The following is a 57671-nucleotide window of genomic DNA, read 5'->3' on the forward strand; positions in this document are numbered from 1 at the left end:
GCAGGTACCAGCGGCTGTGGCGCACGACGACCGCCCACGGGTCGACGTCCAGCTCGCGCTCATTGCCGGCCTCGGAGCGATACCGCAGGCGCACCCGCCGGCGGTCCGCGCAGGCGTGCACCAGTTCGGTGGTGGTCTGTGGGTCGGGCCGGGCGGCACCACGATCGGGCGCCGGGGCGGTGGCCCGGCGTACCGCCTCGGCCTGGGCGGCGACCGGCTCCGGCAGCGCCCGCACGATCTTGCCCAGCGCGCTGCCGACCGGGCCGGTCGGGTCGCCCGCGTCGTGGTGGCCGTCGAGGACCGCCATCACCAGGCCGAGCGCCTCCGTCGCGCTGAACACCAGCGGCGGCAGCCGCAGGCCGCGGCCCACCCGGTAGCCGCCGTACGGGCCGCGGACCGACTCGATCGGGATGCCCGCCTCGCGCAGGATGCCGACGTAGCGGCGGGCGGCGCGCTCGGACACGCCCAGCTTGTCGGCGATCCGGTCGGCGGTGATGCCAGGGCTGCCCTGGAGAAGTTCCAGTGCCATCAGGGCCCGTGCGGTGGGGCTCGCGTCAGGTGTCACGAGGTCGTCCTTCCTGTACGCGGCGCCTATTCCGCGACCGCTCGGCTGATTCCGGTCGTGAAACGTCCGGAACCGAATCTAGCGTGCTGATCATGACCGACACGACCCAGGAGGAAACCGATGGAGATCGGCATGCTGTCGGCACTGGTGGCTCCCGCCCTCGCCAAGGAGCTGGCGAACAGCGCCATGCCTCATGCGCCGACGCGGCTGCCGATCGCCTGGTGGCGGCTCGGACGCCGCCTGCGCCGGGCGATGCTTCCTCACCCGACGCCTGGCCGAGGTGGCGCCAGACCCAACCTCGACCAGCACAGAGATCACATGAGTCTGTCTAGAAATCGAATCACGCAATACCGAAGGAGCCCTCCGATGACACTGGTACGCGCCGCCCAGGCCGAAGTCCTCGACGCCGACCCGACAAGCGTGATCACCCTGATGTTCGACCACGAACACACCGACGGCGCACTCACCAGCAACCGCACGCTGCTCAAGGACGGCAACGCCGGTGCCCCGCCGCACCGGCACACCCGCTCCGGCGAGCTGTTCTTCATCCTCGACGGAGCCCTGGAGATGCTGGTCGGCGACGAGCTACGCATCCTGCGCGAGGGAGACGCTCTGTTCGTCCCGCCGAACACTACCCACGCCTTCGCCCCAGCGCCTGGGCACGATGCCGACTTCCTGGTCGTCATCACCCCGGGCAAGCCCCGGTTCGACTACTACCGCCTCCTCGACCAGGTGCACAACGGCGAGGCTACCTGGCCGGAGGTCAACCAGACTCAGGATCTCTACGACAACCACTACGCCGAAAGCGCTGTGTGGACATGCCGCACGACTGATTAGAGGTTTCCCAAGATCTGTCCCACACCCGGCCAGGACCTGGCGCTTGTCCTGGCCGGGTGTGGGGATGCGACGAAGTGTGACCCGGCAAATAGAGGGGCTACGATCCGATCATGAGCGAGACAGCACCACCTTTTTCTTCGACGGTCGGTTCGGCTGAGGCCGAGTCACTGCTTTCGGTTCTTGAGCGCAACCGGCGAACCTTCGCCTGGAAGACGTGCGGGCTCGACGAGAAGGGCATGCGTGCAACCACCGCAGCCAGCTCCATGACCATCGGTGGTCTGGTCAAGCATGTGGCCCTGGTCGAGGCGGACTGGCTCGCCGTCAAACTCGCCGGCCAGGAATACGGGGCGCCCTGGGACGCCGTCGATTTCGACGCCGACCCGAACTGGGAATGGCGCACCGGCGCCGTTGACCCTCCAGGCGAGGTTTATGCAGTTTGGCGAGCCGCGGTTGCACGGTCTCGGGAGCTCGTGGCCGAGGTGATCAAGGAGCGCGGCCTTGACGGGCCCGCTTCGTTGACCTGGCCCGACGGCCGCACGCCCACGGTCCGCGTCATGCTCCTGGACATGATCGAGGAATACGCCCGCCACACCGGCCATGCGGACATTCTCCGGGAGGCGGTGGACGGTCGGGTGGGTGAAGGCGCCCCCAAGGACTTCACCTTCTGAAACCGCCTCGTCTGGCGGTGAAGGTCACAGTTGGTGTTGCCGGTTCCCGGCGGGTTGGCCCGATCCGTACCGTAACGGAATGAATACTCGATCGGCTACGGCCGCGGACCTCGACCGGGTGCTCGCGTGGACGGTGGAGGCCCCGGTGAGCTGGGTCGACGCGGACATGTATCGCTCGGAGGCCGCCGAGCGGCGGCACCGACCGGAGTGGACCTGGATCGCCGAGGACGACGCCGGCCGGGTGGTGGCACGCGCGGTCTGGTGGGGTCGCAACGACAGCGACCTCCCAGCCGTGCTCGACTGCCTGTCGGTCGCCGAGTCGGTGGCGGATCCCGTAGCGGTCGCCGCGGATTTGCTGGACACCGCGCACGCGGCGTTCGGCACACTGCCCATGTATCAGATCAAGCTCGCCACCAGGTGGGCCGACGATCCGCGCACGGCCGCGGCCGTGCTGTGGCGGCGGGAGGCGGCGTACGCGGCGGGTCTCACCCACGAGGTGCAGCGGTTGCAATACGAGTGGCGCCCAGCTGACGGCGTGCCCACGTCAAGCGGACGGCTCGTCTTCAGCCCTGAGCCCGACAACGCGGTGATGCTTGACGTTTTCCGACGTGTCGCAGCGGGCAGTCTCGACGCCGAGACCCGCAGGAACCTCGCGGCCGTCGGCGCCGAGTCGACCGCCCGCAAGGAACTGGCGTTCTATCTGGACGCGCCGGGTGATCGGAGTTGGTGGCGACTGGCATACACGCCGGACGGTCAGCTCGCCGGTCTGGCCATCCCGTCGGCCACCCCGTACGGGCCGAACGTCGGCTACCTCGGGGTGCTGCCGGAGTTGCGGGGCAACGGCTATGTCGGCGACATCCTCGCCGAGGTGACCCGGTCGCACGCCGAGCGCGGCGCCACCCGAATCACGGCCACCACCGACCTCGGCAACGCCCCGATGGCAGCGGCCTTCGGCCGTGCCGGGTACCGCAATACCGAGGCCCGAATCGTACTTTCGGTGCCCACGGTGCCCTACGCCGATCAGTAGATCGTCGGATTCTGCTCGCTGACGAGGTCGGGCCCGTAGCGCCACGGCGTCGCACCCAAAGCAGCGGCGATTAGCTCTCTGACCAGCGCGTCCGCGTCATGCCATCGATCAGGAACCGGTCTGACGGGCGCAACGCGGGTCGGACGGATTCGGCTGCCCCGCGGCGAGAGATTTCTCCAGGGCAGTGTCAGCCGGGCAGCTCATGATCGGGGTGCCGCCTGGCGGGACGCGATCGACGACCCGGCCGACCTGACGGGTGTTGCCCAATCTCAGCGTCTCGCCGTGGCGACAGCTCCGGGGACGTTATGGGCTGATGCGGGCGGCGAGACTGTGCAGGGTGTGCACCTCGTCGAGGGTCAGCGGCCCGGCGAGGTGGGCGCGGACGGCCGGAGCTAGCACCTTGGCGGCCCTGTCCAGGGCGGCTAGGCCGTCATCGGTGAGGACGGCCTCGGTGCTGCGCCGGTCCGAGCGTGACAGCTCCCGAGTGATGTAGCCGGCATCTTCGAGGCGGTTGGCCAGTCGGCTGATACCGCTTTCACTGAAGCCGACCGAGCAGGCCAGATCCGTCATCCGTTGCCGCCGTCCAGGTGCGGCGTTCAGGCGCAGCAACACCTCGAACCAGGTCAGCGGCATCCCCGCACTTTCCCGGGCCGTCTGTTCCAGGGCCCCGGTGACCTGTTGAAAGGCGCGGACCACCTCGCCCCAGGCCTGCATGTACGGGTCGCTGAACGGGTCGGCTGCCATACCGACCAGATTACCGCCCTCAGCAAGTATTTGCCAACGCACGAATCATGTGCGATGGTTGCCATCGCAGAAGCTTGCAGACGCACGCATCTTATAAGTCAAACGTTTGAAGAGAGTGGCTATGCCGACTAGCGCGCACACACGATCGTCTGACCGTATTGCCGCCACCAGCGAGGAGAGCTCCGTGAACCCGCTGCCCGCAGCCACCCGCACCTACGTCGTGCTCGGCGCCAACGGTGGCGTCGGCTCCCACCTGGTCGACGTGCTGACCGCCGCCAACCGCCGCGTCCGCGCCGTCAGCCGCGCGCCACTGCCGGCCCACCGCAACGTCGAACACATGTCGGCCGACCTGCGCGACGCCGACCAGCTGCGGGCCGCCATCGACGGCGCCGACATCGTCTTCCACGCAGCCCAACCGCCGTACACCCGCTGGCCACAGGAATTTCCCGCCCTCACCAACGACATCGCCTCGGCCACCGCATCCGCCGGCGCCCGGCTCGTCCTGGTCGACAACCTCTACATGTACGGACCCACCACCGCCCCGATGACCGAGGATCTGCCCTACGCCGCCACCGATCCCAAGGGCCGCACCCGCGCCGCCATGGCCACCTCCCTGCTCCAGCGTCACCACGCCGGTGAACTCGACGTCGTACTCGCCCGCGCCAGCGACTACTACGGCCCCCGGGGCGTCAACAGCGCCGCCGGCCAGACCCTGTTCGACGCCGCCCTCACCGGAACCAAGGCAAACCTCATCGGCTCACTGGACCAGCCACACAGCTGGTCTTACCTGCCCGACATCGCCGACGCCCTCGTCCGGCTCGCGGACGCCCCCCACTCCGGCGGCCGCGCGTGGCACCTGCCCGCCGCCGAACCACTCACCCAACGCCAACTCGTCACCCTGGTCTACCAAGCAGCCGGACACCGGCCCCGCATGGCCGCCCTGCCCGGCGCCATCCACCGCGCGATCGCCACCGTCCACCCGATGCTCCGCGAGCTGTACAGCACCCGCTGGCAGTTCACCCACCCCTTCACCACCGACTGGACCGATTACGCCACCGAGATCGCCGCATTCACCCCGACCCCACACACCCAGGCCGTCCGCGCCACCCTCACCTGGTACAGCGAGCGTGCCGGCGTCCCTGCCCGGCCTACCGAAGCTGGATGAGCACAAGACACCAACCAAACCCACGGTGCGGACCTAGATCAACTATGTCCGCACCGTGGTGTTACCGGCTCGTAGATCGGCTTCGCACCTCCTCCCCAGCGACTACTGCCAGCGGAAGAAGCGGACCGCGAGCGCGCAGGTGATCACGGCGTACACGGCCGTGACGGCGAGGTGCAAGGGCTGGGGCCAGTCGCCGGCCCACGCGGCCTGCATCGCCTGGGACGCGGCGCCCAGCGGCGTGAAGTCGGCGACCTGCCGCGCGCCCTCGGGCATCATCGGGCCGGGCGTCCACACCCCGGCGAAGAACAACATCGGGAAGTACACCAGGGTGCCGATGCCGGCCGAGGCGCGGGCGTTCGGGGCGACGGCGGCGATGAGCAACGCGACCCCGGTCATCGCGGCAGCGCCCAGCAGGTACGCGACCAGCAGCGCAGGCCAGTTCTCCGGGCCCCGGCTGCCGAACGCGACGGCGGCCGTGACCATCATCAGCGCCGAGCCGACCAGCAGCGCGGCCACGTTCACGCCGAGCTGTGCGCTGATCAGCGCCGACGGTTTGACGGGCGTCGTCGCCAGCCGGCGCAGCACGCCGCGCTCGCGGTACGCCGCGAGCACGCCGAGCAGCGTGGTCATGGTGACCGTGCCGATCGCCAGGGCCAGCACCACCGGCAGGTAGAGATTGATGGGCAGCTCGCCGTCGAAGTCGGCCGACGGTTCGCTGAACGCCGGGATGGCGTTGCCGAGCACCAGGATGAGGATGGTGGGGAAGGCCAGGGCGAAGAACGCGCCCACCGGATCACGCAGGAACAGGCGTGCCTCGGTACCGGTCATTTGGGAGAGGGCAGACATGTCGGGCTCCTGCTCAGCTGGTGTGGGAAGGGGTGGTGGCCAGGGCGAGGAACGCGTCCTCAAGGTTGGCGCGGTAGCCGTCGACGTCACCGACGCCGGCGATCAGCCCGGCCGGGGTGTCGAGCGCGGCCAGCTCGCCGTCGACGAGCACGGCCAGCCGGTCGCACAGCCGCTCGGCCTCGTCCATGAAGTGAGTGACCAGCAGCACGGTCACGCCCCGGTCGCGGATCGCGCGGATCAGCTTCCAGATCTCGCGCCGGGCGCGCGGGTCCAGCCCGGTGGTGAGCTCGTCGAGGATCGCCACGCGCGGATTGCCGACCAGGGCCAGCGCGATCGACAGCCGCTGCTTCTGCCCGCCGGACAGCTTCGCGTACGGCATGTTCACGTGCTCGGTGAGCCCGACCGAGGCCAGCAGCTCGCGCCAGTCGGCGGGGTCGGGGTAGAAAGAGGAGTACAGCGCCATCGCCTCGCCGACGCGCAGCCGGTCCTGCAGCTGGCTCTCCTGCAGCTGCACACCGACCAGGCCGCGCAGCTTCTCGTGATCGCGCCTGGCGTCCAGCCCGAGCACGGTGACGTCCCCCGCGTCGGGGGTACGCAGACCCGCGATGCACTCGACGGTGGTGGTCTTGCCGGCGCCGTTCTGGCCGAGAATGCCGAAGATCTCGCCCTCGGCGACGGTGAAGGAGATGCCGTTGACGACGGTACGGTCGCCGTACCGCTTGGTGAGTCCGTGGACTTCGATGACTGCCATGCCGAGAAAGTTATGGCCGCCGTCCTCGGCCCGGTATGACGCTGCATGCCGAGTGCAGGTGTGGTTACCCCCACCCCCGCCGGGTGCCTTTCATCAGTGCGCCGAGCGCCGCCCATCGGCGACGATGGCGGGCATGATCCGGTCGTACGCCCTCGCCCCGCTCCGCGGCCTGCTCCTCGCGCTGCTGGCGGTGGTCGGGCTCGCCACCTCGCTGCCGCTGATGATCTCCATCGCTGCGGTGGTCACCTACCCGGCAGTGCTGGGCACGGTCCGGGCCATGACCGGGCTGTCGCGGCGGCTGGCCGGCGACTGGGGCCGCACCGTCGTGGAGCCGCCCTACCGCACCGGGACCCCGCCGGTGCCGACGCAGCGCATGGACGGCTGGTACGAACACCAGGGCCAGCTGTACAAGACGCCGAACTACCCACGGTTCTTCCTGCGCATGGAGTGGCTGACCGAGGACCCCGCAACCGGCCGCGACTGGATGTGGCTGCTGCTGCTCGGACCGCTGGGCGCCCTGCTCGCGCTGGCCGGACCAGCGCTGCTCGTGGCGGGGGTGCTCGCCGTCGCAGGTGTCAACGCGGCCGGACGGGCGACCGCCGCGGCGGTGGGTCTGCCGGAAACGGCGCTGACCTGGTGGGGGCTGCTACCGGACGGGCCCGCCTGGCAGACGGCCGCGGTCGGGGCCGCAGCAGCCGTCACCGGGCTGCTGGCCGGTCCGGCGCTGCTGCGCATGCACGGCCGATGGACCCGGCACTGGCTCGGGCATGCGAGCCGGTCCTGGTGGCACACGTCCGGTTTCGGGGCCTGGCTCAGCCGCGGCGGGCACGACACCTGGAAGGCCATGCTGCTGCTCGGGCTGTCGCTGACCGGGTTCGGCGTGTTCCTGCTGACCCTGCTGCTGACGATGGTCAGCGGCGGGTTCGGCATCGCCTGGCTGGCGTACGCGACCCGCCCGATGGTCAACCACTACCGGCGGCTGTGCGCGACCTGGGGCGGCATCGAACTGCCCGACCCGTACCGGCCGCGCGAGCCGGTGGCGGGGCCGGACCCGGACGGGCGCTACCGGGCCGGGCGCACCCTGTACGCCACCCGCGACGGCGCCCACCGGGCCGGTTTCTTCCCCTGGATCCTCGGCGACCCGGCGACCTGGCGCGACCTGCTCTGGATGGCGACCGCGCCGCTCGTCGCGCTGGCCGCAGCGGTGCCCGGCGTGCTGCTCGGCATCGGCTACTTCGGACTGTTCTGGCAGGCGCTGTTCTGGCCGCTGTGGGCGGCTCCGCTCGGTCTCATCGCCGACGTGTGGATCAACCCCTGGTACATGTGGCAGCTGGTCACCCTGGGCATCCCCGCGGCGGCGGCCGTGCCCGGCTGGGTGTCGGTGCCGATCGGCCTGGCCGCCGGGCTGCTCGGCGTGCTGCTGGCCGGACCGGTGCTACGCCTGATCACCGGGTACGCGCGGCTGCTGCTGGCGCCGGGACGCTCGGCCCGGCTGGCACACCGGGTCGAGCACCTGGCGCAGACCCGCGCCGACGCGGTCGACGCGCAGAGCGCCGAACTGCGCCGCATCGAACGCGACCTGCACGACGGGGCACAGGCCCGCCTCGTCGCGGTCGGGCTCAGCCTCGGCGCGGTCGAGCAGCTGATGGACCGCGACCCCGAAGCCGCTCGGGCACTGCTGGCACAGGCCCGGCAGACCTCCGCCGCCGCCCTGTCCGACCTACGCGACCTGGTCCGCGGCATCCACCCGCCGGTGCTGGCCGAGCGCGGCCTGGCCGACGCCGTACGCGCGCTCGCCCTCGACGCGGCGCTGCCCGTGCAGGTGCACGCCGACCTGGCCGGGCACCCGCCCGCACCGATCGCCACCGCGGCGTACTTCGCAGTCGCCGAGGCGCTGGCCAACGCCGCCCGCCACGCCGGGGCCCGCCGCGTGGGCGTGGACATCCGGCACGCGGGCGGGCAACTGCGGGTCACCGTCACCGACGACGGCCGCGGTGGCGCCGACCCCGCCCGGGGCAGCGGCCTCACCGGCCTGCGCCGGCGGCTCGCCACCTTCGACGGAACGCTCGCCCTGCACAGTCCGCTGGGCGGCCCGACCGTGCTGACGTTGGAGATACCGTGCGCGTTGTCCTCGCCGGGGACCGCTACCTGCTGAGGGGCTGATCCGGCTGCAGGAGGCGAACGGGTGCACCGTCGCCGACGACGAAGCTCCCACCACACGCTGATCTTGGAAGATCTTGTGTGTAGTGGGAGCTTCGTTCATGTCACCGCCGCCACGTCGCAGCGTCGCCAACCGGTAGCCGGCGTGTCGGCTGTGCTTTCAGGTCGAAGCAGGTGTTGGTGTTGCTCACCTCTTCCAGTAAACCCCTCCACCCGGTCCATACAGGACCAGGTTTCCGTCGGATTGGAGCGAGAGGCGGTCGGCTGCCGTCCCAGGGGTGACGCTGTGCCAGACGGCCCGGCCGTCGGGTCGGTAGACGACGAGGTTGCCGTCGGTTTGCAGGACGAGGCGTGAGCCGGGGTTGTTGTCGGTTCCGCTGCTCCAGATGGGCGGGCCGTTGGTGATGTACAGGACGAGGTTTCCGTCCCATTGCATGTACATCTCGTAGGCGCCGTTGTTGGAGCGCAGCCGCTGGCCGGGTTCCAGGGTGTGTCCTCGGAGCAGCACCGGGGGCCGCCAGTAGATCTGCCCGTCCGGTCCTTTCACGAAGAGGTTTCCGTCGGACCGGAGCATGAGGCGGTCGGCTGGTGTCCCGTGGGTGATGCTGTGCCAGAGGACTTGACCGTCTGGGCGGAGGACGACGGGGTTGCCCTCGGCGTTCATGAGCAGGCGCGAGCCGGGATTGCCTCCGGTTCCGCTGTCCCACACGACCGGGCCGTTGGTGACGTACAGGACGAGGTTTCCGTCCCATTGCATGTACATCTCGTAGGCGCCGTTGTTGGAGCGCAGCCGCTGGCCGGGTTCCAGGGTGTGTCCTCGCAGCAGCACCGGGGGCCGCCAGTAGATCTGCCCGTCCGGTCCTTTCACGAAGAGGTTTCCGTCGGACTGGAGCATGAGGCGGTCGGCTGGTGTCCCGTGGGTGATGCTGTGCCAGAGGACGTGACCGTCGGGCCGGAGGACGACCGGGTTGCCCTCGCCGTTCACGATGAGGCGTGAGCCGGGATTGCCTCCGGTTCCGGTGCTCCAGAAGGGCTGGCCTGCCTGAGACAGGACGAGATCTCCGTCTGCTGCCATGCGCAACTCGTAGGCGCCGTTGTTGGAGCGCAGCCGCTGGCCGGGTGCCAGGGTGTGTCCGCGGAGCAGCACCGGAGGCCGCCAGTAGGTGTGCCCATCAGGTGCGTTCAAGATGAGGTTTCCGTCGGGCCGGAGATTGAGGCGGTCGGCTGGTGTCCCGTCGGTGCCGCTTTCCCAGAGGGGGTGACCGTCGGGTCGGAGGACGACGAGGTTGCCGTCGGTCTGCAGCAGCAGGCGTGAGCCGGGGTTGCCTGCTGTTTCGCTGTTCCAGACGGGCTGGCCCGCCCGGTTCAGGACGACGTTGCCGTCTGCTGTCATGTGCATCTCGTAGCCGCCGTCGTTGGAACGCATCCGCTGACCGGGCTTCAAGGTGTGTCCTCGCAGCAGCACGTCCGAGATCGCCTGCTGGTCCACCCACTGACCGAGATCGTCGACGCGGATTTCGACGGCTGTGCGGTCGGTCGAGGTCGTGCCAAGGCAGCCGCCCTGGGTGGACCGGCTGTGCACAGCGACGAGTTGGCTGCTGGTGTTGACGGCAGGGCCGCCGCCGTCGCCCTTGCACAGGAGCCCGGCGGTCACGTCGACGGCAAGCGTGGTTTCGGTGACTCCCGTCGTGGTCACGGTCGCCGCCTTCTGCGCGTCGGTGACCCACAGGCTGTCGGTGCGCCCGTATCCCAGGGCCTGCAGCGAGTCGCCGACGCTTTGCGCTGTCGTCGCCAGCGGGACCGGCGCGATGTCGGCGATGGCGACAGTGAGCCTGGCCAGGACCAGGTCACGATCGGTGCGCGGCGTCAAGTGGTCGATCGCGATCGGTGCATGGCCTGGGAAAGTGATCTGCGTCGGAGTGGCCGGTGCGCCTGCGGCGACAATCGGCTGGTCGGGGTTGTCGGCGAAGCAGCTGGCTGCGGTGAGGACCCATTGGGGTGCGATGAGGGTGGCGGTGCAGCTGTGCTGTCCGGTGGCGAGTTTGCCGACGGCGGCGTTGGTGCCGGTGACGGGGGCGGGGCCTGCGCCGGTGCGTAGCTGCAGCAGGATCGTGGGCGGGTTGTCGGGGTCGGCGCCGAGGCCGACCTGGGTGCTGCCGTCGGGGTCGACGTCGACGGTGATCTCGTCGCCGGTCTCGGTGGTGAGTTCGGCGGTGACGGCGTGTCCGGTGCCGGTGCGCTGGCCGTCGCCGCGGATCTCGTACACGCCGGGGACTTCGAGGTTGAGCCAGCCGGCGGCGGCGTTGACTTTGAAGCAGATCCGGCCGATGCCGTCGGCGCCGATGGTCTCGTCGGTGGTGTAGACCTTCAGTAGGCCGAAGTCGCCGGAGGGCGGCGTGGCGCAGTCGGCGATGACGATGTGCCCGTCGCCTGCGAGCAGTCGTACGTTCTGTGCGGCGAGGATCGCCGCCGCCCCCGGGTACGCGCCGTCCTCCACGAGCGATGGCAGAAGCGGATCGGCGTGGGCGGGGCTGGTCACCGCCATGGCGCTTATCGAAATTCCGAGAATGATGCCGCAGGCACCCGCGCGGCGATGCCGTGATCGCATGTTTTCCCCCGTGTGTTCGTCTGATCCAGAACGTTGGCGACGGGACGCTAACGGCTGGCTTCGGCGAGCGTCAATGAACGATGTGACGGTTGCACAGAAGTGCAAACAGACACATCGTCGATGTGATCAGGCGCGGGTGTGACCCGTCCGCAGCGACGTGCTGCGGTTGAAGTGCCTGGTGGAGCGCCTATGCTGAGGAGCCGTTCGGCGCGATCATCGAGGTGCCGTCGAGTCGATCAAGGCGACAGCCCGGTGAAGATGCATCGATGACAACGGCGGCTGCCGTCTAGCCAGACGGGATGCAGTCGCGTGCCGGACACTGAGGCTATTTCAACCTTATAGCCGTGGATGTCGCGGATTGATCAAAAGCAAGTAGTGTCCGGGCAGATTGGAGGCCGGCTGTCGCACCAGCGGGCGTGGTCTCCCGGGGCATTCCTGGTCGTCGGGCAGTGTTGCGCTGTCCGCGTGGCCGTTCTGTAGGTCTATTGGGATAGTCCAAATGCGATCGAAAAGCCCTGTATCGGACCAGGGCGGGCCCGATTAGGTTGCTGTGCTTGGGTTGTCAACGTTCGGTTGCCATGTGATGATCCCGTGGTGCTTGAGGCGATGATCTTGTCTCTCTAGTGCTTCCTTCTGAGAATGCTGAGCGGTTTCGGGGGCTGCGATGCGGCTAGATGTGCGTGCACACGTTTCTGCGATGGTTAGATCGCGGCGCCGGGGTGCGAAGCGCCTTTGGGTAATCGTCGCGGCGTTCATGGTGCTGATTTTGCTGGGCAACCTCATGCGGGTGACGCCGGCGAGCGCGGAGGATCCGGTAGCCGCTGATCGTTCCCAGGTGGTGGCGGCATGGCGCACCGGTGGGGCCAAAGTCCGTGCGGCCGCCGAGGTGGCGCTGCTTGGCTCGGACACCCTGGTGGGCGAGTTCCTGGCGACCGGATGGTCTGCCGCGCAACATCTGGATCGGCGCGACGCCCTCGTGCGGATGATCGCTGAGAGCGGACCGTCTATGCGCGCCGCAGCGCAGCGGGCGTTGGACGCCGATGCCGCCGGCGATCAGAATGCCATCGCAGAGTTCGTGAACATCGGGTGGCAGACGCCGTCGGACATCGACACCAGGCTCGCGGTCAACCAGTTGATGTCCGCCTCCGGCCAGCAGGTGCGCGAGGCCGGCCAGGCGGTGCTCGATGCCGAGGATCCGCAGGCGATGCGGCAGTTCCTCGATTCCGGGTGGCATGCTCAGTGGAACACCGACCAACGGCTGCGGGTCAATCAGGCCATGGCCAGCGGCGGTCCGCAGGTGAAGGATGCCGGGCAGCGGGCTCTTGACGCTGGCACGCCGGAGGCGCTGGAAGGGTTTCTTGTCTACGGGTGGGCGGTGGCCTCGGCCCGCGACGAGGAGACCGCGTCTCTGTCGGATCTGCTAGCCCAGGCACAGGCCGCAGGAGAGGTGGCCGCGCAGGAGACGAAGAACGCCACGACCCAGGCCGACCAGGCCAGAGACGCCGCTAACGCGGCTCGGCTAGCTGCGCAGGAGGCCGCGGCGGCGACGGAAGCGGCCAGGGACAACATGGCTGAGGCGGAGGCGCAGGCCAACCGCGCCGCTAATGCCGCGACGCTTGCGGTGCAGGCGTCACAGACTGCGGTGAAGGCGGCGGCCGCGGCCGCCCGAGCCGCCCGGAGCGCATCCACCGCGGCCGCACGCGCGGCGACGGCGGCGGCCAAGGCCGGAAACGCGGCCGCTGAAGCGTACAGATCGGCCACTCATGCGGTCACCAGCTCGTCTCAGGCGGACGCTGCCCGGCAGAAGGCCGAGCAGGCCATGGCCGCTGCGGCCCGCGCCCGAGACCTTGCCGCGGTCGCTGACCAAGCCCGCACAGCGATCATGGCGAACGTCGAGGCAGCAAGGACGGCCTTTCAGACCGCCGTTTACACGTTGCAGGCCGCTACGGCCAACGAAGACGCGGTCCGGTCCGTACAGCAGGCAGGCGGCGACGCCAAGGCTGCGATCGCGGCGGCCGCGCGGGCGCGGGCGGAGGCTGAGCGGGCGGTCCGGGCGACCAGAGCGGCCGAGGCTTACCTGAACGTGGCTCTTGACGCCACGGCCAAGTCCCGCGACGCGGCTCTACGCGCGGCAGCCAATGCCGAGGCGGCCGCGGCCGCGGCGATGGATGCCGCCGAACATGCCGGACAGGCCGGTGACGCCGCGCTGAAAGCCACCGCGCACGCCGACGCCGCCACGGTCGCCGCGCAGGATGCGGTAGACGCCGCGCTCCAAGCCGGTGCAATATTCGAGGCGGCCCGCACAGCCGATGCCGAACGACTGGCAGTGGAGCGTGACCAGGGTCTCGAGGAAGCGCGGATAGCCGCCACCGCTTACGAAGCGCAGCAACAGGAAGCCAACTGGGACATCGATGCCGCCGCCAAGCGCGACGCGCTGGCCAATCAGTTGATCGCAGAGGTGCTGAACCCGGCAACCGAGCCGACCGAAGCCGTGGCCTCCGCGCGCCAGGTGGCGCTGATTCTCGCGACAGGGCAGGGCGCGTGGACTCAGCAAGGTGCCCTGGCCGCGCTAGCCGGCTCAGATGCCCAAGTGCTGGCATTCGTGCGGACCGGCATCGCCGTGGCGGCCGCCGCCGACAACCGCATGGCCGTCATGGAGTTGACCATGACGGGCAACACCGCACTTACGACCGCTGCCAACAACGCCCTTGCCGGCAGCGACGCCGCCGTGGCCACGTTCCTTCGCACGCAGAACTACCCGGGTCGCTACACCGCGGATCGGATGAAGGTCAACCAGATCCTGAGCGCGGCTATCAACGCTGGCGACGTCGTGCTGGCCCAGATGGCGCAGCAAGCCCTGGACGCCGAAGACCTGCGCGCGCTCCGCGACTTTCTCGACACCGGGCAATACACAGCCGCGATGATCGGCGAGCGGGTCATGGTCAACCAGATCATGGCAAACCCCGCGACCGGCCCCGAGGTGAAGGCTGCCGCGCAGATCGCCTTGGACGGACCGGCACCGGCGCTGCGTCACTTCTTGAGCACCGGCCAGTACACGGCCGCTGAACGCGACAACGAAGCCACCATCCACCTGGCTACGGTTGGCGGGATCCTCGCCAGGATCAACGAGGCCGCACAGACCTCCATGCAGAACGCGCAACTAGCGCAGGAGCTCGCCGCGCGGGCCCGAAATGACGCCGACCAAGCCAACGCCTATGCGCAGCAGGCTCAGGAATCGGCGGTTCGGGCGTCGGGCTACGTGGCGCAAGCAGTCGGCTTCGCCAACCAGGCCGCCGCGTCCGTCGGCAAAGCCGCTGCCGCAGTACAGACCGCCCGCAACGCCGCCACTGCGGCCAACACGTCGGCCCGCTCCGCGATCCGGTCGGCGACGTGGGCGATCACTTCGTTCACGCTCGCTGTCGACGCCGCGAAGAACGCGCATGCCGAGGCGACCCGGGCGCTGAAGGCGGCAGAGGCTGCCGGTCTGGATGCCGAGGCCGCCCAAGCCGCGGCCGATCTGGCATTCGCCTCGTACAAGGCGGAGCGCAACGTCCAGATCGTTCAGTGTCAGCACGACGCCTCCAACAAGGCTCACGCTGCCTGGGAAGAGTACTTTGGCGATCCCGACAGCCCTTGGTACCAGAACTGCGTTGCGAACTTCATCGCCGACCCGAAGGAACTTGCCAACCGCGCTTACCGCAACGCGGGAATGTGCTTCTACCCTGCAGGTAGCCAGGCATTCCAGGACTGCCTGCACTCCGTGCTTGACCCGGGGTTCGTCAGCGGGCAGGTGCTGAACGTCGTCAACCAGATGCTCAAGCTGGCGACCGGCGTGGTGGCGTTTTCGGCGGTGGCTTTGGGTCTTGGCTGCCTCGTGTTCGCCCCTTGCGGCGCAGCGGCCAGTGCCCTGATCACGCTCGGCCAGGTCGGCTTCGAGGCCTACAAGCTCATCAACGGCGATCAGAGCATGTCTCAGACGCTGCTGAACCTCGGCACCATCGCGCTCGAAGCGATCGTTTTCGCCGGCATCGCCAAACTGGTCAGTTCTGGTTTCCGGGCTGCCAAGGCGGCCTATGCCGCATACAAGGCCGGAGAACAGGTCCGTGCCCAGCTGACGGTGCTCAACCTGTCCAGGCTGCACATGGAACTACTCAACCGCCTGAGGACGTGCGTCGGCGGTCACAGCTTCGATCCGAACACGCCGGTCGTGATGGGCGACGGAAGCAACCGGCGCATCAGCGAAGTCCGGGTCGGCGACCAGGTGCTGGCCACCGACCCCGCAACAGGCCGCACCACCATCGAACCCGTCACCCAGCTGTGGCGAAACCTGGACCGGCAACTGACCCGCGTCGAAGTGCGAGGCGATGACGGCGGTACGGGTACCATCCGCACCACCCCATCCCATCCCCTCTGGGACAGCACCACGGCATCGTGGGTCGACGCGGCCAAACTCAGCCCCGGACACCGGCTGTTCACGGCACCGGACCGCACGGCGACGGTCACCGCCGTTCGCACCGACCGCACAACGGCCGTCATGCACGACTTGACCGTGGCCAACACGCACACCTACTACGTGTTGGTCGACGGAATCCCCATCCTCGTGCACAACACCACGCCTTGCTTCAAGCTCGCCCTCGGGACGAGGGGGATCGACGAGGGCAACACTCACGAGTTCGCACGGGTTAAAGGACTACCCCACTACCTGGATCTTTCAGCGGACGAATGGGAGGGGCCCGTCATGCTAGCGGTGCAGGGGCCGCTCGGCGGCATAGCCACGGTCGAACTTCATGTCAATCTAAGAGGGTTCAAGGGCGATAACCCCATCGAACAGTTCCGGCTCGCGGTGATAGCCGGGAGTGTGAAAGCCACCGCCAAGGCGACGCAGCGTGAGATGGCATGGATCGCCATGGCCGTCATCGACGGCAGGCGCGAGTGGTCCTCGGTAAAATTCTATGACAAGAACTGGAACCTCCTCACTCCCGAGCAGATGCCAGAGCCAGACTGGAGATCGATGGGCCTGCCTCTCTACTGGTTCGACGACTAGAGGTGAACGACATGTCGAACGGATTGAACACCGACCTCTACCCGGACGTGACCGAGGCGGGAGACCTGGCACGGGCCATCGAGAAACTGGCGCTGCTCAACAAGATCGATCTAGGGGAGGTGACACTTCCCTACAGCTCCTATGCCCCGGCACGCATCAGCGCAGGCCGCGGCCGCATAGGCGTTGATCTGCGTCGCGATACGCGGCTGTACCAGATAGCGATTGCCGGGGATAGCCATAACTGGGCTTCGGGCGAGACCGATCAGCTCCTGGAGGTGGTCAAGGTCGCCGAAGCGTGGCGCCGCGGTGCAACGCTTCGCGAGCTGAACGCCCAGTTCCCCTTCATGACCTACACACCCATGGCCCAAGCATACGAGGACGGCACCCATGTCCCGTTTCAATGGGACAGGCTCCTCAATGATCCCGACCTCGACCGCATCCGGCCGCTGATGAGAGCAGCGCGTGCCCATCCCCAGCTTCGTGAACTGTTCCCGACAGTTAGCCACCTGACGCTTCTACGACTCGAAAGAGACCCCGCTGACCAATCCGCGGGACAGATACACATAGTCCTCACTCGCAACGGCGATTACAGGGTCGACTACAACGGCGAAGACGAACAAAACTTCCCAACCATCGACTCGGCAATCCAAGCGGCTGCCTCCATCGCTGGGCCCGTGACCTGAACGGCTCTTACAAGATTTCGTAGCTCATGATCGTGGCGGTGGGTGAACCGCCCCAGTGCTGGTGGAGACCTCTTTCTTGAGAGGATCACCCCTATGCCGAAGCAGTGAGGTCATTTCATCCTGATCGGTGTCGATGTCGCGCGGTGTAGGGCCAGGATGGCCTGCGCGATGGCGCCGGTCTTGCTGACGGTGCAGCGCACGCGGGTGAGGATCTGCCAGCACTTGAGCGTGGCGAAGCCACGTTCGCCCGGAGCTCGCACAGCGGCGTGGCGGCGGTTGTAGGCCGCGGCCGCCGGGATCAAGGGCGTGTCTTTGCCGGCCCGCTTGCGGTGCACCCACCAGCGCTTGTGCTCGCCGGTACAGCGGACCCGGAAGGTGGTGATGATCGTCCCGTCGAGGACGGTCACCTTCCCGTGCCGTCCGGCCAGGACCTCATCCAGCTGTTCAGTGATCCGAAGGCTTCCGTCACGTCTGATGGACAGGCGTTCATCTTCAATCGGTTGCGCCGTGCGAGTGACGATATCCGGATGAATTCACGGACACGCGGGACATGATCCATTGGTGTTTGGCGACCGGGCACCCCGCCATGCCGACCGACCCCGGTGATGAGTTGTCGCGCCCGCACCCGTCATACCTACGACAGGACACGACGAGGCGGAAGGATGACGAGATGAGTACGGACACTGGGCTGGAGGAGCTGGGCGTGAGCGGACTGGGCGAGGTCGACGAGCCGGCGTTCTCGGAGCTGACGGAGCGGCACCGGCGGGAGCTGCACGTGCACTGCTACCGGATGCTCGGTTCGTTCGAGGACGCCGAGGACACCGTGCAGGAGACGTTCCTGCGTGCCTGGCGACGGCGGGAGACCTACCAGGGGCGGTCGACGTTCCGGGCCTGGCTGTACCGGATCGCCACCAATGCCTGCCTGGACCTGCTCGCCAAGTGCCGCCCGGAGCCTGCGACCGGCGGCGAGGTGCTGTGGCTGCAGCCCTACCCGGACCGGCTGCTCGACGAACTGCCCACCGGCGACGCGGACGACCCGGAGACCGTCGCCGTCGCCCGGGAGACGATTGAGCTCGCGTACCTGGTCGCAGTCCAGCACCTCGCTCCGCGCCCACGGGCCGTGCTGATCATGCGGGACGTGGTCGGCTGGCCGGCGAAAGACGTCGCGGAGCTCCTCGGGGACTCCGTCAACTCCGTGAACAGCGCCCTGCAGCGGGCCCGCGCCGGCATGCGGGAGCATCTGCCCGCCGAGCGGCAGGACTGGACCGGCGGCGAGGAGGACGCCGGGACACGCGAGCTGGTGCGCCGCTACACCGACGCCAGCGTGGCCACCGACATCGACAGGCTCGCCGCCCTGCTGCGCGACGACGTCCGCTGCTCGATGCCGCCCACGCCGGGCCTGTACGTCGGCCGCGACACGGTGGTCAACGACTGGATCGAGAGCGGCTTCGTGGGTATGACGGGCCTGCGCACTGTCCTCACCTCCGTGAACCGGCAGCCCGCCGTCGCCTTCTACCTCTGGCAGGAGCAGGAGGGTGCGTACCTGCCGTTGACGATCGACGTCCTGCGTGTCACCGGCGGGGCGATCACCGAGATCCTCACGTTCCACGATGACCAGTTCCCGCGGCTCGGGCTGCCGGAGCGCCTGTCGGCGGACGACACGGAGTAGTCCCGGCGTGGACCCTCGCGCTGCGCTGTGGTCGTGGTGGAGTCGCGCGACGCGTTCGGCGTCGTCGCCCCCAGGGCCGGGACCGTCACCTGCCGGTCAACGCACCCCGTACACCAGTCATCGAACGATGGAGGAACGCCATGAACAGCATGAATGACACCGGGGTCGACGCGGGACCGGCAGCGAACCAGACCGGCCACCCCCGCCGACTCCGCGGGCTCGCCGGCATCGGCTTCATCGCCACGCTCGCAGCGATGGCGGCCACCACTCTCGCCGCTGCGCTCGCCCAGGCCTTTGGCGTCGACTTCGAGGTCCCCGATGGCGGCGAGACTATCCCGTTGGCCGGTTTCGCCGTGGTGACCGGCTTCTTCTCGGTCGTGGGCGTCGTCATTGCCGCCGCTCTACTGCGTTGGAGCGCTCGCCCCGCCGAGCGATTCGTGTGGACGGCAGTGTCGCTGACCGCGATCTCGTTGGTCCCGCCCCTCCTGTCCGGGGCAAACACCGCCACCACCACCGCCCTCCTCGCGCTACACCTCGTCCCCGCGACGGTGATGATCCCCACCCTGGCGCGGGGCCTCCGCACCCGGACCGCTTGACGATCCCGCTACGTGACAAAGCGCGGCACAGAGGCGTGCGCGAGCGCCCGAACGCGGGCTCCGGAGCTGCCAACCTCCATTCCAGGTCTCTTGCTTGGCCGATTCGGGAGTTGCGTCGGCCGCGGACGGCATCGGTGGATGCGGAGCCCGGATGCGCGGCCACTTCGGACGGTGGGCAAGCGTCGGTTCTGCGCGGCGTATACCGGCCTGGCTCGTTAGGTGCATTCTCGTTAGTCTGCTCCTGATTGCACGAAACAATGCAAAGGAGCCAAAAGTGTTCGTACGACGGTTGGTGCAGGCAGGTGTCGCGATCGGCATGCTCGCGGTCTCGGTGCTCGGGCTGAGCTCACCCGCGAACGCCGTCCCGACGAGCTTCGTGGCGAAGGCGGTCCACGCGGGCGGCGCAGGCAAGCTCGCCGTCCAGGCGACCGGTGGCCTGACCTGGTACAACCGGTCCGTCACCGTCACGTCGGTGAAGTTCTACGCCAGCCCCGGCGAATGCGGTTACGTCGCCATCTGGGCATACGTGGGCAACGCCGATGTGGATCACAAGTTCTACCCGTCCTCCGGTAGCTACTGCGGGGGCAGCACGGGCAAGTGGTTTACGGTCGGCAACGTCCCGCTCGACGGCAGCGCGTACTCGGGCGGGATCACCGAGGTGTACATCGTCGTCTTCGACGAGACCCACAGCGGCCAGGGCTGGGCCCTCTGCGCCCGGGCCAGCTTCGCCTGCTCCACCGCGCAGATGTGATCCTCAAAGTATTGTCCTGAGGACATCGAACGCCGCGGTCGGCGGACGAAACGTGGAGCCGACATTCCCGCCGGGAGGCGACGGCTGGCAGGCATGGGACGCCAGCAACGATCCACTTGGGCCGGCCTCCGCTTTGATCAAGCGGGGGCCCGGCTCGCAAGTGGGCCTGGCCCGAGTCCCGGTGGGGCTCCGCGGGATGATGATCCGCAGCGATTCGGCAATCGTCGACGTCCGGCCCGTCCATCCGGGCGACGGTCGACGATCATGACGGGCATCTGGCTCGACGTGCAGGTTCGGCCGAAGGCCGCCATACAGCTGCCCGTCGGGACGTCCGCCGCCGAACGCGGTGCGCCGTTGCCCGATTTGCTAGATAAGCGACGGTATGCTGACGGCTCGTGACTGCCGACCCCGTGAAGCATGGTTCCGCAGCCAGCGGCTTGCAGCCCAGGGCGCCGGTGCGCCACCGCGGACGCTGGGACGCCGCGGCCGCGGCGGTGATGTCGACGGGCGCACTGACCGTGACCTGGAACCTGAGCCGCGACGTGCCCGGCACGATGAACGTCAACTTCGCCGACCAGCACCAGTTCGAGTTCTTCCTCGCCCACGGCCTCGCCGTGGTGCGAGACGGCCAGCACCCGCTGCACACCACAGCGATGAACTTTCCCGACGGCGTCAACGCGATGGCCAACACCTCGGTGCTCGGACTGTCGTTGCTGCTGTCCCCGCTGACGATGACACTCGGCACCCACACGACGTTCCTGGTGCTGCTCGTGCTGGCCTTCGCGGTCACCGGCGCGACCTGGTACGCGCTGCTCTCCCGCCTCGTCGTCGCCTCGCCGGCGGCGGCACTGGTCGGGGCGGCCTGGTGCGCCTTCGCACCGGCCATGGTGTCGCACGGCAACGCCCATCCCAACATCGTCGGCCAGTTCCTCGTCCCCCTCATCGTGTGGCAGGTCCTGCGAGCCGCGAACCGCCGCCGCCCGTGGCGCGACGGGACGATCCTGGCCGTGCTCGTGATCTGGCAGTCCTTCATCAACGAGGAGATACTGCTGTTCACCGCGCTGGCACTCGGGCTGTTCACCGGGCTCGCCGCCGTGATGCGCCCCGACCTGCGTGCGTCGGCCCGGCCGCTGCTGGCGGCGCTGACGGTGACCGGCCTGATCGCAGGCACAGCGCTGGCCTACCCGCTGTGGTGGCAGTTCGCCGGCCCGCAGGCATACCACGGCCTCGGCGAGCACATCCCCACCTACGGCAACGACCTCGGCTCGCTGTTCACCTACTCGACGCAGTCACTGGCCAGTGCGGCACTGCCCGAGCAGCTCGCGACTCCCGCGCCGGCGCCGAACGAGACCGAGGAGACGACCTATTTCGGGTTGCCGCTGACGCTGCTGCTGCTCGGACTGGTGTGGCGGATGCGCCGCGAGCGCACCGTGCTGGTGCTCGCGGCCGTCGCGGGCTTGTTCCTGGTGCTGTCCTTCGGCATCGAGGTCAGCTGGTGGGGCCGGCCGCTGCTCGCCGGGCCGTGGCGGGCCGTGGCGGGGTTGCCGATCCTGGATTCGGTCGTGCCGGCGCGGCTGGCGCTGGTGACGGTCGCGGTGGTGGGTGTGCTGCTGGCGCTCGGCGCAGAGCGGGCTGCGTCCGCCGGTCTGCCGCGGCGGTCGGCCGTCGCCCTGCTGGCGGCTTATGCGGTGGCGCTGCTGCCGGCGGTGCCGACGCCGCTGGAGACGCTGCGCCGCCACCCCGCGCCTGCGGTGCTGAGCAGCGGCGTGCTCGACGCGTACGTCGGCGCCGGGCACGGGATCATGTTCGTCCCGCCGGCGCGGTATGCCGTGCCCGAGCCGATGGGCTGGCTGGCCGAGGGAGGGCTGCGCTACCGCATGGCCGGTGGTTACTTCCTCGGCCCCGGCGGTGTCGGCGGGCGTGGCATTCCGGCGGCGCCGGCCAGGTTCTTCGACACCTGGCTGTACGAGGTCCGCCGCACCGGCCGGGTGCCGCCGATCACCGCGGAGCAGCGGGCGCAGGCGGTGGCAGATCTGCGGCGCTGGCGCGTCGACGCCCTGGTATTGGGTCCGACCAAGCGGCCGGGTCGGTTGCGTGCTGCGGTGACGAGGCTGCTGGGGGTCACGCCGCAGTACACCGGCGGTACAAGCTGGGTGTGGGACGTGCGCCTGCTCGTCTGGGGCCGGGCCGGTGATGCGGCACCCGTGCTGCCGGGCAAGGTGCCCTGACGGCGGCCCGGCAGCGGGCCGCCGGCGCGCGGCACATCGCTCGAGGCGGTCGCGTCATGACACGTCCGTATGCGACCTGTCGTGGCGCTGTCTGCTGCGCCGGCAGTGGAAGGTCAGCGGATCGGCTGGCCGAGACCGATCAGGTTGCCTTCGCTGTCGTGGAACCACGCTGCGCGTTCGCCGGTGCCGGCGTGCGGGTAGTTGCCGTCGAGGTCGGCGATCCCGTCAACGGTACGCATGCCGGGCAGGTCGACATCCTCGAACACGACGCCACGCTCGCGCAGCGTGCGCACCGTAGCTTCGATGTCGTCGACCTCGAACGCGAGCTGGGTGTGCTCGCCCGACGGCACGCCGGCGGACTCGAACAGCGCGAACCGGCCGGCGGCGCATTCGTAGAGCAGGCCACCGGGGCGCTGCGCGACAGGTTCCAGGCCGAGCTTGTCGGCGTAGAACGCGCGCGCCCGCGCCATGTCCTGCGCGGGCAAACGGGCCGAGACGCGACTGCCACCGAGCATCCCGTCAGCGTAAGCCGTCCGGCGTGCGCGGAGCCCGCGAAACCCGGTATCCGGGCCGGTGGAGGTCCTCAAACTGGACGCGGCGGCGCCTGGTCGAGCACCGACCAGGCGTCCGTCGACCCCGCCCCGGCCGACCACATCGATAGTCGACGACATGGTCGGCGGGGCGGGTACCTGCTAGAACTGGCCGCCGGTGCCGGTCTGCCAGAACACCTGCCAGGTGGACCAGGACCGAAGGACCAGGTTCCCGTCGTTCTGCAGCACCAGCTCCGGGCTGGGGCCCGCCCCGACGGTGTTCGACGCCCACACCGCCGCGGCGCCGGGGGCGGAGCTGTTGTAGACGACCAGGTTTCCGTCTGTCTGCATCCGGGTTTCACGGATACTCATGCCGTAGACGTTGGTGTGGTACGTGCCGGCGGACCACAGCACGCTGTTGGCGGGCCCGTACAGGACCAGGTTGCCGTCCTGCTGCTGCATCAGGTGGTAGATCCCGTTGTACGAGGACAGGTAACGCAGTGTGGTGAGACGGTAGTTGGTCGGCATGCTGCCGACATAAGGGTTGTGGGTGTCCTGCTCGGACAGGCCCATCAGCATCCGGACTACTGAACCGTCCCAGCGTGCCAGGTAGAAGCGACCCTGGTTGGTGACCATCAGGTGGGTCGCGCCGGAGCCGCCGGTGTTCGATGCCCAGGCAACGCTTCCGTTGGGACGGTAGATGACCAGGTTGCCGTCGCTCTGCATGTCGACCACGTTGCCGGGCTGGCCGCCGGTGTTGCTGGCCCACCAGTCATACGGGCCCCGGCAGATGTTGGGCTGGGCCCATCCGCAGGGTGAGGGCCCGTAGGCGACCAGGTTTCCGTCTGTCTGCATCAGTAGGCCGAAGCGGCCGTCGGGTGACAGGATGTACTGACCGGCGGACAGGCTCATGTTCGCGTTGAGCTGGGTGCCGATTCTGGTCGCGCCGACGAACGCACCCGTCCGGACGGCACCGGCATGGGCGGCCGGGGCACTGACAGTGACAGAAATCCCGGTGGCGGCGACGATGCCGGCGACCGTCACGGCCAACCGGCGCTTCCACTTGAGTCGTTGCATCGTACTCCTCATCAGTGATGTGGATCGGTGAAGCTGCGGCGCGGTAACGGTTCTGATGGTCGCGGCCCGGCGGCCACCGCGCGTCGGCCCGGCGTGCTACTCCGGCGGTCCACCCCGGATGAGCGGTGGGCGGCCGCCGGATCCACCTGTGGGCGCAGTCCGGCGCCGACACACGCTCGCGGTCGTAGGACAACCCAGCCCCAGGGATGGCTCGGACCACCTGAAAGGGACGTAAAGCCGACCGTTCGCGAGATCGACGCGCATCCGACGGGCTACTACTCTGCGGATGCCTTCGATCAGGGGAGTACGAGATGTGTATGGGAACAACGGTTCATGCCGACATCCGGGTGTCCATCCAGGATCGCAACGCCCCCGACCGGGCCGCCGGTCACCTCGCCGCCGCCGTGCTGGTGGACGGGGACGCGGTGCTCGTGCCGAACCCGGGGCCCGAGCTGCTCGACCCGTCTGCCGAACTGGAGGTCCTGATCTTCTCGGCCGACCCGAAAGCGCACCTGCCGATCGAGGTCATCCCGGTGTGGAAATGGAGCCCGTTCCACCTGACCGGCGCGCAGGCGCCGCTGGCGGTCATCGGCAGGCTTCGTCACCACTCCGGCTACAGCGCGCAGATCGGCGCGGTGGACCCCCGCGAGCTGGCCGCCGCGACGGCAGAGCACGGCGGGGACCTGTGGGCGTCGCTCAACGGACTGGCCGCGGTGCCGGCCGGGATCGCCGACATCAGCGGCGAACTGCTGACCGAGATCTCACGCGTCGAGCGCGAGCAGCGCCGCCCGCGCAGATCAGAGCATGAATTCGACTCCTACGAGCAGTTGGTCGCCGGTTTCTGCATCTTCTTCTGCTTCTGCAACCCGCACGGCCCCAAGTAGCCGGTGATGGCGACCGTTGTTCCGGCCGTCACGCGGCGGACCGTGCTGCTCGACACGCTGCTGGCGCTCGGCGTCGGCGTACTGGACGTGGCGCTCTTCTCCACCGCCGGCGCCAACCTCGACGGCAGCGACCCACGTTCGCTGCCCCCGCTGCTCATCGGGGCGTACGGCCTGCTCGGCGCGGCGGCACTGATCGGGCGGCGACGGTACCCGGCTGTAGTGCTGGCGGCCGCCTGCCTGCACGCGCTCATCGGGACGGCGCTGGTGGCCGGTTACCAGCCGGTCATCGTGCTGCTGGTGGCGATGTACACCGTCGGCGCCTACCGGCCGCTGCGGTTCAGCTGGTTGATCGGTCCGGCGCTGCTGCCCTACGCGGTGATCGCCGGCAATGAGGCCTGGCGGGCGGAGCGTGCCGGAGCGGGCCGGTTCTGGCCGGTGCTGGCCGCGCTGCTCGCGATCTACGCGCTGTTCATCGCCGGGGTCTGGGCAGTCGGCTACTGGGCGGGGCTGAACCGGCGGCGGCTGGCCGCTGCGGAGAAGCGACGCGCCGAGGCGGCCGCCCGTGCGGTCAATGCCGAACGGCAGCGGATCTCCGGGGAGTTGCACGACATCGTCGCGCACGCGGTGACCGTGATGGTGCTGCAGGCCAGTGGCGCACAGCGGGTGCTGCGGCGGGACCCGGACCGGGCCTCGGCCGCGCTGGACCAGATCGCCGCGCAGGGCCAGCAGGCGATCAGCGAGTTGCGCCGGTTGCTCGCCCTGCTGCGTGACGACGAGCCTGTCGGCGGGCCGCAGCCCGGGTTGGCCGAGCTGCCGGCCCTGCTGGATTGGTTCCGCGACCTCGGGGTGACTGTGCACTGGGCAGAGTCCGGCACCGCCCGCGCTGTGGATCCGAGCGTCGGGCTGGCCGTCTACCGCACGGTGCAGGAGGCGCTCACCAACGTGGTCCGGCACGCCGGCCGTTCGGCGCAGGCCACCGTGCAGCTGGGCTGGCAGCCGGCGCGGCTGTCGGTCACCGTCACCGACGGCGGCCGCACCGGCGATGACCAAGCCGACGGTGACCAGCCGGCAGCCGAGTCGGCAGCCCACCCACCGGCCGCCGACCAGCAGCCGGCCGACCCCGGAAACGCCCACCCGCGAGAGTCGATCGCCGGTCTGTCCACCGGTAACGGGCTGGCCGGTCTGCGCGAACGGGTCCGGCTGATCGGCGGGCAGCTGGCGGTCGGACCCGCCGAGCCGGCCGGATTTCAGGTGGCCGCGACGCTGCCGGCGGTCACCCAGCCGGCCGTCCTGCAGCTGACCGGCGCGGGTGATCCGGCATGAGCATCCGGGTGCTGCTGGCCGACGATCAGCAGCTGGTACGGTCCGGGATCGCGATGCTGCTGGCCGGCGAGCCGGACATCGAGATCGTCGGCGAGTGCGCCGACGGCACGGCAGCCGTCGCCGCGGCCGGCGCGCAGCAGCCGGATGTCGTGCTGATGGACGTCCGGATGCCCGGCATGGACGGGGTGGCCGCCACCCGGGAGATCACCTCGGACGACTTCTCCGGCGACCCCGACCGGCCGATCCGGGTGATCATCCTGACGACCTATCACGTGGACGAGACGGTCTACGCGGCACTGCGGGCCGGCGCGTCCGGCTTCCTGCTCAAGGACGCCGCACCGACCGAACTGGCGCTCGCGGTGCGCGCGGTCGCCGGCGGTGAGGCCTGGCTCGACCCGGCGGTGGCCCGCACCATGATCGACGACTTCACAGCCCGTCCCGAGGCGGCGATCGGCGTGCCCGGCCGGCTGTCAACGCTGACCGGGCGGGAGCGGGATGTGCTGGTGCTGGTGGCTCACGGCTTGTCCAATGCGGAGATCGCCCGTCGGTTGCTGATCGGTGAGGCCACCGTCAAGACGCATCTGGGCCGGGTGCTGATGAAGCTGGGGCTGCGCGACCGGGCCCAGGCGGTCGCGCTGGCCTACCAGAGCGGGCTGGTGGTGCCCGGCGTTTCCCCGAACCTCACCTAGTGCTGCGAGCATCACTGCCGCGGGCTTTCCCCGGCGAGCGGTATCGGTGTTGCGCCGTGCAAGCGCAGCCGCACCCTGCGCGGCCCATCTCCGGTCCAGCGTGGCGGGTGTCTGCCATGACAAGAGTTTGCCAGCGTGCATCTCTGGTCCTGCGGCATCCGGTGACACATCATGTTGATCCACCGGCCGAGCAGCACCGTCCACGAGGTCGGTACAGCCACCGGAAGGTCGCCGCATGCGAAAGCCACCACGCCTGCTCGTCGCCACGATCGCCGTCCTCGCCGCGACGTCCGCGGTCGCCGTCGCCTCGCCCGGCAGCGCCGGCGCACTGGTCGCAGCGTTGCCGCCGCCGACGGGCACCACGGTGACGCTGGTCACCGGTGACCGCGTCACCATCTCCGGCACCGGCGCGAACCTGCAGGTCGACACGGTCACCCCGGCCCGGGGCCGGGAGAACATGGTCTTCGCGCGGGTGCGCCTGGAAGGCCACGAGTACGTCTATCCCGCCGATGCGGCCAGCCTGGTCCAGTCAGGACGCGTCGACCGCCGGCTGTTCGACGTGACCGGCCTCGTCAGCGCAGGCTACGACGACACACGCACCGGCCGGCTGCCAGTGCTCATCGACCGCGCCCCCGGTGCCGCGCGGACGGCCGCACCTGAGGGCGCGCGCACCACCAGGACGCTCGACCGGCTCGGCATGAACGCCCTCGATGTCGACAAAGCACAGGCCGCCGGTGTATGGCAGCACCTCACCGGTGCCCAGGGACCGGGCGGCGCCTTCGGCCGGACCACCCTGGCCAGGGGCATCGACCGGGTGACCCTCGACGGGCGGGTGCAGGCCAGCCTCGACGAGAGCGTGCCGCAGATCGGCGCCGACAAGGCACACCGCGCGGGCCTGACCGGCACGGGAGTCACCGTCGCCGTCCTGGACACCGGCTACGACGTCGAGCATCCCGACTTCGCCGGTGTCGTCACCGGCGGCATGGACTTCACCGAAGAGGGCACCGTCGACGACGGCAACGGACACGGCACCCACGTCGCATCCATCATCGCCGGCACCGGCGCCGCCTCCTCGGGCCGGTACGCCGGGGTGGCACCCGGCGCGAAGCTGCTGGTCGGCAAGGTCCTCAACCGCTGGGGCAACGGCAGCGAGAGCCAGGTGCTGGCAGGCATGGAATGGGCAGCCGCCTCCGGCGCCCGCGTGGTCAACATGAGCCTCGGCTCGTCGCTTGCCACCGACGGCACCGACCCGCTGTCGCTGGCACTCAACGAGCTGACCCGAACCACCGGCACCCTGTTCGTGGTCGCCGCCGGCAACTCCGGCGCCTACCAGACCATCGACTCGCCCGGAGCCGCCGACGAGGCCCTGACCGTCGGCTCGGTCACCAAGACCGGTGAGATGTCCGCGTTCTCCAGCCGCGGCCCCCGCTACGGTGACTACGGCATCAAGCCCGACGTGGTCGCACCGGGCAGCGACATCGTCGCCGCCCGCGCCGCCGGGGCGTTCCCGTCCCTGGCGGTCTCCGAACGCTATGCCCGCCTGTCCGGCACGTCGATGGCCACCCCGCACGTCGCCGGGGCCGCGGCGATCCTCGCCCAGGCCCACCCCGACTGGCGGGCCGCTCAGCTGAAGGCCGCGATCACCGGCACCGCCGTGCCGGTACGCGACGCCGACGTCTACGAGCAGGGCGCGGGACGCGTCGACGTGGCCGCCGCGGTCGCCAGCACCCTGTATGCGACCCCGGCGAACCTGGGCACCACCCACCTGACCTGGCCCTACACTTCGCAGCAGCCGCAGATCCGGACGTTGACCTACCGCAACTCCGGCACGTCGGCGGTGACGCTGCGCCTGGACCAGCAGCTTCGCGACTTCGGCGGCGAGCGTGCACCCCACGGCATGGTCCGGCTGTCCGAGTCGCGGGTGACCGTGCCCGCCGGCGGCGAAGCAAAGGTCGACATCACCGTCGACCCGGGCCGCAGCGCCGCAGGCAAGTTCGGCGGGTGGGTCATCGGTCACGGCCCGGGCGGGCAGGAGATCCGCACACCCCTTGCCGTCTACGCCGAGGCCGAAACGCACCTGCTCACCCTGTCCCGGGCGCCGATACCCGCCGGCAAGGACCGGTCCGGTGCGCTGACCTTCGTACAAGATGAGGCCACGGGGTCGTCGTGGTATGTCAGCGTCGGCGACGAGCCGGTGGAACTGCCGCTGCCCGCCGGCACCTACCGGATCTTCGGCCATCGCTACGAAGACACCTTCACCGGCAGCGCCCCGAAGATCGTGCACTTCGCACACCGGCTCGTCATGGACCGCGCCCGGGCGCTCACGCCCGACGCCGGAGCGTCCAAGCCGGTGCAGCGCACCCTCGACGTCGCCGACACCCGCATGGTCGACGGCACGACCGGGATCCTGTCGCAGCCCCCCGGCGTGAGCGGCAGCGGCCTGCTCGCCCCGCTGCTCTACGGCCGCCACCAGGTCGAAGCCATCCCCAGCACCACGCAGATGCGCGGTCTCACCTTCCTCAGCACCGCCGCATGGCAGCAGCCGCTGCTGTCGGCCGTCATGCTCGGCGGCGAGCAGCTGAATCTGGAACCGAGCCTGATCAGCCCGGATGAGTTTCGGGGCGAGGTCACCGGCGACGTCGTCGACGTCGGCTGGGGTGCACCGGAGGACGTGGCGGGCATGGACCTGGCAGGCCGGGTCGTGCTGTTCACCCCCGGCTGGGGGTTGCCGTTCGACCAGCACCAGGTGCGCCTGGATACGATCATGGCCAAGGGGCCCGCTGCCGTGCTGCTCAGCGACGGCTGGGCCTACGGCGGGCAGGCGCCCCTGCTGATGGTGCAGACCTGGGCGGTCCAGGCACTGCGAGAGCAGCTGTCCGCAGGGCCCGTACAGGTCAGGGTTCGTGGAATCCGGGCGTCGTCGGACGTCTACTACGTGGCGCACACGGTCGACGGTCGTGTGCCGGACGGAGCGAGCTGGCATGACCGCGCCGGCGACCTGGCGTCGGTAACGACGCGGGTGGCCACGCCGGGACTCAATGATCGGCTGCGCCGGATGGCAGCGATCGCTTACCAGGGCGGCCAGCCGCTGCCCGCGGCCGGCGCGACGATCCGCCTGCCGCAGGAGCTGACCGTGCACTACACCCCGGGCGTGGAATGGAGCACCTCGACCTACTACCTGCTGTTCGGGGAGGAGCAGGTGACCGCCGTGGCGCCGATGACCTCCGGCCCGGTCGCCTACCGCAAGGGCGCGGACCAGGCCGAGTCGTGGTTCGCGGCGCCGTTCGGGCCGTCGCTGACCGTCGCCGGCACGAACTGGGAGACCGGCGACGCGGTTCCTTACGCCTTCCGCCGCGGGGACAAGATCGAGATCGCGTTGCCGATGTTCTCCGACGCGCACGGCCACGCCACGTCACCGGCGTCGACGTTCGACACCGGCAGCACCGTGCTGCTGCGTGCCGACGGCACGGAGGTCGGCCGCGCAGACGTCCCCGCCCAGGGCGTGTTCGACGTGCCCGCCACACGGTCGCGATACCGGCTCACGGCATCGGCCAAGCGCGACGTCTACGGGTGGCCGCTGTCGGTGGAAGTCCGCAACGAGTGGACCTTCACCTCCGGGCATGTGCGCGGTGACGCGCTCGAGCCGCTGCCGCTGATGGACGTCCGCTACGACCTGCCGGTAGACGCATTGGGCACCGCCACAGCCGGACACGAGCTCGTGTTCACCGTCTCGGGGACCCACCAGCTCGGCTCGGCGGCGCAGAAGACACGCGTCGTCGGCGCACAGGTGTGGTGGTCGACCGACGACGGCACGACCTGGCAGATCGCCGCGTCCACCGCGGCGGCCGGCGGATGGCGTGTGGTCGTGCCGAACCCGGACACCGGCTTCGTCTCGCTGCGCACCCAGCTCACCGACGCTCACGGTGACACCGTGACCGAAACGATCATTCGGGCCTACCAGGTCGCCTGATTCGCATGCGGTTCGAAAGTCGATGGGGCACCGCCGTATCGGCGGTGCCCCATCACCTCGGCAACCGGATCCTGCCCAGACAACTCGGCACGGCGCTGACCGACCACCTCGACACCGTCGGACACAGGGTGTTCTCATCCAACGGCGAGATACTCGCCACCGCGGGCAGCGACGGCGACGTTGTGGTCTGGGACCTCAGACCGATATGCGAACTTCGCAAACACCTCGACGAAACAACCTGCCTCGTGACCGACGGAGGCCTGGACCGCGAGCAATGGACCCGTTACCCGTCCACGCTGGACTACCAGGACACGTGTGATCGCTGATGCCCAGCTGGCGGGTGGCAGGGGCCTGGCCGCAGACCAGGTAGTCAGCGGGCGGTCTTGCGGTGCCGGTTCTCGATGATGTCGTAAAGTTCCTGGGCGTCCCGCAGGTATTGGAGGCCGAACTCGGTCATCCGCCCGTCTCGCAGGTGCACCATGTACTGCACGTGGTGGATGGCACGAATGCCGCCTTGGACCACCATTTGTGAGCTGCTCGTGCGGGACACGTCTGTCCACCGCACCACCAGTTTGACCTTCCCGTTGACCCCGACCTGTGCGAACCCTCGCTCGTACAGGTAGAACCCGGTGTTGACGCGTGACAGCGTGGAGTACGTCAGGAAGGCTCCGCCGGGCAGCAGGAACAGTCCGATGACGATGTACCACGGCGCGCCCATGCACAGCAGGAACAGCCCGAACCCGGTGAGGGCCACGCCGAAGTAGCTGTGCAGCGGCACATGGCCGTGATAGCGCCGCTCGAAGCGGCCCAGGTCGAGTCGGGCGGCCTCTGCGGCGACCGCAGCCGGGATCCTCGCAGCCACAGCGCCTCCCCGTTCTCACCACCAGTGCTCGGTCCGTCCAGAATAGACGTACGTGCCTCGCGGCCGCTGGCTTCGACCCCTCCCACCTTTCAAGCGCCGCCGTGTTCGACGACGTAGCCTTGGCCCGGGCGGTCCCGCCCTGGTGGGTGCTTAGGCGGTAGGGATGCCTCGTTCCTGGCGGCTCTTGGCGACGCGGTGCTCTGCCACCTGGCGTGCTTTGTCGGCGTCGCCGATGACGGCGCCCAGGATGTCGGCGAGGCCGTTGACGCGGCCCGATGCGCCCCAGTGGCCTTCGGGGATCTCCAGCGGGAAGACCCAGACCCGGCTGTGGGCGTTCTCGTCGCCGGAACCCTCGGCGCGCACGATGGCTTCGGTGACCTCGGAGACGAGCTGCTGCTTCTTGGCTGCGCCGTTCAGCTGCCCCTCCGGCACCCCGGCGATGACCCGGTAGTGCGGCTTGTCCGGGGTGGCACCGCCGACGAAGACCTCAGGCCGGTGCAGGAAGACCCAGGAGATCTGGCGGACGAAGGCGTTGGACGGGTCGGCGCCCTCGGCGCGCAGCAGGATCGAGGTCAGCTCGTCCATCAGGGTGCGCTCGGTGTCCGGGTCGATGGCGCCGGCGGGAATGTAGACGTCGAGCATGGGCATGAGATCTCCTCAGGGTGGGATGTGAAACGGTCCGCCGCAGCGGTGATGGGTGTCTTGCGGAGGCGAGGCCGGGTCAGAGCAGCGCGGTCAGCTCGGCGACGACGTCGTCCAGCGGTGCGGTGCTGCGCTGTGCCCGGGCCAGGATCACCGCGCCCTCGACGGCGGCGACGGTGAGCGTGGCCAGCGTGGCGGCCCGCTGCGGCGGGACGCCGTGCGTGATCAGCAGGTCGCGGTACTGCTCCTGCCAGCCGGTGAACACCTCACGGGCGATCTCGGCGGCGGCCGGGATCTGGTCGCCGCCGACGGTCAGCGCGACGATCGGGCAGCCCGAGCGGTAGTCGCCCGCGATCAGCAACGAGCCGTAGAACTCGGCCAATGCCGCCAGTGCCTGTCGCGGGTGCACCAGTCCGTCGTCGTGCCGGAGGAACGCCGACATGCGCTCGCCGGCAGCCCGGGCCGCGGCGGTGATCAGCTCTTCCCGGCCGCCCGGGAAGTGGTGGTACACCGACCCTCGCGGCGCGCCACTGTCGGCGAGCACGCCGTCGATCGTGGTACCTGCCGCACCGCGGGTGGCCAACAGTTTCACCGCGCTGTTGATCATGCGTTCGCGACTGCTGCCCTTGTCCCGGACCATCGGCGCCTCCTTGCCTGCCGTTCTATGGAGTATGGCCTAGGCCATATTCGTTCGCAAGGTCTGATCCGGCGGGGTGTGCGGCCGAGCTGGGAACTCGACGGGCCCGTCCGATCCGCCGCTCACCCGGTGATGCGGCCCAGGGGGCGCCGCGCCTCGGGCCGGCCGCGACGCGAGGTCTTTTCTTCGGTTCCTGGCGTCGGGGGCTTGCCTCGGCCATCCGCGATAACAATACTCACGGTAACGTAATGGCTGTCTCGGAGATCACACCGGGAGAGCGCTGTCGTCACCGATCTTGATCCGCTCTCGAAGCGGAAGGCGGCGATGACGGCACACAGCCGGGCACGAGGCGCTTGTTCAACCGGACGGGTGCCGACCACGGTTTTGACCCTTTCGCGGAAGGTTCACCCCTCATGACCACCCTCGATTACGACGTGCTCGTCATCGGCTCCGGCTTCGGCGGGGCAGTCTCGGCCCTGCGGCTGACGGAGAAGAACTACCGGGTCGGTGTGCTCGAAGCCGGCCGGCGCTACGCCAGCGAGGAACTGCCCAAGACCTCCTGGGACGCGAGCAGGTTCGTCTGGGCACCCGCGCTGGGCCTGTACGGCATCCAGCGGATCCACCTGCTCAAAGACGTCGTCATCCTGGGTGGCGCGGGCGTCGGCGGGGGATCGCTGAACTACGCCAACACGCTGTACCAGCCGCCCGCGCCGTTCTTCGCAGACCCGCAGTGGGCCGCCATCACCGACTGGCGTGAAGAGCTCGAGCCGCACTACGACCAGGCCCGGCGCATGCTCGGCGTCACCATGAACCCCACCGTCACCGCAGCCGACAAGGTCCTGCGGTCGGTCGCCGACGACATGGGCGTCGGCCACACGTTCACGGCGACGCCGGTGGGCGTGGTCTTCGGCAGCGAGGGCCAGAAGCGCGGCACCGAGATCGACGACCCGTTCTTCGGCGGCGCCGGGCCCAGGCGCAACACCTGCATCGAGTGCGGCTCCTGCATGACGGGCTGCCGGTACAACGCCAAGAACACCCTGGACAAGAACTACCTGTACCTGGCGGAGCAGAGCGGCTGCGAGATCCACCCGATGACCACGGTCGTGGACGTGAAGCCGCTGCCGGGCGGCGGGTACACCGTGCACACCGTGACGACGGGCAAGTCGGCCTGGCGCCGGCGCAACCGGCGTGCCTTCACCGCGGCGCAGGTCGTGTTCTCGGCGGGCACCTACAACACCCAGAAGCTGCTGCACCGGCTGCGCGACAGCGGGTCGCTGCCTAACGTCTCCGGCCGGCTCGGCCAGCTGAGCCGCACCAACTCCGAGTCCATCCTCGGCGTCAAGGCGCGGGCGAAGAACATCGCGTACACCCAGGGCGTGGCGATCACCTCGTCGATCCACATCGACGAGCACACCCACATCGAGCCGGTGCGCTACGGCAAGGGCAGCAACCTGATGGGCCTGCTGCAGACGGCGCTGACCGACGGGGACCAGGGCCACCCGCGCTGGGTCACCTGGCTCAAGACGATGCTCACCCAGCCGCGGCACTGGGGCTGGTTCCCGCCGAAGGCCTGGTCCGAGAAGACGATCATCCTGCTGGTGATGCAGGCGCTGGACAACTCCATCACCGTCCGCGGGCGCAGGAGCCTGCTGGGCCGGTACAAGCTCACCTCCGGCCCCGGGCACGGCAAGCCGAACCCGACCTGGATCCCCGCGGCCAACGACGCCGCCCGCCGGGTCGCGGCCAAGATCGACGGTATCGCCGGCGGCACCATCGGCGAGATCGCCAACATCCCGATGACGGCCCACTTCATCGGCGGCTGCCCGATCGGCGACTCGCCCGCGACCGGCGTCGTCGACCCCTACCAGCGGCTGTTCGGGCACCCGGGCGTGCACGTCGCCGACGGCTCGACCGTGTCGGCGAACCTGGGTGTGAACCCGTCGCTGACCATCACCGCCCAGGCCGAGCGGGCCATGTCGTTCTGGCCCAACCGCGGCGAGCCCGACCCGCGGCCCGCGCTGGGTTCGGCGTACCGGCGCCTGGCCCCGGTCGCACCGGCCCGGCCTGCCGTTCCCGCCGACGCGCCTGCCGCACTGCGCCAGGCCGGCACCACGTCGTGATCCGCAGCTGGCCCGGCCTGGTGACCCGGGCGAGTCCGGCCGCGATCCACGACACCGCGGGCCGCAGGCACGACGTGCCCGCCCGCGACCAGGCCCCGGCAGGGGCGGGCACCGACAGACGGCGACGGCGCATTCCGGCCGATCCGATTCACAGGTCCGAGTCTTCTCGGACGCGCGCACGCGGAGGTACAGCATGAACGACACACTCGACTTCGGTGACCGGACCGATTTCGACAACGCCGACCGGGGCTTCGTGGCGGCGCTGACGCCCGGCGTCGTCACGGCCGCCGACGGGCGGGTCGTGTGGGACGCCGATGCATGGACCTCGCTGCTGTCCGGCGACTGCCCGGACACGGCGAATCCCAGCCTGTGGCGGCAGAGCCAGTTGTGCGCCCGCCAGGGCCTGTATGAGGTCACCGAGGGCGTCTACCAGGTGCGCGGCCTGGACATCTCGAACATGACGATCGTCGAGGGCGACACCGGGATCATCGTCATCGACCCGCTGCTCAGCGTCGAGACGGCGGCGGCGGCGCTGCGCCTGTACCGCGCACACCGCGGCGACCGCGCCGTGACCGCGCTGATCTACAGCCACTCCCACGCCGACCACTTCGGCGGTGCCGCCGGGGTCACCGACGGCAGCGTCCCGATCATCGCGCCGGTCGGTTTCATGGAGCACGCCGTGGCCGAGAACGTGTACGCCGGCACGGCGATGACCCGCCGGGCGACGTTCATGTACGGCGCCACCCTGCCGACCGGCCCGGCCGGGCAGATCGGGTTCGGGCTGGGCCTGGCCTCCTCCTCGGGTACCGTGTCGCTGTTCCCGCCCACGATCGACATCACGCACACCGGGCAGGAGGAGACCGTCGACGGCGTGCGGATCGTGTTCCAGCTGACGCCGGGCACCGAGGCGCCGTCGGAGATGAACTTCCTGTTCCCCGACCGCCGGGCCCTGTGCATGGCCGAGAACGCCACGCACAACATGCACAACGTGCTGACCCTGCGCGGTGCGCTGGTGCGCGACGCCCGGATCTGGTCGCGGTACATCACCGAGGCGATCACCATGTTCGACGGGCAGGCCGACGTCCTGTTCGCCTCGCACCACTGGCCGACCTGGGGCCGCGAGAACTGGGTGCGGTTCCTGTCCGAGCAGGGCGACCTGTACGCCTTCCTGCACGACCAGACGCTGCGGCTGGCCAACCAGGGCCACACCGGGTCGGAGATCGCCGAGATGATCCAGCTGCCGCCGGGGCTGGATTCGGCGTGGCATGCGCGCGGCTACTACGGGTCGGTGTCGCACAACGTCAAGGCCGTCTACCAGCGCTACCTCGGCTGGTTCGACGGCAACCCCGTCAACCTGTGGCAGCACCCGCCCGTCGAGACGGCCAAGCGTTACGTCGACTGCTTCGGCGGCCTCGATGCCCTGCTGGCCAAGGCACGTGACTTCGTCGCCGGCGGGGACCCGCGGTTCGCCGCGCAGCTGCTGCAGCACGCCGTGTTCGCCGACCCCGACCACGGCGGTGCGAAGGAGCTGCTGGCCCAGGTGTACGAGACGCTCGGCCACGGGGCCGAGAACGGCATCTGGCGCAACTTCTACCTGACCGGTGCGCAGGAGCTGCGGCACGGCCCGAACGTCACCCCGATCGATTTGGGCGCCGGCATGGCCGCGGTGCTGTCGATCGAGCAGATCTTCGACACCCTGGCGATCCGGGTCGACGCCCCCAAGGCCTGGCACGACACCATCGTCATCGACTGGACGTTCACCGACCTGGGCCAGTCGTATCGCACGACGCTGCGCAACGGCGTGATCCTGCAGCAGCAGAACCCGCCCGCCGGGCAGCCCGACCTGAGCCTGACCCTGACCAAGCGGGACCTGCTGGGCATGCTGGGCGGCAAGGGCCCGGGCGGCGCCGCCCACGACGGTGACCTGGGCGTCCTGGCGCGCCTGGTCGGCTACCTCGACGCGTCCGACCCGAAGTTCGCGATCGTCACGCCGTGACGGTGACGCCTCCGGCGGGCTGCCGCGCCCGCCGTCGACCCCTCCGGTCGGCGGCGGGCACGGCAGCCTGCCGGACGCTCCGTCGGCGAGCCGGGGCCGCCGCGCCGCTGCCGGGGCGTGTCGCGAGTCGTCTCCGGCCGCAACGGCTCTGCTCGCCCGGGGCAACCGACGGAGCCACCCGTAGGCTTCCGACATGACCGGTGTGCGGGTGAATCGGACGCAGCGGGGGCCGGGACGGCCCCGGGAGGAGCGCGTCACCGGTGCGGTCCTGTCGGCGGTGCTGGACCTGGTGGCCGAGCAGGGCGTCAGCGCGGTGACGATGGACGCGGTGGCCGCTCGTGCCGGGGTGAGCAAGCCTGCGATCTACCGGCGCTGGCCGGGCAAGCACGACCTGTTCATCGCGGCGGCCGAGACCCGCGTCGGGGTGCTGTCCGTGCCGGATCTGGGCGACTTCCGCGCCGAGTTGCGGGCGGTGCTGGACGCGCGTGTCGAGGTCTACCGGATGCCGGGCACGGCCCGTCTGCTGGCGGGGATGGTCGTCGCGGCCGAGGAGGGCGGGGAGGTACGCGAGGCGTACCTGCGCTATGCCGCCCGGATCATGAGCGAGACCCGGAAGATCCTGGAGCGCGGGATCGCCCGTGGCGACGTACGCGCCGACGTCGACGTGCAGGCTGCGGCCACCCTGGTCGCCGCTCCGCTGATCTTCCGGTTGATGATCGAGCAGGAGCTGCCCGACGACCGCTTCGCCGCGGATCTCGCCGACATGATCGCCCGAGCGGTCGGCGCTGCCTGAGGCTTGCTGTCCGAGTCGGCGCTCGGCTGTGGGCGCCTGTTCATTTTCTTTCCGCAGGCCCTTGCCTTGGCGACGAGTAATAACAATACTCCGAGTAACGAAAGTCGGAGTGTGGGAGGTCACAGGTGAGGGTCGTCGTCACCGGCCGGCCGTCCCTGCGCCGACGAGCCGACCGGGCGTGGCCGGCGGGTGCGGAAACCCACGGCACCTGCCGCGCCCGAGAGCGGAAAGCGGCTGACGAGAGTCTGCCCGCGCACCCGCGCGACGGCACGCAGAACACATACCCGGCCCGCTTTCTTGAACGCTGAAACCGTCCCCGAATCCTGCAGCCACCGCGGAGCAACCGTGACCGACACCGAAGTCGCACCCGCAACGCCCCCGAGTCCCTCCGGGAATGCGCCAAACAACCGCCGCCGCGCATGGATCGTCACCGCCATGCTCGTCGCCTTCATGATGATCAACTTTGCAGACAAGTCGATCCTGGGCCTGGCCGCCGACCCGATCCGAGAAGACCTGGGCCTGTCCGCGACCCAGTTCGGCACGGCCAACAGCGCCTTCTTCCTGCTGTTCTCCATCTTCGGCGCCGTCGGCGGCCTGCTGGCCGACCGGGTGCGCCCCCGGTGGCTGCTGCTGGGCATGGTCCTGCTCTGGTCGGTGTCCCAGGCCCCGCTGGCGCTCGGCGCGGGCGTGGCCATGCTGTTCGCCTCCCGGGTCATGCTCGGCGCTGCGGAAGGCCCCGCCTTCCCCATCGCCCAGCAGACCACCCTGTCCTGGTTCCCGAACAACAAGCGCAACCTGCCCAGCGCGCTGATCACCGCCGGCACCACCTTCGGCGTCGTCATCGCCGCACCCGGCCTGACCTGGGTGATCACCGAGCACGGCTGGCGCTCCGCGTTCGGGGTGGTGGCCGTCGCCGGCGTGCTGTGGGCCCTGGTATGGGCGTTCGTCGGCAAGGAGGGCCCGCACGCCGTCGCGACCGACCAGGACACCACCCCCGACACGGCGACCCCGGCCGACCCCGAACCGGCAGCGGGCAACGTCGGCTACCGCCGCATCCTCGCCACCCGCTCCTGGATCGGCGTCACCGCCGCCTACTTCGGCACCTACTGGATGGTCGCGCTGACCGTCGCCTGGCTGCCCTCGTACCTGCACGACGGGCTCGGCTACTCCAAGACCACCGCGGCCAACCTGGTCGCACTGCTGTGGGCCGTCAACGCCGTGGCGCTGCTCGGCCAGGCCGGGCTCACCGGATGGCTGCTGCGCCGCGGAGTCAGCAGCCGCTGGGCCCGCGCCCGGGTCGGCGGCATCACCCTGCTCGTCAGCGCAGCCGGCTGCCTGGCCCTGTCCGCCGGCCAGGGCGGCCCACTCACCGTCCTGCTGCTGATCGCCGCCTTCGGCATCTGCGGAGTGATGGCGACCATCGCGGTCACCACCGTCGCCGAGATCGCGCCCGCCGCCCGCCGCGGCGGAGCCCTGGGCATCATGAACGGCGTCGTGACCACCGCGGGCCTGATCGCACCCATCCTCGTCGGCCGCCTGGTCGACACCCAGGGCGCGGCCGGATACCAGCAAGCCGTGCTGATCTCCGCAGGCGTGCTCCTGCTCGGCGGCCTCGCCGCGGTCACCCTCGTCGACCCGGCCCGCGACAGGCAACGCCTGGCCCAGTGACCCGCCGCGCCACCCGGCCGCACGCCTCCACCCGAAGCAGGCAGCGGCCGGGTGCGCCGCGCACGACCGCCCCCCCGCCGCGATCAGCAGCGCGGCGACCGGTGCGGGCGGTCGCCCCGACCGCCCCGGCTGATCCCGGCAGCCGACGAACCGATCCACCCAGCTCGCATCCCATGGAGACCCGAACATGACCAACCTTGCCCACAACCTGGCTGCCTCAGCGACCGGCGACGGCGCCGCCCCCGCCATCCGGCTCGGCGACGCGGTGGTGTCCTACGCACAGCTCGACGCCGCCAGCGCCCGGGTCGCCGGACTGCTGCGCAACCGCGGCGTGCGGCCCGGTGACCGGGTCGGCATCATGCTGCCCAACGTGCCGCAGTTCGCCGCCGCCTACTACGGCATCCTGCGCGCCGGCGCCGTCGTGGTCCCGATGAACGTGCTGCTCAAGTCCCGCGAGGTGGCGTTCTACCTACGCGACTCGCAGGCCAAACTGGTACTGGCCTGGCACGGCTTCGCCGCCGACGCCGTAGCCGGCGCGGCCGCCGCCGGCACCGACTGCATGCTGGTCACGCCGGGCGAGTTCGAGGCACTGCTCGGCGCCACCACACCCCAGGACGAGATCGTCGAGCGCGAGGCGGGCGACACCGCCGTCATCCTGTACACCTCGGGCACCACCGGCACGCCCAAGGGCGCCGAGCTGACCCACGCCAACCTGGCCCGCAACGCGCAGGTCGCGATCGGCCTGCTCGCGCTGACCCCCGGCGACGTCGTGCTCGGCGCGCTGCCGCTGTTCCACTCGTTCGGGCAGACCTGCGGCCTCAACGCCGCGATCGCGGGCGGGGCGTGCCTGGCACTTGTGCCGCGCTTCGACCCGCAGGCCGTGCTCGCCACGATCCACCAGCACCGCGTCACGGTCTTCGAAGGCGTGCCGACCATGTACGTCGCGCTGCTGGCCCACCCGGAGCGGGCCACGTTCGACGTGGACAGCCTGCGGCTGTGCGTGTCCGGCGGCGCGGCGCTGCCGGTCGAGGTCATGCGCGGGTTCGAGGCGGCGTTCGGCTGCGTCATCCTCGAGGGCTACGGACTGTCGGAGACCTCGCCGATCGCGTCGTTCAACCACGCCGACCGCGAGCGCAAGGCCGGTTCGATCGGCACGCCGGTCGCCGGGGTGGAGATGGCGCTGCGTGACGTCGCCAACGGCGTCGGGGAGATCGTCATCCGGGGTCACAACATCATGAAGGGGTACTGGGGCCGTCCTGACGCGACCGCGGAGGCGATCGACGCCGACGGCTGGTTCCGTTCCGGTGACCTGGCCCGTGTCGACGACGAAGGTTTCTATTTCATCGTCGACCGCAAGAAGGACCTGATCATCCGCGGTGGGTACAACGTGTACCCGCGCGAGGTCGAGGAACTGCTGTACGAGCACCCGGCCGTACGCGAGGCCGCCGTCATCGGCATCGCGCACCCCGAGCTGGGCGAGGAGATCTGCGCGGTGGTCGCGCTGAAAGCCGGTGCCACGGTCACCGCCGAGGAGCTGCGCGAGCACGTCAAGGCACAGGCCGCGGCGTACAAGTACCCGCGGCACGTGTGGATCGTCACCGAGCTGCCGAAGTCCCCGACCGGCAAGATCCTCAAGCGGGAGATCGAGACGCCCGCAGGGCTGACCGCCTGACACCACGCCGCCTGCGGGCGGCCCCAGGACACCGCCGCCTGCCGTCGGTCAGGAACGGCAGGCGGCGGTTCCCCCGCCTCGAAGCAGGTCCCCGCTCCGATCCCGCACCGACGCACCTCCTATGCGGGCCGGCGGGAGCCGACCGCCCCATCGCCGAGAAGGACGTCACCGCCGATGAGCCTCAGTCCCACCGTCACCGCCCGACTCGACCAGATGATCGCCGAGCTGTCCGACGGCGAGCGCGCCTGGGCCCGAGAACCGCTGGCCTCCCGGCGTGCCCTGCTGATGCAGGTGCACGCCAACGTCGCCGCGCACGCCGACGAATGGGTCCGCATCGCGGGCAGCATCAAGCAGCTGCCCGCCGGTTCTGCGCTGCTCGGCGAGGAGTGGACCAGCGGCCCGTGGGCGGTCCTGGAGTACGCGCCCGCGCTGGCCGAGACGTTGACCCGCCTCGAGCAGGGCCGTGACCTGCTCGACGGGTGCCGGGTCGGGACCGCGCCCGGCGGCCGCGTCACCGTCGACGTGCTGCCGTACCACGTCTACGACCGCCTGCTGCTCAGCGGTTTCAACGCCCAGGTGTGGATGGAACCCGGCGTCACCGAGCAGGAGACCCGCCAACAGGCAGGGCTGGCGCAGCGGACGCCCGAACGCACCGCGGGCGTCGCCGTGGTCATGGGCGCGGGCAACATCTTCTCGATCGCGCCGCTGGACACGCTCTACCAGCTGTACGCGTACAACCGGGTGGTCCTGCTCAAACTCAACCCGGTCACCGACCCCCTGCTGCCGGTCCTGACCGCGGTGTTCGCCCCGCTCATCGACCGCGGCTACGTACGCATCGTCACCGGCGACGCCGCCGCGGGCGACCACCTGGTCAATCATGCCGACGTGGACGCCGTGCACATCACCGGCAGCGAAGCCACCCACGACGTGATCGTCTGGGGTGCCGGTGCCGCCGGGGCCGCCGGTAAAGCCGCGGGCACCCCACGCCTGACCAAACCGATCACCAGCGAACTCGGCGGAGTGTGCCCGACGATCGTGATGCCCGGCCGCTGGTCGAAGGCCGACCTCCGTTTCCAGGCCGAGCACATCGCCACCCAGCGACTGCACAACAGCGGCTTCAACTGCATCGCCGCCCAGGTCGTCATCGTCAGCGCGGACTGGCCGCAGAAGCAGGAGTTCTTCGCCGCACTGCGCACGGCATTCGCGGCCGCACCCGCCCGCCCCGCCTGGTATCCAGGCTGCGACCTGCGGGTGGCCGGCGCACGGCGGACGCACCCGAGCTACGAGACCGTCGGCGGCACCGCCGAACGCACTCTGCTGTGGAACCTCGACCTCGCCGACAACGCAGAGCCGGCGTTCAACACCGAATACTTCGGACCGGTCCTCGGCGTCGCCGAGCTGCCCGGCACCGGCCTGGACTTCCTCGACGCCGCGGTCGACGCCGCCAACGAGCGGCTGCACGGCACCCTGGGCGCCAACCTGGTGATCGACCCCCGCACCCGGCGACGGCTCGGCGCGCAACTGCGCGAGCGCATCGCCCGGCTGCGCTACGGCACGATCGGAGTCAACGCCTGGACCGCCGTGGGCTACCTGGCCGCCCGCGCCACCTGGGGCGCATACCCCGGGCACACCCTCGACGACGTCCAGAGCGGCCGCGGCGTGGTGCACAACGCGCTACTGCTGCACCGCCCCGAACGAACCGTCGTGTCCGGGCCGTTCCGGCCGCTGCCCCGCTCGATCATGACGGGAGAGTTCAGCATCATGCCCAAACCGCCATGGTTCGTCACCAACCGCACCGCGGCCACGACCGGACGGCGGCTCGCCGGGTTCGCCGCGCGGCCCCGCTGGGCCGCCCTGATCGGCATCTTCGCCTCCGCGCTACGCGGGTGAGGCGTGCCCCCGGGCCGCGCGGAGCAACCCGGGGGCACACCCATCGCAACCGCGTCAGCGGGGAGCCAATCGCGCCCCAACCTGGCAGGCCCGACCTTCACTGATCGATCGCCGGCAGGTCGATGCACTGACGCCGGGACCGGCGGGGCGTGTACTACGCTGCGGCCGTGCAAACAGCCGACGAGATCCTCGCTCAGCTCGACGAGGCTGCACGCGAATCCAGCTTCGCCGATCCCGGGCATCCGTACTTTCGCGACACTGCGGGCCAGCACATCCGGGTGCCGGTGTGTTCGCGTTGCGCACCGCGGATGCGCGTGCAACTCTCGTCCTTGCCTCCCCGCCGGGCCGAACCACGATCCGACCTCGGTTTCCAAGATCCTTGGAGAAGCGTATGAGTGATGAAGGCACTGTCACCGGCAAGGTGGTCGTGAACAGGGCGATGTCGCTGGACGGCTTCATCGCAGGTCCTGGCCACGCGATGGACTGGATCTTCGAGTACATGACTGCGGATACGGTCCCGGAGGTCATGACGGCCACGGGCGCCATGCTCATCGGCCGGGGCACTTACGAGGTCGGCAAGCGTATGGCCGACCAGGACGCCAGCTACGACGGGGGAGCGCAGTTCGTCCTCACCCACAATCCTCCCGCCGAGCCGGACCCTGCCGTCACATTCCTCACCTGTGGACTTGAGCAAGCCGTTGCCACGGCACGCAGCGCCGCGGGCGGCAAGAACCTGGAGATCCTCGGCGCCGATGTGGCCGCCCAGTGTCTGCAGCGCGGGCTCGTCGACGAGATCCTGGTGTATGTCCTACCGCTGCTGCTCGGCGACGGTGTCCGTTTCTCGCCTCCAGGCCTCGGCAGGATCGACCTGGAACCTTTCAGCAATACCCAGTCGGGCGCCGTCACCATGCTCCGCTTCCGCGTGCGGAAGTAGGCGCAGCCCTCCAACGGCTACAGCGCTGTCCCTGAACGTTTGCCGGGTGTGATCAGGGAGCTTGGGGTCGTGGGCGTCCCCAGCGTTGCTGGCGTTCGCTGCCGATGCGGTCGCGTTCGCGGCGTTGTGCGGCCGTCGGTGTGATGCCCGACAGGCCGTCCGCTGGCGTGCGGGTCGAGTCCGATCTGCCGCACTGCCGCTTGCTGTCGTGTCAGATCCGTCCCCGATTATTCCATCGCTGTGGGAATCCGTCCGCCGCCGGCTAGGAGCGCCTCTCCGAACCGGCGCAAGTTCTCGCGCCACTGGGCTTCGGGTTGTGGTGGCAAGATGTCGTCCCAGGTGGCCAGCCACGTGCCGCGTGCCTGCACGAACCCTTCGGGTCGTCCGTAGAACCACAAGTGCAGGTGGGCGCCGCCGTCGCCCCACCGGGCCATGTGGACGCGGGCGATGCCGCCGATCGCCGTGTACGCCCGCTCAACCCGGAAGATCATCGAGCCGAGTTCGGCCACCAATGGCGGTGTGAGGTCGCCGAGGTCGTGGTGTGCACGGGGATGCAGGAACACGATCGCGGGCAGGCCGGGCGGTTCGGCGGTCGTCGACACGCGCCAGTTGTCGTCAACCCATAGGTAGTCGGAGTCCGGTCGGTTGCACGACTGACACTCGGCCGGGCCCGCCGCACCGTGTCGTGGCGGCTCAGGGAGCTCGGGCTGCTCGAACGGTTTGATCACCAGCTCGCCACTGAACGGGAAGTTGTCCCAGTCGACGACCGGTGGCCGCCGACCAGTTTCGCCGACGACCATCTGGTCCAGATGTGGATGTCCGAGGTTGTGTGCAGGCATGAGCCGGATTCTGGCATAACGAAACGCCCGCTGTGATCCGCAGTCCCACGGCGCCGGGCTGCCGATCCCGGCGGGCGGACGTCCGCGATTGCTTCCAGACCGGGCCAATCGCCGGGGCGACGTCTTGGCGAGGGGAAGGATGTTCCTGGAGCTGGTCGCGTTGTCCAAGTCTCGGGTGCTACCTCGATCACCGTGGTCCTGGTGCGTGGCCCTTGACGGCGTTGATTGCGGATCACTGCCACCGCGCTCGACGACCAAGCGCCGGATGTGTAGAGGTGAGGCGGGTTCAGGCCGGCCGCTGCCCGGCAGTGATCCACAGACTGGTCCTAGCAGGACATCAACGATTCGTTTTTGCCTTTACACATGGCAATGTCCGTCCGTCCCACCGGACCTGTGGTGGCACCGCCCATGCACACTCACCGACATGTCTAAGCGTCTGCCCAGGGTCACCGACCCGAGTTCCCGGATCGGGGTCACCCTGCTCACCGCCCTACTGCTGGTGCTCTTGGTTGCGCTGGCCGGGTGGGGGCGGGACCAGGCCCGGGGCGCAGACGTGGATGCCGAGGTGATCGCGGTGACGGTTGGCGAGCGCAGCGAGAGCTCCTACACCGTACGGTTCGAGACCCGGACCGGACAGGTCTGCGAGTCGGTCATGCGCCCGGAAAGCAAGTCCGCGCCACGCGAGGTCTACCCAGGTGACCGGGTGCCGATGCACTACCCGGAGCACGGGCCGTGCGAGAACGTGAAGCCTAGAGGGACCCTCGGCCCGTGGGGCCCGTTCTGGCTCGTATTCGCGTTCTTCCTGGTGTGCAGCGGCTGCGCCGCAGTCGCGTGGTGGTGGCCCGAAGCGTTCGGCCATGCCGTCCAGGACGACTGAACGGGTTGGATCCAAACCGCCGGCGGTCGAGCACTGCCCCTTCCAGGCCTTCGAGGTCCAGGTTTAGTACGGCAGCAGCATGTATTGCTTTCCTGCCGGTAGCAGCCGCCGCATGCGGCGGCGAAGTCCTCCCCGTCAGCCGGCCTGCTCGGTGGCGATCTCGCGCACGATCGGGCCCAGCTCGGCGGCGGTGGTCGCCTTGCGCAGCACGGCCGCGACCCGGCCCTGCCGGTCGATAATCAGCGTGGCAGGGATGGAGACGGGAGGTATGTCGGTGAAGCGCAGCGACAGCCGACCGCCCGGGTCGAAGATGCTCGGGTACGAGTTGCGGACGGCCACGAACGCCTTGGCAGTGTCCCGGCCGTCGCGGGTGTTGATGCCCAGGAAGATGACCCCGCTCGCAGCGGTGTCCTTGGCAACCTGCTCCAGGTCGGCGGCCTCCAGTCGGCAGGGCGGACACGAACTCGCCCAAAAGTTCACGACCACCACGCTGCCCCGCTCGGCCGCCATGTCGTACAAGCCGCCGTCGAGCAGCTCACCGGTGACCGCGGGGGCCGCCTTGCGCTCGGCGACAGGGAAGCGCAGCACGTCGCCCACGGCGGGCGGCTTCTCGCCGTCACCGCAGGCCGCCAGCGTGGTCGTGGCCAGCCCCGCCACGGCGAGCGCCAGCACGGAGCGGCGGCGGTGGGATCGTGAGCGTGACGTCACGGACCCATCATGCCCCCCGTCCAACTCCGCTCCCAGAGTGGGCCGCTGGCGTGCTATCTGCCGCCAGAGCCACAGCCGCCTGCATCCAAGCTGGACAGCTCGATCAGCGACCAGCCGGCCGCTGTACCGCATGACTCACCGCAGCGCCCTTCATGCCGCTGCCGTATTAGATCGTGCGGCCGCTGGTCGGTGAGGGGGCGCGCGGCTGGGCAATGGGCGTCGCGCCGTTTTCGCGGCGGCGGTGGGGGCCGGACGCGGCTCAGTAGAGCTGCATCGACCCGGTCCGCTGCGCCCGTGCTTCCCCGATCCGCAGCAGCGTCGCGGTACCTGCGACGAGCAGGAGGCAGAGTACGCCGAGTAGCCCCAGGGGCCCGGCCACGCCGCTGAGGGGTTCGGCGTCGAGCAGGGCACCGCGCAGCACGGCGAGGCTGCTGGTCAGGGGGAATGCCAGGCCGATTGCTTTGATGACGACCGGCATCGCGAACAGCGGCAGCCGCACGCCGGCGACGAACCACAGGGGGTCGTCCAGGAGCGTGTAGAGGAACGCCGAGTCGCGGGAGAAGAGCAGCAGGCTGTTGAGGAACGTCCCCCAGGCGAGGGCGGGTATCACCAGGGCGAGCGCGGCGACCGCGTACATGCCCGGGTGGGCGACGTGTAGGGAGCCGCTCGCCGTGGCGGCGGCGACCGCGAAGCAGCCGGCGAGCCATGTGTTCTGCACCAGAGCCCCGGTTCCGTTCGCCAGCACCAGCGCGAACCTGCTGGCGGGGGACAGGAAGAGCAGTTCCATGGTGCCGCTGATCCGCTCGAACGAGAAGTGCCAGGCTGACTGTACGAGCGAGAAGTAGAACATGTAGGCGAAGGCGCCCGTGGCGAGGAAGGCGAGCAGGCGCACCGGTTGGGCCGCCACCGGCCAGCGCTCGCCGATGCCGGGCGTTTCCAGCAGCGGCAGCATCGTGTAATAGGTGATCGCGAGCTGCAGTGCCGGCCAGATCAGCATGGAGAAGACGACGAGCGGGCCGCCGAACATGCGCCGGTGCTGCTTGAACGCCTCGGCGCCGATGACCCGTAGTGCGTGCCTCACGAAGCCACCGCCGACGGCTGGCGGGCGGCGTCGGCGAGGGCGATGATGGCGTCCTCCAGCGTGGGCGGGGTGACCTCGAGCCGGGCGATGGCGCCACCGGCGGTGACGATCGTGGTGGCGAGTTCCCCGGCCAGATCCGCGCTGTGGCGAAGCGTGTAGCGGGGCCGCAGATCGTCGTCGACACCGGTGGTGATCTGGGCGCCGGTGCGCATGGCGAGTGTCTCGACGGCGTGGTCGACGTCGTCGACGGCTGCGGCGAGGCTCACCTCGACGGTGTGCTGGCGCTCGGCCATCGTGGTGAGTTCGGCGGGTGTGCCCTGCGCGACGAGGCGTCCGGCGGCGATGACGTAGATGTCGGCGCACAGCTGTTCGACCTCGGCGAGGTAGTGGGAGGTGAGCAGTACGCCGACGCCGTCGCGGGCGAGGTCGGCCACGACGGCGCGCAGGTCGCGGGCGATCGGCGCGTCCAGGCCGAGGGTGGGTTCGTCGAGCAGCAGGTAGGCGGGCCGGTTGATCAGTCCGCGGGCGATCGACAGGCGCTGGCGCATTCCCTTGGAGTAGCGTTCGACCCGCTGGTCTGCCGCGTGCTCGAGGCCCACCAGGGCCAGCAGTTCGGCGATGCGTGCCTTGAGCTGCGCCTTGGGCACGTCGTAGAGCTGCCCGAAGTACCAGAGGTTCTCCCGGCCGGTCAGGCGCGTGTACACCATGCGTTCCCCGCCGGCGATCATGTTGATCCGGCGGCGTACCTCACGCGCGTCCTTCACGAGGTCCAGGTCGTCGACCGTGGCGCGGCCCGAGGTGGGGCGCAGCAGGGTCGCGAGCATCCGGATCGTGGTGGTCTTGCCCGCGCCGTTGAGCCCGAGCAAGCCGGTGACCTGCCCGGCCGGGATGCGCAGGCTGAGCCCGTCGACGGCGGGGGCGGCCCGGAGCGGCTTGCCCGGCTTCCACCATGGACGCTCCACCACTGGGTAGGTTTTGCGCAGGTCGTCGGTGGCGATGGCGCGCATCATGCGCTCGCTCCTCTCGTGATGGCACGCCGCTCGGCGTGGGGCAGGACCAGCAGGCCGACGGCGGCGTAGAGGCAGCCGAGGGCGAGGCAGATCAGCAGGTCGCCGGTGACCTGTTGGATGGGCGCGGCGTGCAGGGTGGCGGCGCGTAGGACCCGCATCGCGGCGGTGGCGGGCAGCAACTCGCCGAGGAAGGTCAGCGGCGCCGGGAGCAGTGCGGCCGGGAACGTGAAGCCGCACAGGAGCCCGACCACGCAGAACAGGGTGTTCTGGGTGATGTGGGCTTCGCCGGCTGAGATCATGATTGCGCTGATGGGAATGGACAGGCCGAAGACGGCGACGAACGCGGCGAGGATCGCGGCCGCGAAGCTCACCGGGTCGGGTACCGGCAGCCGCACGCCGAGCAGCAGTGCGGTCCCGAGCAGGCAGCACAGTTCCAGGATGGACGTGATGAAGGCCTGCGCGGCGACGCCGAGCAGGTAGGGCAGGCGCATGGCCGGCGTGAGCATCTGGCTTTCCAGCGTGCCTTCGCGCTGCTCGGTGATCTGGGCTTTCGCCACCCACAGGACCATCCGGGTGGTGAACATGAGCGCCGCCGCACCCACCGTGACGTAGCCGAGGTAGTCGGACGTGCCGGACGAGGCTCCGAACCAGGCTGAGACCCGCCCGCCCCCGATCGCCCGATACGACAGCAGTGCCACGACGACGGTGAAGATGCCCGGGCCGAGCGTGCCGATGAAGTAGGACCACGGGTAGGCCCGCCGCGTCACCAGCCAGTTGCGCTTCAGCGTCGCCCACGCCGTCACCATGCGCCCCGCCTCAGTTTCTTTTAGGAACTCACTGGGTTTCGATTGGGAACGTATCATGGGGCAGGTACGGAGGGAAACCCTGATGATCAAGCCACGCGACGACGAGACATGCGGCATCGCTCAGGCCGCCGCCGTCATCGGCGACTGGTGGAGCCTGCTGATCCTGCGTGAGATCGCCCGCGGCCACCGCCGATTCGACCAGCTCGCAGCCGAGCTGCCGATCTCCCGCAAAGTCCTCACCGAACGCCTCGGCCACCTCGTCGAGCACGACGTGGTGCAGCGGCAGCCCTACCAGAGCAACCCGGTGCGCCATGAGTACCTGCTCACCCCCGCCGGGCACGGGCTGCTGCCGGTGCTCGTCAGCATGCAGGACTGGGCCGACCGGTACGTGCTCGGCGACGGGACGCTGACGGCGACGGCCCCCGGCGGCGACGCCGACCGCGAGGCGGCCCGGGCCAGGGCCCTGCCGGGCAGCCGGGTACCGGCCGGGCTCACCCTGCCCAGCACGCGCGGCAACACCGGCGACGTGGTGGGCGACACGGACCTGACCGTGCTGTTCACCTATCCCGCCACCGGTGCCTCGGTGCCCCCCGGCTGGAGCCGGATTCCCGGCGCGCTCGGATGCACGCTGGAGAACCGGCTCTTTCGCGACGCGTGGGCCCATTTCATTCAGGCCGGCGCCACCGTCCACGGCGTCAGCACCCAGCGCCCGGACGAGCAGGCCGCCTTCGCCGACGCCGAGCAGATTCCGTTCCCGCTGCTGTCCGACGTGGACCTGGAGTTCGCCGCCGCCCTCAGGCTACCGACCTTCCGGGCCGCGCAGCAGATCCGGCACAAGCGGATCATCCTCGTCGTCGACCGCGACCGGGTCGTGCGGCACAGCATCTACCCCGTCACCGACATACCGAGCGCGGTCAGCGAGGTCCTGGAGCTGGCACGAGGCGCAGCGTGACCGCGGCTGTTCAAGCAGTGAGCAAGACCCGCCGGGACACGATCCGGAAAATGCCACAGAGGAGGCCCTGCCGCTGCACCATCGCAAAGTCGCCGAACCGGGACAGGCCTGTCCTCGGGAGTCCGGGCCGGATCCGTGCGGTGCAGGGCGGCGAAGGTGGCCGTGGGCTGCCAGACTCTCGGGCGTGCGCCGCTTCCATCTTCTTTTCGCCTCGGCCGTCATGCTGGACCTCGCCGGGCTGGTGCTGATCCTGTTGGCGTTCGCCGACGTCGCCGGCAGCTCCATACCGCCGCAGGACGCGACACCGGCCGTGTCCGCGGCCCACGAAGCCTCCATCGAGAAGGCCTCCGCGCACCTGGTCGAGGCCCTGATCCTCGCCGCGGTACTCGGCGCGATCTCCACAGTCCTGATCGTCCTGGGCGTGCGCGCCCGGCGACGTCACCGCCAGGCCGCCGCCCACACCGTGGGGCCGGTGGAGCGGCAATGATGCAGTCCAACGGGCAAGGGCCGCGCGTAAATGAAGTCGAAGTCCTTGCCCCGCGCTGATACAAACGTCGCCATGTCATCTCTGCTCACACGCCAGGCGGTACGCCTCCTGGCGGTTGTCACGTGTACGGGGCTCGTGGGAGCAGCGTCGCCGGCCGCTGCGGCACCGGCCGATCCACTGAGCATCAAATCCATCAACTTCTCGGTCGACCACGTCGACGCCCGCGGCGACTGGACCGTCGTCCCACTGGAATGGACGGTCCGCGACGCCGACCCCGCTGCCGAGCAGGTGCTCGGCCAGGTGAAACTGCACGCGCTGGACGGGGCCGGCAACCGCGTCGGCCAGGTCTACGAGATCGATTTCGAGTTCGGCGAGCAGTGGTACACCGAGGCGCAGTTCGTCTCGGGCACGCCGCAGGAGTCGACGTACCACTACGACTTCGTCGTGCCGCGATACGGCAAGACGAAGCAGGCGTTATGGGCGGTCACCGAGGTCACCCTCAAGGACGACCGGGGTGCCGAGGCGAGCGTGCGCGGCACCGCGCTGGGCGCGGCGACGCTGAAGGCGAGGACGCTGGTCGACTCCACGCCGCCGAGTGTCCAGTACTTCAACTGGGAGGCGATCCAGGCCGACAAGCCGTACGTGTACGTCAAGGACACGATCGGCTACCAGTCGTTCTACGCCCCAGTGTCCGACGGTGGCGCGGGCTTCTGGAAGGGGACGCTGCGGCTGGCCGGGCCGGGCGGGCGCACCCTGGACACCGACTTCGAACTCAAGTACTTCACCGACGACAAGAGCTGCGGGCGCTACACGGGCGGCGACCTCTACGGGCCCAGTTGCGGGATCCTCGTGCAGTTCCCGCCCGGCACCGCGTCCGGGCAGTGGCGGGTCGCGGAGCTGATCCTGGTCGACAACGTCGGCAACACGGCGTCGCTGACCGGACTGGCCCCGGACACCGTGATCACGGTGACGTCCAACGAGACGGTCAGCGCGAGCGGGTTCACCGCGACACCGAACCCGGTCGACAACTGGAACGCCGACGTGACCGCCCGGGTGGGCGCCACGATCACCGGCGCCCAGAACGGTGTCACGGAGATCGTCGTGGAGTTCGACGTCTTCGGCTGCCGGCAGACGTCCACCACGCCGACCGACGACGGCAACGGGAAGTACTCGGTGCCGGTGCGGGTGCCGAGGCAGGTCAAGCAGTGCAACGTGCTGGGCTTCACCGCCAAGGACGGTGCCGGCAACGTGGCCGCGTACGGCCCGGACTACGGCGCGCCCGCGGTCGGGCTGCGGATCGACCGGCTGGCCAACACCACACCGCCCACGGCGACCGGGGCCACGCTGACGCCGACCACGATCGCGCGCAGCCAGGCGGGCAACGTGGCGCCGAAGCTCACGGTGCAGGTCGTGGCGCCGATCGCGCCGGTGGGCAGCTACTCGCTCTACCTGTACGACGCCGAAGGCACGATCGTGGCCCAGCAGGGCGGCGGCACCTCCGTCGTCAACGGCGTGCTGACCGTCTACGGCTACCTGCCCTACGGCATCGAGGCCGGCGACTACACGTACGGGTTCGTCCTCCACGACGGCAGCGGGCTGAGCACGACGTACGGGCCGGAAGGGCTGCCGGTACCCGGCGGTCCGCTCCTGCTCACCGTCACCGACGCCTGACCTGACGTGCAGGGAGCCGGCCGGGCGACCTGGCCGGCTCCTTGCTCACCTCTGAGGAAACCCAGACGATGACCTCCTCCACTCCCGCCTACGCGGTGCCCGGCGTCCAGCCGGCCGGCGGCAGCAGCGATCTGACCAGCGTCGAGTACGCCGTCGAACAGCTCGCCGCCCAGCCCCTCGTCGCCGCCCACCGCGCGTACGCCCGCCACCGCGAGATCGACCTGCCGTACTGATCACGGGCACGCCACGACATCGGCCCTGTCACGGCGGGTTGACCACCAGCGGCGGTGACACAGGGGCCGCTACGTCACTGCCCGTAGACGTCGACTGCGGTGACGAACGACGGATCGACGCGCACGGCCGCCACCTCCGAGATGCGGACGGTCCGTGCAAGATACACCGTTCATCCTGCGGACCGAGGGGAGCTGCAGGTGCCGATGCAGCCAGCTCTCGATGTCGTCCATCGCGGCGCCGACCCGGAGCAGCGCGGACGACTCGATGCGCGCTCGCCGGTGCGAGGCCGGCACCAGGACCGCACCCGACTGAGAGGCGCGCCCGATCGGGTTGCCGGCGGCTCGCGGACAGAAGGCCACGAGCCGCCGGAGTTCTGCTAAGGCTGGGCTACCAGCCGGAACGACTGCGCCCCGGTGCCGTTGCAGGTGTACTGCACCAGCTGCACACTGTCGGCGGTGGAAGCGCCCGGGACGTCGAGGCACTTGCCGCTGTGCACGGACACGAAGTGGTAGTAGCCGCCGCCTTCGGCTACCGGTATCCACTGCTGGTTTCCGCCGCCGCCGTAGGCCCACAGGTGTACGACCGCATTGTCCGCGGCGGACACCCCGCTCACGTCGATGACCTGGGCGGAGTTGTTCCGGTTGTTGATGCGTACGTTGCTGCCGCCGGTGGGCTGGAACAGGTACTGCTGGGCGTTGGAGTTGTTGCAGGTGTACTGCTGGATCGCGGTGCCGTTGGCGGTGCCCGAGGCGCGAGCGTCGACGCATTTGCCGCTGGTCTTGTTGACGATGCTGTACCAGGTCGTGGAGGGGATCGGCCCGCCGCCGCCGCCGGGATCGGGGCAGGTGCCGCCTGTTCCGACGGTGTCCACGTGTGTGGTCCCCGAGCCGCGGTAGGCGTTGACCCGGTTGCGGGCGACGTCGCCCGAGATGACCTCGTTGCCGGCGAAGTAGAGCCAGTCGACCTGCTGGATGTAGGTGCTGCGGCCGCCGGTGTGGCCGGAGCTGTCGATGAACCACAGGTTGTAGTTGATCGACATCGGTGTCTCGGGGTAGTACTTGTCGCCGTGGTCGGCGACCAGCGTGCCGTCGATGAAGTATTTGACGCGGCCGCCGCTGACCTGTGCCACCAGGTCGTGCCAGCCGTTGTAGCTGCGCCGCTGGACGGAGTGGACGTTGTCGGCGATCCACGGGTCGGCCTGGTAGGTCTCCCAGGTGGTTTCGAAGAATGCCGAACCCGTCTCGCCCCATCCTCCGTTGGCCAGGTATTCGAAGTCGATCTCGCCGTAGCTGGGATCCATCGAGTAGGCCAGTGGGGTGATCGTGAAGAAGGTCTCCACGATGCGGTCGCCGTCGTTTCCGGCTACCGGTGCGTCGGTGAAGCGGACACGACTGGCGTAGGTGCCCTCGAAGAACTTGCGCTGGTGGTAGATCTCCGTCTGTGCCGTGCCGGCGCCGGTGCCGTCGGTGTAGGACGACAGCTGGAGGACTTTCTGCCCGTCCGCGACGGGGAACGTCACGTTGGAGGGCAGCCATGAGGCGCCGGGTATGCCCGGTCCGCCGCCTCCGCCGCGGACCGTCCAGTGGCGTGCTGACAGGTTCGGATCGGTTGACGAGCTGTACTGAAAGTCGTCGAACAGGACGCTGCAGCTGGCGGCAGCCGCGGGTCGGGGCTCGGCGACGCTGACCAGCCCGGCGGCGATCAGCAGGATCGCGGCGCTTGAGGCAGCGGGTTTTCGGAACACTAGGACCTCCCAGGGACGGCGGGAATTATGTTCACGATGACATCGAGATAGTGAAAATTATGACTGTGATACTCCACTAGTCAAGAGTTTTTAGATGAGCAAACGCTCTCCTGCATCGTGATCAGTGCAGGAGACCACTGTGGAAGCGCTCTCAGCACGCTCGGTGTCCACCGGGATCTGGGTGCACGCGTCCGAGATGGTTGGGGTCGCTCCCGCCGTAGAGGTGCCGAGGCCGGAACGCCGCCGGGGGTCCGCCACTAGATCAACTGATCGACACTGACCGCGTCGGGAGTTTCGGTTGTGTCGCCCTCGGACGCCAACCAAGACCGTCAAAAGAGAACTGTCCGGCACCGCAAATGCGGGGGACAGACAGGTCAACGACAAGCCGAGTGCCTGATTAACAACCCGCCTGCGGGTGCGGACGGCGGACGTCGAAGGCAGCTGGTGCGGCGGCGGCGGGACGTTAGGGGGCGTCGAGCCCTCAGGTGTTCCGCTTTCGTCGTTCAAGCAGCGCTATCGCCGCCAACGTCACGATCAGAGTCGCCAGGGGCAGGATCCAGCGCAGAGCACCGGCGTCGTCGCCCAAGGCCAATCGCCACAGTCCTCCGCGGCCCACCCCAAGCCCGATCTGGATGAGTGGGAACACGCCCAGTGTGATACCAACCACGAGGAGTAGTCCCTGCCAGCCCTCGATCACCTTGCGGGACATGTCGTCCCTCCCCTCTCCGTCAGCCGACGCAGCCGGAGCATACGTCGAACGGGTTCGACGGAGTTTCATAGTGCTCGTAGAAGGACCAGGTCACCAGGGTCGTGACCCGGCCGTCAGTCGGCGTCGTCGGTCAGCCGCCGCTGCTGCGACAGCAGCACGCTGACCAGCGCGATGGCCAGGCCGAGCCCGGCAGCCACGAGGAAGACCACGTCGTAGCCGGCGGCCAGGGCGGCGGCCGGGGAACTCCCGCCGGCTTCCATCGCGGTTCTGGCACTGGCGGCTGTGGCGAGAACCGCCAGGCCTACCGAACCGCCTACCTGGCTGGCGGTGTTGGCCAGGCCGCCGATGATCCCCGCGTCGCCCTCGGGAACGTCGGCGGTCGCCGCGGCCATGAGGGTGGGGAAGGTTAGCCCGATGCCGGCCGCGATGAGCAGGGTGGGTCCGAGCACGCCGGTGATGTAGCCGCTGTCGGCGTCGGCCTGGGCGAGCCAGCCGAAACCTGCCAGGAAGCAGGCGCAGCCTGCCAGCACGAGCGTACGCACACCGGTTCGTGGCAGCAGGGCGGCGGCCAATCGCGCGATGACCATGAACGTCACCGCCGCGGGTGTCTGCCCGAGTCCGGTTCGGAGCGCGCTGTAGCCGAGTACGTTCTGCAGGAACAGCGACGTGAAATACCACATCGCGATGGCGATGCCTCCGAACAGCAGCAGCATGACGTTGCTGACGGCCACGTTCCGGATTCTGAACAGCCGCAGGGGCATCATCGGCTGGGCGGTGAAACGCGCCTGCATCACGGTGAAGGTGACGAGCAGGATCAGGCCCGCGACGGCCGGCCCGACGACTTGCACGGACGTCCAGCCCTGGTCGGCGCTGTGCATGACCCCGTAGATCAGCGCGGCCAGCCCTGCCGACGCGGTGACCGCACCGATGAGGTCGAGCGATTCCCGCCGGCCGGTTCGCATGCCGGGCAGCGCCATGACGGCCATGGTGATCAGTGCCGCGCCGATCGGTACGTTGATCAGGAAGACCCACCGCCACGACAGGCCGGTGGTGATGGCACCGCCCGCGAGCGCGCCGGCCATCCCGCCTATACCGCCTGCGGCAGACCATGCACCGAACGCCTTGGCTCGCACGTTCGGCTCGGTGAAGTGGGTGTTGATCACGGCCAGTGTCGCCGGGGCCATCATGGCGGCTCCCATGCCCTGCGCGATGCGGGCCGCGACCAGGATCTCAGGAGCGGTTGCCAAGCCGCTTACCAGGCTTGAGGCGGAGCTCAGGACCATGACCGGCAACGTCGATACCAGGCGCGCCCGCCAACCACACGGCGACCGGGTCAGCGGGTAGAGCGGGTGCAGGTGTCACCGTGCCGCAGCCGGCGCGAACACGGCGGTCCGTGGTTCATCGCCGTCGGGGTCATCGCTCGGGGCGCCTACAGCTTGGTGGCCACGTTGAACCCGCGGGCACCTGTTGGAGCCGACGGCGGCGGTCGGCCGAGTGCGAAGTGCCGGGTCTGCAGGTGACAGACCCGGCACAACTGGGGTGCTCAGCTGCAGGCTGTGCCGTTGAGCGTGAATCCGCTCGGGGCGGCGCTGTTGCCGGTATGGGTGGCCTGGAAGCCGATGGTCGTCGTACCGCCCGGTGGAATGGTGGCGTTGTAGCTGACGTTGGTCGCGGTCACCTGGCCGCTGGCCGGAGCATATGTGGCGTTCCAGCCCGACGTGATGGCCTGCCCCGAGGCGAGGCTGAACCTCAGCGACCAGCCGTTGATGGCGGCCGAGCCGGTGTTGGTGATGGTGATGTTGTCCGTAAGGCCGGTGTTCCAGGCGCTGACGGAGTTGGTCACCCGGCAGGTTTGGCCGCCGCCGCCCTGCGAACCCGACGGGCTCGGGCCGGGGGAGCTCGGGCGCGGTGACGGGCTGGTGCCGCCGGGTCCCTCACTCACGGTGATGTTGGAGCTGCCGCTGCTCTGGTAGCCCTCGGTGGCGAGGATCTGGTAGTTGTGCGTGCCGAGGTTCAGGCCGAGGCCGGCCCACGCGTTGAAGTGATTGGCAGTGGTGATGGTGCCGCTGGTCCGGTGCTGCTGGCGGACGCTCCAGTACTGGTAGAAGGTCGCGGTGCCGATGATGGAGGGCTGGTTGACGCGCTGGGTGCGGTAGATGTCGTAGGTGCTGCCGTCGGTGGTGACAGAACCCAGCCGGGTCGCCCCCGAACTCGGGTTGTAACTGCCGAAGTCCTCGACGACGTAGTACTCGATGAGCGGGTTCGTCGTCCACCCGTACAGCGCCAGGTAGCCGTTGCCGCCCGGGTTGAACGTGCCCGAGTAGTTCACGGTGTGGCTGGATCCGGGATTCCATCCCTTGCCGACGACGGTGTTGTTGATGCCGCTCCACTGGACGCTGTACTGGCCGGCGGCACCCAAGGTCATGGTGACGTTGCCGTTGTCCTTCCAGTACGAGTAGAAGAAGCCGTTGTGGAAGCCGGTCGAGTTCGAGGTGATGGTCCGGTTGGCTTCCGCGTGGGCGAC

At 69.5% G+C, this 57671-nt stretch carries 48 protein-coding genes and 1 pseudogene (1 of these 49 running past the window's edge); 28 read left to right on the forward strand and 21 right to left on the reverse strand.

Going from position 1 to position 57671, the window contains the following annotated elements:
• Nucleotides 1-565 (reverse strand): helix-turn-helix transcriptional regulator (locus tag FLL47_RS38645; RefSeq protein ID WP_144127649.1); only part of this gene is annotated, 565 nt, incomplete at its 3' end.
• Nucleotides 566-931: 366 nt separating this feature from the next.
• Here FLL47_RS38645 and FLL47_RS38650 point away from each other — a divergent pair.
• The 3 genes from FLL47_RS38650 (at nucleotide 932) to FLL47_RS43400 (ending at nucleotide 3097) form a co-directional block, all read left to right on the forward strand.
• On the forward strand, nucleotides 932-1402 hold the full coding sequence (locus FLL47_RS38650) for a cupin domain-containing protein (protein ID WP_144127650.1): 471 nt from the start codon (nucleotides 932-934) through the stop codon (nucleotides 1400-1402).
• Between the two features lie 110 nt (nucleotides 1403-1512).
• Entirely contained in the window at nucleotides 1513-2070 is a 558-nt protein-coding gene (locus FLL47_RS38655) for a DinB family protein (protein ID WP_144127651.1), read from the forward strand.
• A gap of 79 nt (nucleotides 2071-2149) precedes the next feature.
• Nucleotides 2150-3097: a GNAT family N-acetyltransferase gene (locus FLL47_RS43400; protein ID WP_186316171.1), complete on the forward strand. Its 948-nt coding sequence runs from the start codon at nucleotides 2150-2152 to the stop codon at nucleotides 3095-3097.
• 303 nt (nucleotides 3098-3400) lie between these two features.
• Here the strand turns inward: FLL47_RS43400 and FLL47_RS38660 are convergent, their stop codons facing one another.
• Entirely contained in the window at nucleotides 3401-3841 is a 441-nt protein-coding gene (locus FLL47_RS38660; RefSeq protein ID WP_144127652.1) for a MarR family winged helix-turn-helix transcriptional regulator, read from the reverse strand.
• A gap of 184 nt (nucleotides 3842-4025) precedes the next feature.
• Here FLL47_RS38660 and FLL47_RS38665 point away from each other — a divergent pair, with 184 nt between their 5' ends.
• Entirely contained in the window at nucleotides 4026-5006 is a 981-nt protein-coding gene (locus tag FLL47_RS38665) for an NAD-dependent epimerase/dehydratase family protein (protein ID WP_186316172.1), read from the forward strand.
• 102 nt (nucleotides 5007-5108) lie between these two features.
• Here the strand turns inward: FLL47_RS38665 and FLL47_RS38670 are convergent, their stop codons facing one another.
• Nucleotides 5109-5834 (reverse strand): ABC transporter permease, encoded by a 726-nt coding sequence (locus FLL47_RS38670; protein ID WP_186316173.1) that lies wholly within the window; start codon nucleotides 5832-5834, stop codon nucleotides 5109-5111.
• Between the two features lie 106 nt (nucleotides 5835-5940).
• Nucleotides 5941-6603, reverse strand: a pseudogene (locus FLL47_RS38675) (ABC transporter ATP-binding protein); the annotation flags it as partial.
• A gap of 133 nt (nucleotides 6604-6736) precedes the next feature.
• Here FLL47_RS38675 and FLL47_RS44540 point away from each other — a divergent pair.
• The gene (locus FLL47_RS44540) at nucleotides 6737-8758 is read left to right on the forward strand and encodes a sensor histidine kinase (RefSeq protein WP_144127656.1); all 2022 of its coding nucleotides are present in this window, start codon (nucleotides 6737-6739) and stop codon (nucleotides 8756-8758) included.
• Between the two features lie 192 nt (nucleotides 8759-8950).
• On the opposite strand, the gene FLL47_RS38685 is transcribed toward FLL47_RS44540, so the two are convergent.
• A complete protein-coding gene (locus FLL47_RS38685; protein ID WP_144127657.1) occupies nucleotides 8951-11371 on the reverse strand; it encodes a trypsin-like serine protease in 2421 nt (806 codons plus the stop codon).
• Between the two features lie 664 nt (nucleotides 11372-12035).
• On the opposite strand from FLL47_RS38685, the gene FLL47_RS38690 reads away from it, so the two are divergent.
• Together FLL47_RS38690 and FLL47_RS38695 are read left to right on the forward strand one after the other, a co-directional pair.
• Entirely contained in the window at nucleotides 12036-16415 is a 4380-nt protein-coding gene (locus FLL47_RS38690; RefSeq protein ID WP_144127658.1) for a polymorphic toxin-type HINT domain-containing protein, read from the forward strand.
• Nucleotides 16416-16426: 11 nt separating this feature from the next.
• Nucleotides 16427-17098 (forward strand): DUF6193 family natural product biosynthesis protein, encoded by a 672-nt coding sequence (locus FLL47_RS38695; protein ID WP_144127659.1) that lies wholly within the window; start codon nucleotides 16427-16429, stop codon nucleotides 17096-17098.
• Between the two features lie 110 nt (nucleotides 17099-17208).
• Here the strand turns inward: FLL47_RS38695 and FLL47_RS38700 are convergent, their stop codons facing one another.
• Nucleotides 17209-17505, reverse strand: coding sequence for a transposase family protein (locus tag FLL47_RS38700; RefSeq protein WP_186316174.1), 297 nt, complete (start codon nucleotides 17503-17505; stop codon nucleotides 17209-17211).
• 263 nt (nucleotides 17506-17768) lie between these two features.
• Between FLL47_RS38700 and FLL47_RS38705 the strand changes: the two genes are divergently transcribed.
• The 4 genes from FLL47_RS38705 to FLL47_RS38720 all read left to right on the forward strand — a co-directional run bounded on the left by FLL47_RS38705 (nucleotide 17769) and on the right by FLL47_RS38720 (nucleotide 22342).
• The gene (locus FLL47_RS38705) at nucleotides 17769-18767 is read left to right on the forward strand and encodes an RNA polymerase subunit sigma-70 (RefSeq protein ID WP_144127661.1); all 999 of its coding nucleotides are present in this window, start codon (nucleotides 17769-17771) and stop codon (nucleotides 18765-18767) included.
• 149 nt (nucleotides 18768-18916) lie between these two features.
• Nucleotides 18917-19363, forward strand: a complete 447-nt coding sequence (locus tag FLL47_RS38710) for a DUF6069 family protein (RefSeq protein ID WP_246159260.1) — start codon at nucleotides 18917-18919, stop codon at nucleotides 19361-19363.
• A 274-nt stretch (nucleotides 19364-19637) separates the two neighbouring features.
• The gene (locus FLL47_RS38715) at nucleotides 19638-20114 is read left to right on the forward strand and encodes a hypothetical protein (RefSeq protein WP_144127663.1); all 477 of its coding nucleotides are present in this window, start codon (nucleotides 19638-19640) and stop codon (nucleotides 20112-20114) included.
• Nucleotides 20115-20509: 395 nt separating this feature from the next.
• Complete coding sequence (locus FLL47_RS38720; protein WP_144127664.1) at nucleotides 20510-22342, forward strand: DUF6541 family protein; 1833 nt, start codon at nucleotides 20510-20512, stop codon at nucleotides 22340-22342.
• Nucleotides 22343-22455: 113 nt separating this feature from the next.
• Here the strand turns inward: FLL47_RS38720 and FLL47_RS38725 are convergent, their stop codons facing one another.
• Nucleotides 22456-22857, reverse strand: a complete 402-nt coding sequence (locus FLL47_RS38725) for a VOC family protein (protein ID WP_144127665.1) — start codon at nucleotides 22855-22857, stop codon at nucleotides 22456-22458.
• Nucleotides 22858-23034: 177 nt separating this feature from the next.
• Nucleotides 23035-23949 (reverse strand): hypothetical protein, encoded by a 915-nt coding sequence (locus FLL47_RS38730; RefSeq protein ID WP_186316175.1) that lies wholly within the window; start codon nucleotides 23947-23949, stop codon nucleotides 23035-23037.
• A 317-nt stretch (nucleotides 23950-24266) separates the two neighbouring features.
• Here FLL47_RS38730 and FLL47_RS38735 point away from each other — a divergent pair, with 317 nt between their 5' ends.
• From FLL47_RS38735 to FLL47_RS38755, 5 genes are all read left to right on the forward strand, one after another.
• Complete coding sequence (locus tag FLL47_RS38735; RefSeq protein ID WP_144127667.1) at nucleotides 24267-24833, forward strand: hypothetical protein; 567 nt, start codon at nucleotides 24267-24269, stop codon at nucleotides 24831-24833.
• A gap of 6 nt (nucleotides 24834-24839) precedes the next feature.
• A complete protein-coding gene (locus FLL47_RS38740; RefSeq protein ID WP_144127668.1) occupies nucleotides 24840-26156 on the forward strand; it encodes a sensor histidine kinase in 1317 nt (438 codons plus the stop codon).
• Nucleotides 26153-26845: a response regulator gene (locus FLL47_RS38745; protein WP_144127669.1), complete on the forward strand. Its 693-nt coding sequence runs from the start codon at nucleotides 26153-26155 to the stop codon at nucleotides 26843-26845. Before FLL47_RS38740 ends, FLL47_RS38745 begins: the two co-directional genes overlap by 4 nt.
• Before the next feature lie 235 nt (nucleotides 26846-27080).
• Entirely contained in the window at nucleotides 27081-30815 is a 3735-nt protein-coding gene (locus tag FLL47_RS38750) for a S8 family peptidase (RefSeq protein WP_144127670.1), read from the forward strand.
• A gap of 5 nt (nucleotides 30816-30820) precedes the next feature.
• On the forward strand, nucleotides 30821-31141 hold the full coding sequence (locus tag FLL47_RS38755) for a hypothetical protein (RefSeq protein ID WP_144127671.1): 321 nt from the start codon (nucleotides 30821-30823) through the stop codon (nucleotides 31139-31141).
• Between the two features lie 44 nt (nucleotides 31142-31185).
• On the opposite strand, the gene FLL47_RS38760 is transcribed toward FLL47_RS38755, so the two are convergent.
• From FLL47_RS38760 to FLL47_RS38770, 3 genes are all read right to left on the reverse strand, one after another.
• Nucleotides 31186-31677 (reverse strand): hypothetical protein, encoded by a 492-nt coding sequence (locus FLL47_RS38760; RefSeq protein ID WP_144127672.1) that lies wholly within the window; start codon nucleotides 31675-31677, stop codon nucleotides 31186-31188.
• A 150-nt stretch (nucleotides 31678-31827) separates the two neighbouring features.
• Nucleotides 31828-32325 (reverse strand): tautomerase family protein, encoded by a 498-nt coding sequence (locus FLL47_RS38765; protein WP_144127673.1) that lies wholly within the window; start codon nucleotides 32323-32325, stop codon nucleotides 31828-31830.
• Nucleotides 32326-32398: 73 nt separating this feature from the next.
• The gene (locus FLL47_RS38770) at nucleotides 32399-32959 is read right to left on the reverse strand and encodes a TetR/AcrR family transcriptional regulator (protein ID WP_222106401.1); all 561 of its coding nucleotides are present in this window, start codon (nucleotides 32957-32959) and stop codon (nucleotides 32399-32401) included.
• Between the two features lie 410 nt (nucleotides 32960-33369).
• On the opposite strand from FLL47_RS38770, the gene FLL47_RS38775 reads away from it, so the two are divergent.
• From FLL47_RS38775 to FLL47_RS38785, 3 genes are all read left to right on the forward strand, one after another.
• Nucleotides 33370-35076: a GMC oxidoreductase gene (locus FLL47_RS38775; RefSeq protein WP_144127674.1), complete on the forward strand. Its 1707-nt coding sequence runs from the start codon at nucleotides 33370-33372 to the stop codon at nucleotides 35074-35076.
• 193 nt (nucleotides 35077-35269) lie between these two features.
• Nucleotides 35270-37072 carry an alkyl/aryl-sulfatase gene (locus tag FLL47_RS38780; RefSeq protein WP_144127675.1) on the forward strand — a complete coding sequence of 601 codons (1803 nt, stop codon included), beginning with the start codon at nucleotides 35270-35272 and terminating at the stop codon, nucleotides 37070-37072.
• 193 nt (nucleotides 37073-37265) lie between these two features.
• Complete coding sequence (locus FLL47_RS38785; protein WP_144127676.1) at nucleotides 37266-37865, forward strand: TetR/AcrR family transcriptional regulator; 600 nt, start codon at nucleotides 37266-37268, stop codon at nucleotides 37863-37865.
• A 119-nt stretch (nucleotides 37866-37984) separates the two neighbouring features.
• Here FLL47_RS38785 and FLL47_RS38790 read toward each other — a convergent pair whose 3' ends face one another.
• Complete coding sequence (locus FLL47_RS38790; RefSeq protein WP_144127677.1) at nucleotides 37985-38302, reverse strand: hypothetical protein; 318 nt, start codon at nucleotides 38300-38302, stop codon at nucleotides 37985-37987.
• Between FLL47_RS38790 and FLL47_RS38795 the strand changes: the two genes are divergently transcribed.
• The 4 genes from FLL47_RS38795 (at nucleotide 38301) to FLL47_RS38810 (ending at nucleotide 44029) form a co-directional block, all read left to right on the forward strand.
• Nucleotides 38301-39533, forward strand: a complete 1233-nt coding sequence (locus FLL47_RS38795) for an MFS transporter (protein ID WP_144127678.1) — start codon at nucleotides 38301-38303, stop codon at nucleotides 39531-39533. The genes FLL47_RS38790 and FLL47_RS38795 overlap by 2 nt on opposite strands.
• Nucleotides 39534-39720: 187 nt before the next feature.
• Entirely contained in the window at nucleotides 39721-41205 is a 1485-nt protein-coding gene (locus FLL47_RS38800) for a long-chain-fatty-acid--CoA ligase (protein WP_144127679.1), read from the forward strand.
• Between the two features lie 174 nt (nucleotides 41206-41379).
• Nucleotides 41380-43095 carry an aldehyde dehydrogenase family protein gene (locus tag FLL47_RS38805; protein ID WP_144127680.1) on the forward strand — a complete coding sequence of 572 codons (1716 nt, stop codon included), beginning with the start codon at nucleotides 41380-41382 and terminating at the stop codon, nucleotides 43093-43095.
• Between the two features lie 391 nt (nucleotides 43096-43486).
• Nucleotides 43487-44029 carry a dihydrofolate reductase family protein gene (locus tag FLL47_RS38810; RefSeq protein WP_144127681.1) on the forward strand — a complete coding sequence of 181 codons (543 nt, stop codon included), beginning with the start codon at nucleotides 43487-43489 and terminating at the stop codon, nucleotides 44027-44029.
• Between the two features lie 227 nt (nucleotides 44030-44256).
• On the opposite strand, the gene FLL47_RS38820 is transcribed toward FLL47_RS38810, so the two are convergent.
• Nucleotides 44257-45036 (reverse strand): hypothetical protein, encoded by a 780-nt coding sequence (locus FLL47_RS38820; protein ID WP_144127682.1) that lies wholly within the window; start codon nucleotides 45034-45036, stop codon nucleotides 44257-44259.
• Nucleotides 45037-45292: 256 nt separating this feature from the next.
• On the opposite strand from FLL47_RS38820, the gene FLL47_RS38825 reads away from it, so the two are divergent.
• Nucleotides 45293-45745, forward strand: coding sequence for a DUF3592 domain-containing protein (locus FLL47_RS38825; protein ID WP_144127683.1), 453 nt, complete (start codon nucleotides 45293-45295; stop codon nucleotides 45743-45745).
• Between the two features lie 135 nt (nucleotides 45746-45880).
• On the opposite strand, the gene FLL47_RS38830 is transcribed toward FLL47_RS38825, so the two are convergent.
• From FLL47_RS38830 to FLL47_RS38845, 4 genes are all read right to left on the reverse strand, one after another.
• Nucleotides 45881-46453 (reverse strand): TlpA family protein disulfide reductase, encoded by a 573-nt coding sequence (locus FLL47_RS38830; RefSeq protein ID WP_246159265.1) that lies wholly within the window; start codon nucleotides 46451-46453, stop codon nucleotides 45881-45883.
• 259 nt (nucleotides 46454-46712) lie between these two features.
• On the reverse strand, nucleotides 46713-47534 hold the full coding sequence (locus tag FLL47_RS38835; protein WP_144127685.1) for an ABC transporter permease: 822 nt from the start codon (nucleotides 47532-47534) through the stop codon (nucleotides 46713-46715).
• Nucleotides 47531-48544 carry an ABC transporter ATP-binding protein gene (locus FLL47_RS38840; RefSeq protein WP_246159267.1) on the reverse strand — a complete coding sequence of 338 codons (1014 nt, stop codon included), beginning with the start codon at nucleotides 48542-48544 and terminating at the stop codon, nucleotides 47531-47533. The genes FLL47_RS38835 and FLL47_RS38840 overlap by 4 nt, the downstream gene beginning before the upstream one ends.
• Nucleotides 48541-49350 carry an ABC transporter permease gene (locus FLL47_RS38845; protein ID WP_186316176.1) on the reverse strand — a complete coding sequence of 270 codons (810 nt, stop codon included), beginning with the start codon at nucleotides 49348-49350 and terminating at the stop codon, nucleotides 48541-48543. The genes FLL47_RS38840 and FLL47_RS38845 overlap by 4 nt, the downstream gene beginning before the upstream one ends.
• Before the next feature lie 82 nt (nucleotides 49351-49432).
• Here FLL47_RS38845 and FLL47_RS38850 point away from each other — a divergent pair, with 82 nt between their 5' ends.
• The 4 genes from FLL47_RS38850 to FLL47_RS43405 all read left to right on the forward strand — a co-directional run bounded on the left by FLL47_RS38850 (nucleotide 49433) and on the right by FLL47_RS43405 (nucleotide 52693).
• Nucleotides 49433-50302, forward strand: a complete 870-nt coding sequence (locus FLL47_RS38850) for a winged helix-turn-helix transcriptional regulator (protein WP_144127687.1) — start codon at nucleotides 49433-49435, stop codon at nucleotides 50300-50302.
• Between the two features lie 184 nt (nucleotides 50303-50486).
• Nucleotides 50487-50789, forward strand: a complete 303-nt coding sequence (locus FLL47_RS38855) for a hypothetical protein (protein WP_144127688.1) — start codon at nucleotides 50487-50489, stop codon at nucleotides 50787-50789.
• Nucleotides 50790-50861: 72 nt separating this feature from the next.
• Entirely contained in the window at nucleotides 50862-52460 is a 1599-nt protein-coding gene (locus tag FLL47_RS38860; RefSeq protein ID WP_144127689.1) for a hypothetical protein, read from the forward strand.
• A gap of 68 nt (nucleotides 52461-52528) precedes the next feature.
• Nucleotides 52529-52693, forward strand: coding sequence for a hypothetical protein (locus FLL47_RS43405; protein ID WP_186316177.1), 165 nt, complete (start codon nucleotides 52529-52531; stop codon nucleotides 52691-52693).
• Between the two features lie 377 nt (nucleotides 52694-53070).
• Here the strand turns inward: FLL47_RS43405 and FLL47_RS44545 are convergent, their stop codons facing one another.
• From FLL47_RS44545 to FLL47_RS38880, 4 genes are all read right to left on the reverse strand, one after another.
• Nucleotides 53071-54438, reverse strand: a complete 1368-nt coding sequence (locus tag FLL47_RS44545; RefSeq protein ID WP_144127690.1) for an RICIN domain-containing protein — start codon at nucleotides 54436-54438, stop codon at nucleotides 53071-53073.
• Between the two features lie 481 nt (nucleotides 54439-54919).
• A complete protein-coding gene (locus tag FLL47_RS38870) occupies nucleotides 54920-55147 on the reverse strand; it encodes a hypothetical protein (protein WP_144127691.1) in 228 nt (75 codons plus the stop codon).
• 113 nt (nucleotides 55148-55260) lie between these two features.
• A complete protein-coding gene (locus FLL47_RS38875; RefSeq protein WP_342780396.1) occupies nucleotides 55261-56502 on the reverse strand; it encodes an MFS transporter in 1242 nt (413 codons plus the stop codon).
• 188 nt (nucleotides 56503-56690) lie between these two features.
• On the reverse strand, nucleotides 56691-57671 hold the 3' portion of the coding sequence (locus tag FLL47_RS38880; protein ID WP_246159271.1) for a glycoside hydrolase family 11 protein. 111 nt of this gene lie beyond the right edge of the window; 981 of the gene's 1092 nt are visible here — the last part of the coding sequence; its start codon lies off the right edge, out of view; its stop codon occupies nucleotides 56691-56693.

It is taken from the genome of Catellatospora sichuanensis (genome assembly GCF_007483665.1).
Taxonomy (GTDB): Bacteria; Actinomycetota; Actinomycetes; order Mycobacteriales; family Micromonosporaceae; genus Catellatospora; species Catellatospora sichuanensis.

What these genes read in the sequence shown, in the direction of transcription:
- FLL47_RS38650 (WP_144127650.1), top strand. Translation starts at nt 932, where the DNA reads ATGACACTGGTACGCGCCGCCCAGGCCGAAGTCCTCGACGCCGACCCG.
- FLL47_RS38655 (WP_144127651.1), top strand. Translation starts at nt 1,513, where the DNA reads ATGAGCGAGACAGCACCACCTTTTTCTTCGACGGTCGGTTCGGCTGAG.
- FLL47_RS43400 (WP_186316171.1), top strand. Translation starts at nt 2,150, where the DNA reads ATGAATACTCGATCGGCTACGGCCGCGGACCTCGACCGGGTGCTCGCG.
- FLL47_RS38660 (WP_144127652.1), bottom strand. Translation starts at nt 3,841, where the DNA reads ATGGCAGCCGACCCGTTCAGCGACCCGTACATGCAGGCCTGGGGCGAG.
- FLL47_RS38670 (WP_186316173.1), bottom strand. Translation starts at nt 5,834, where the DNA reads ATGACCGGTACCGAGGCACGCCTGTTCCTGCGTGATCCGGTGGGCGCG.
- FLL47_RS44540 (WP_144127656.1), top strand. Translation starts at nt 6,737, where the DNA reads ATGATCCGGTCGTACGCCCTCGCCCCGCTCCGCGGCCTGCTCCTCGCG.
- FLL47_RS38685 (WP_144127657.1), bottom strand. Translation starts at nt 11,371, where the DNA reads ATGCGATCACGGCATCGCCGCGCGGGTGCCTGCGGCATCATTCTCGGA.
- FLL47_RS38690 (WP_144127658.1), top strand. Translation starts at nt 12,036, where the DNA reads ATGCGGCTAGATGTGCGTGCACACGTTTCTGCGATGGTTAGATCGCGG.
- FLL47_RS38695 (WP_144127659.1), top strand. Translation starts at nt 16,427, where the DNA reads ATGTCGAACGGATTGAACACCGACCTCTACCCGGACGTGACCGAGGCG.
- FLL47_RS38705 (WP_144127661.1), top strand. Translation starts at nt 17,769, where the DNA reads ATGAGTACGGACACTGGGCTGGAGGAGCTGGGCGTGAGCGGACTGGGC.
- FLL47_RS38710 (WP_246159260.1), top strand. Translation starts at nt 18,917, where the DNA reads ATGAATGACACCGGGGTCGACGCGGGACCGGCAGCGAACCAGACCGGC.
- FLL47_RS38725 (WP_144127665.1), bottom strand. Translation starts at nt 22,857, where the DNA reads ATGCTCGGTGGCAGTCGCGTCTCGGCCCGTTTGCCCGCGCAGGACATG.
- FLL47_RS38730 (WP_186316175.1), bottom strand. Translation starts at nt 23,949, where the DNA reads ATGCAACGACTCAAGTGGAAGCGCCGGTTGGCCGTGACGGTCGCCGGC.
- FLL47_RS38735 (WP_144127667.1), top strand. Translation starts at nt 24,267, where the DNA reads ATGGGAACAACGGTTCATGCCGACATCCGGGTGTCCATCCAGGATCGC.
- FLL47_RS38740 (WP_144127668.1), top strand. Translation starts at nt 24,840, where the DNA reads ATGGCGACCGTTGTTCCGGCCGTCACGCGGCGGACCGTGCTGCTCGAC.
- FLL47_RS38745 (WP_144127669.1), top strand. Translation starts at nt 26,153, where the DNA reads ATGAGCATCCGGGTGCTGCTGGCCGACGATCAGCAGCTGGTACGGTCC.
- FLL47_RS38750 (WP_144127670.1), top strand. Translation starts at nt 27,081, where the DNA reads ATGCGAAAGCCACCACGCCTGCTCGTCGCCACGATCGCCGTCCTCGCC.
- FLL47_RS38755 (WP_144127671.1), top strand. Translation starts at nt 30,821, where the DNA reads ATGCGGTTCGAAAGTCGATGGGGCACCGCCGTATCGGCGGTGCCCCAT.
- FLL47_RS38765 (WP_144127673.1), bottom strand. Translation starts at nt 32,325, where the DNA reads ATGCCCATGCTCGACGTCTACATTCCCGCCGGCGCCATCGACCCGGAC.
- FLL47_RS38770 (WP_222106401.1), bottom strand. Translation starts at nt 32,959, where the DNA reads ATGGTCCGGGACAAGGGCAGCAGTCGCGAACGCATGATCAACAGCGCG.
- FLL47_RS38775 (WP_144127674.1), top strand. Translation starts at nt 33,370, where the DNA reads ATGACCACCCTCGATTACGACGTGCTCGTCATCGGCTCCGGCTTCGGC.
- FLL47_RS38780 (WP_144127675.1), top strand. Translation starts at nt 35,270, where the DNA reads ATGAACGACACACTCGACTTCGGTGACCGGACCGATTTCGACAACGCC.
- FLL47_RS38785 (WP_144127676.1), top strand. Translation starts at nt 37,266, where the DNA reads ATGACCGGTGTGCGGGTGAATCGGACGCAGCGGGGGCCGGGACGGCCC.
- FLL47_RS38795 (WP_144127678.1), top strand. Translation starts at nt 38,301, where the DNA reads ATGCTCGTCGCCTTCATGATGATCAACTTTGCAGACAAGTCGATCCTG.
- FLL47_RS38790 (WP_144127677.1), bottom strand. Translation starts at nt 38,302, where the DNA reads ATGGCGGTGACGATCCATGCGCGGCGGCGGTTGTTTGGCGCATTCCCG.
- FLL47_RS38800 (WP_144127679.1), top strand. Translation starts at nt 39,721, where the DNA reads ATGACCAACCTTGCCCACAACCTGGCTGCCTCAGCGACCGGCGACGGC.
- FLL47_RS38805 (WP_144127680.1), top strand. Translation starts at nt 41,380, where the DNA reads ATGAGCCTCAGTCCCACCGTCACCGCCCGACTCGACCAGATGATCGCC.
- FLL47_RS38810 (WP_144127681.1), top strand. Translation starts at nt 43,487, where the DNA reads ATGAGTGATGAAGGCACTGTCACCGGCAAGGTGGTCGTGAACAGGGCG.
- FLL47_RS38825 (WP_144127683.1), top strand. Translation starts at nt 45,293, where the DNA reads ATGTCTAAGCGTCTGCCCAGGGTCACCGACCCGAGTTCCCGGATCGGG.
- FLL47_RS38840 (WP_246159267.1), bottom strand. Translation starts at nt 48,544, where the DNA reads ATGATGCGCGCCATCGCCACCGACGACCTGCGCAAAACCTACCCAGTG.
- FLL47_RS38845 (WP_186316176.1), bottom strand. Translation starts at nt 49,350, where the DNA reads ATGGTGACGGCGTGGGCGACGCTGAAGCGCAACTGGCTGGTGACGCGG.
- FLL47_RS38850 (WP_144127687.1), top strand. Translation starts at nt 49,433, where the DNA reads ATGATCAAGCCACGCGACGACGAGACATGCGGCATCGCTCAGGCCGCC.
- FLL47_RS38860 (WP_144127689.1), top strand. Translation starts at nt 50,862, where the DNA reads ATGTCATCTCTGCTCACACGCCAGGCGGTACGCCTCCTGGCGGTTGTC.
- FLL47_RS43405 (WP_186316177.1), top strand. Translation starts at nt 52,529, where the DNA reads ATGACCTCCTCCACTCCCGCCTACGCGGTGCCCGGCGTCCAGCCGGCC.
- FLL47_RS38870 (WP_144127691.1), bottom strand. Translation starts at nt 55,147, where the DNA reads ATGTCCCGCAAGGTGATCGAGGGCTGGCAGGGACTACTCCTCGTGGTT.